Origin of the sequence: Roseovarius litoreus (assembly GCF_900142765.1) — a bacterium.
GTDB lineage: Bacteria > Pseudomonadota > Alphaproteobacteria > Rhodobacterales > Rhodobacteraceae > Roseovarius > Roseovarius litoreus.
This window is the reverse complement of sequence record NZ_FRCB01000001.1, coordinates 55,959-112,513: the sequence shown is the minus strand read 5'-3', so window position 1 is coordinate 112,513 and position 56,555 is coordinate 55,959. Positions and strand designations below refer to the sequence as shown.

At 62.5% G+C, this 56,555-nt stretch carries 57 protein-coding genes (2 of these 57 cut by a window edge); 34 read left to right on the top strand and 23 right to left on the bottom strand.

What is annotated here, in order from left to right; genetic code table 11:
• The 20 genes from ruvC to folD form a co-directional block, all read left to right on the top strand.
• Window positions 1-277: the 3' portion of a crossover junction endodeoxyribonuclease RuvC gene (ruvC, locus tag F3H35_RS00545; protein ID WP_037296022.1), read on the top strand. 218 nt of this gene lie to the left of the window's left edge; only the last 277 of its 495 coding nucleotides appear in the window; its start codon lies beyond the left edge, outside the window; it ends in the stop codon at window positions 275-277.
• On the top strand, window positions 274-945 hold the full coding sequence (gene ruvA, locus F3H35_RS00540; protein ID WP_149777726.1) for a Holliday junction branch migration protein RuvA: 672 nt from the start codon (window positions 274-276) through the stop codon (window positions 943-945). Before ruvC ends, ruvA begins: the two co-directional genes overlap by 4 nt.
• Before the next feature lie 3 nt (window positions 946-948).
• Window positions 949-1,977 carry a Holliday junction branch migration DNA helicase RuvB gene (ruvB, locus tag F3H35_RS00535; RefSeq protein WP_149777725.1) on the top strand — a complete coding sequence of 343 codons (1,029 nt, stop codon included), beginning with the start codon at window positions 949-951 and terminating at the stop codon, window positions 1,975-1,977.
• A gap of 87 nt (window positions 1,978-2,064) precedes the next feature.
• Window positions 2,065-2,799, top strand: a complete 735-nt coding sequence (locus tag F3H35_RS00530; protein WP_188129824.1) for an SGNH/GDSL hydrolase family protein — start codon at window positions 2,065-2,067, stop codon at window positions 2,797-2,799.
• A 364-nt stretch (window positions 2,800-3,163) separates the two neighbouring features.
• Window positions 3,164-3,700: an NYN domain-containing protein gene (locus tag F3H35_RS00525; protein ID WP_223228277.1), complete on the top strand. Its 537-nt coding sequence runs from the start codon at window positions 3,164-3,166 to the stop codon at window positions 3,698-3,700.
• 213 nt (window positions 3,701-3,913) lie between these two features.
• Window positions 3,914-4,552, top strand: coding sequence for a hypothetical protein (locus F3H35_RS00520; RefSeq protein WP_149777722.1), 639 nt, complete (start codon window positions 3,914-3,916; stop codon window positions 4,550-4,552).
• 12 nt (window positions 4,553-4,564) lie between these two features.
• Window positions 4,565-5,125: an RNA 2',3'-cyclic phosphodiesterase gene (gene thpR, locus F3H35_RS00515; RefSeq protein ID WP_149777721.1), complete on the top strand. Its 561-nt coding sequence runs from the start codon at window positions 4,565-4,567 to the stop codon at window positions 5,123-5,125.
• Between the two features lie 11 nt (window positions 5,126-5,136).
• The gene (gene ybgC / locus F3H35_RS00510) at window positions 5,137-5,526 is read left to right on the top strand and encodes a tol-pal system-associated acyl-CoA thioesterase (protein ID WP_149777720.1); all 390 of its coding nucleotides are present in this window, start codon (window positions 5,137-5,139) and stop codon (window positions 5,524-5,526) included.
• 160 nt (window positions 5,527-5,686) lie between these two features.
• The gene (tolQ, locus tag F3H35_RS00505) at window positions 5,687-6,382 is read left to right on the top strand and encodes a protein TolQ (protein ID WP_149777719.1); all 696 of its coding nucleotides are present in this window, start codon (window positions 5,687-5,689) and stop codon (window positions 6,380-6,382) included.
• A 3-nt stretch (window positions 6,383-6,385) separates the two neighbouring features.
• Window positions 6,386-6,862: a protein TolR gene (gene tolR / locus F3H35_RS00500; protein ID WP_149777718.1), complete on the top strand. Its 477-nt coding sequence runs from the start codon at window positions 6,386-6,388 to the stop codon at window positions 6,860-6,862.
• A 10-nt stretch (window positions 6,863-6,872) separates the two neighbouring features.
• Entirely contained in the window at window positions 6,873-8,015 is a 1,143-nt protein-coding gene (locus F3H35_RS00495) for an energy transducer TonB (RefSeq protein ID WP_149777717.1), read from the top strand.
• Window positions 8,012-9,334 (top strand): Tol-Pal system beta propeller repeat protein TolB, encoded by a 1,323-nt coding sequence (tolB, locus tag F3H35_RS00490; RefSeq protein ID WP_149777716.1) that lies wholly within the window; start codon window positions 8,012-8,014, stop codon window positions 9,332-9,334. The genes F3H35_RS00495 and tolB overlap by 4 nt, the downstream gene beginning before the upstream one ends.
• Window positions 9,335-9,422: 88 nt before the next feature.
• Complete coding sequence (pal, locus tag F3H35_RS00485; protein ID WP_149777715.1) at window positions 9,423-9,938, top strand: peptidoglycan-associated lipoprotein Pal; 516 nt, start codon at window positions 9,423-9,425, stop codon at window positions 9,936-9,938.
• A 28-nt stretch (window positions 9,939-9,966) separates the two neighbouring features.
• Window positions 9,967-10,815, top strand: a complete 849-nt coding sequence (gene ybgF, locus F3H35_RS00480; protein WP_149778357.1) for a tol-pal system protein YbgF — start codon at window positions 9,967-9,969, stop codon at window positions 10,813-10,815.
• Complete coding sequence (gene tilS, locus F3H35_RS00475; RefSeq protein ID WP_317510546.1) at window positions 10,812-12,065, top strand: tRNA lysidine(34) synthetase TilS; 1,254 nt, start codon at window positions 10,812-10,814, stop codon at window positions 12,063-12,065. Before ybgF ends, tilS begins: the two co-directional genes overlap by 4 nt.
• Before the next feature lie 79 nt (window positions 12,066-12,144).
• Window positions 12,145-14,070, top strand: coding sequence for an ATP-dependent zinc metalloprotease FtsH (gene ftsH, locus F3H35_RS00470; RefSeq protein WP_149777714.1), 1,926 nt, complete (start codon window positions 12,145-12,147; stop codon window positions 14,068-14,070).
• Window positions 14,071-14,132: 62 nt separating this feature from the next.
• Window positions 14,133-14,852 (top strand): methyltransferase domain-containing protein, encoded by a 720-nt coding sequence (locus tag F3H35_RS00465; RefSeq protein ID WP_149778355.1) that lies wholly within the window; start codon window positions 14,133-14,135, stop codon window positions 14,850-14,852.
• A gap of 94 nt (window positions 14,853-14,946) precedes the next feature.
• On the top strand, window positions 14,947-15,546 hold the full coding sequence (locus F3H35_RS00460; protein WP_149777713.1) for an MOSC domain-containing protein: 600 nt from the start codon (window positions 14,947-14,949) through the stop codon (window positions 15,544-15,546).
• Window positions 15,547-15,768: 222 nt separating this feature from the next.
• Window positions 15,769-17,445: a formate--tetrahydrofolate ligase gene (locus F3H35_RS00455; RefSeq protein WP_149777712.1), complete on the top strand. Its 1,677-nt coding sequence runs from the start codon at window positions 15,769-15,771 to the stop codon at window positions 17,443-17,445.
• Window positions 17,446-17,523: 78 nt separating this feature from the next.
• The gene (folD, locus tag F3H35_RS00450) at window positions 17,524-18,426 is read left to right on the top strand and encodes a bifunctional methylenetetrahydrofolate dehydrogenase/methenyltetrahydrofolate cyclohydrolase FolD (protein WP_149777711.1); all 903 of its coding nucleotides are present in this window, start codon (window positions 17,524-17,526) and stop codon (window positions 18,424-18,426) included.
• A gap of 51 nt (window positions 18,427-18,477) precedes the next feature.
• Here the strand turns inward: folD and F3H35_RS00445 are convergent, their stop codons facing one another.
• Window positions 18,478-18,900 (bottom strand): PaaI family thioesterase, encoded by a 423-nt coding sequence (locus tag F3H35_RS00445; RefSeq protein WP_149777710.1) that lies wholly within the window; start codon window positions 18,898-18,900, stop codon window positions 18,478-18,480.
• Between the two features lie 127 nt (window positions 18,901-19,027).
• Here F3H35_RS00445 and F3H35_RS00440 point away from each other — a divergent pair, with 127 nt between their 5' ends.
• A complete protein-coding gene (locus tag F3H35_RS00440) occupies window positions 19,028-19,867 on the top strand; it encodes a LytTR family DNA-binding domain-containing protein (RefSeq protein ID WP_188129823.1) in 840 nt (279 codons plus the stop codon).
• Window positions 19,868-19,877: 10 nt separating this feature from the next.
• Here F3H35_RS00440 and pdeM read toward each other — a convergent pair whose 3' ends face one another.
• The 15 genes from pdeM to F3H35_RS00365 form a co-directional block, all read right to left on the bottom strand.
• Window positions 19,878-20,540, bottom strand: coding sequence for a ligase-associated DNA damage response endonuclease PdeM (gene pdeM / locus F3H35_RS00435; protein WP_149777708.1), 663 nt, complete (start codon window positions 20,538-20,540; stop codon window positions 19,878-19,880).
• Between the two features lie 17 nt (window positions 20,541-20,557).
• The gene (locus tag F3H35_RS00430; RefSeq protein ID WP_149777707.1) at window positions 20,558-22,987 is read right to left on the bottom strand and encodes a ligase-associated DNA damage response DEXH box helicase; all 2,430 of its coding nucleotides are present in this window, start codon (window positions 22,985-22,987) and stop codon (window positions 20,558-20,560) included.
• A 39-nt stretch (window positions 22,988-23,026) separates the two neighbouring features.
• Entirely contained in the window at window positions 23,027-24,337 is a 1,311-nt protein-coding gene (locus F3H35_RS00425) for an ATPase (RefSeq protein ID WP_149777706.1), read from the bottom strand.
• A gap of 132 nt (window positions 24,338-24,469) precedes the next feature.
• Complete coding sequence (locus F3H35_RS00420) at window positions 24,470-24,970, bottom strand: A24 family peptidase (protein WP_149777705.1); 501 nt, start codon at window positions 24,968-24,970, stop codon at window positions 24,470-24,472.
• A gap of 14 nt (window positions 24,971-24,984) precedes the next feature.
• Window positions 24,985-25,842: a tetratricopeptide repeat protein gene (locus F3H35_RS00415; RefSeq protein WP_149777704.1), complete on the bottom strand. Its 858-nt coding sequence runs from the start codon at window positions 25,840-25,842 to the stop codon at window positions 24,985-24,987.
• Window positions 25,843-25,870: 28 nt separating this feature from the next.
• Complete coding sequence (locus F3H35_RS00410) at window positions 25,871-26,425, bottom strand: tetratricopeptide repeat protein (RefSeq protein ID WP_149777703.1); 555 nt, start codon at window positions 26,423-26,425, stop codon at window positions 25,871-25,873.
• Window positions 26,426-26,437: 12 nt separating this feature from the next.
• The gene (locus F3H35_RS00405) at window positions 26,438-27,424 is read right to left on the bottom strand and encodes a type II secretion system F family protein (RefSeq protein WP_149777702.1); all 987 of its coding nucleotides are present in this window, start codon (window positions 27,422-27,424) and stop codon (window positions 26,438-26,440) included.
• Window positions 27,425-27,437: 13 nt separating this feature from the next.
• Window positions 27,438-28,406 (bottom strand): type II secretion system F family protein, encoded by a 969-nt coding sequence (locus tag F3H35_RS00400; RefSeq protein ID WP_007816784.1) that lies wholly within the window; start codon window positions 28,404-28,406, stop codon window positions 27,438-27,440.
• Between the two features lie 5 nt (window positions 28,407-28,411).
• The gene (locus F3H35_RS00395) at window positions 28,412-29,863 is read right to left on the bottom strand and encodes a CpaF family protein (protein WP_149777701.1); all 1,452 of its coding nucleotides are present in this window, start codon (window positions 29,861-29,863) and stop codon (window positions 28,412-28,414) included.
• Between the two features lie 18 nt (window positions 29,864-29,881).
• Window positions 29,882-31,102 (bottom strand): AAA family ATPase, encoded by a 1,221-nt coding sequence (locus F3H35_RS00390; RefSeq protein ID WP_149777700.1) that lies wholly within the window; start codon window positions 31,100-31,102, stop codon window positions 29,882-29,884.
• Between the two features lie 288 nt (window positions 31,103-31,390).
• Entirely contained in the window at window positions 31,391-32,047 is a 657-nt protein-coding gene (locus F3H35_RS00385; protein ID WP_149777699.1) for an OmpA family protein, read from the bottom strand.
• Between the two features lie 17 nt (window positions 32,048-32,064).
• Entirely contained in the window at window positions 32,065-33,468 is a 1,404-nt protein-coding gene (locus tag F3H35_RS00380; RefSeq protein WP_149777698.1) for a type II and III secretion system protein family protein, read from the bottom strand.
• A 201-nt stretch (window positions 33,469-33,669) separates the two neighbouring features.
• Window positions 33,670-34,542: a Flp pilus assembly protein CpaB gene (gene cpaB, locus F3H35_RS00375; protein WP_149777697.1), complete on the bottom strand. Its 873-nt coding sequence runs from the start codon at window positions 34,540-34,542 to the stop codon at window positions 33,670-33,672.
• A 234-nt stretch (window positions 34,543-34,776) separates the two neighbouring features.
• Window positions 34,777-34,971, bottom strand: coding sequence for a hypothetical protein (locus F3H35_RS00370; protein ID WP_007816795.1), 195 nt, complete (start codon window positions 34,969-34,971; stop codon window positions 34,777-34,779).
• A gap of 167 nt (window positions 34,972-35,138) precedes the next feature.
• Window positions 35,139-35,375, bottom strand: a complete 237-nt coding sequence (locus F3H35_RS00365) for a Flp family type IVb pilin (protein ID WP_149777696.1) — start codon at window positions 35,373-35,375, stop codon at window positions 35,139-35,141.
• A gap of 354 nt (window positions 35,376-35,729) precedes the next feature.
• Here F3H35_RS00365 and F3H35_RS00360 point away from each other — a divergent pair, with 354 nt between their 5' ends.
• A complete protein-coding gene (locus F3H35_RS00360; protein WP_149777695.1) occupies window positions 35,730-36,548 on the top strand; it encodes a lytic transglycosylase domain-containing protein in 819 nt (272 codons plus the stop codon).
• Window positions 36,549-36,575: 27 nt separating this feature from the next.
• On the opposite strand, the gene F3H35_RS00355 is transcribed toward F3H35_RS00360, so the two are convergent.
• From F3H35_RS00355 to tldD, 7 genes are all read right to left on the bottom strand, one after another.
• A complete protein-coding gene (locus tag F3H35_RS00355) occupies window positions 36,576-37,202 on the bottom strand; it encodes a 3-oxoacid CoA-transferase subunit B (RefSeq protein ID WP_149777694.1) in 627 nt (208 codons plus the stop codon).
• Window positions 37,183-37,968, bottom strand: a complete 786-nt coding sequence (locus F3H35_RS00350; protein ID WP_149777693.1) for a hypothetical protein — start codon at window positions 37,966-37,968, stop codon at window positions 37,183-37,185. The genes F3H35_RS00355 and F3H35_RS00350 overlap by 20 nt, the downstream gene beginning before the upstream one ends.
• A gap of 5 nt (window positions 37,969-37,973) precedes the next feature.
• Window positions 37,974-39,026 carry a GSCFA domain-containing protein gene (locus F3H35_RS00345; RefSeq protein WP_149777692.1) on the bottom strand — a complete coding sequence of 351 codons (1,053 nt, stop codon included), beginning with the start codon at window positions 39,024-39,026 and terminating at the stop codon, window positions 37,974-37,976.
• Between the two features lie 14 nt (window positions 39,027-39,040).
• Window positions 39,041-39,736 (bottom strand): CoA transferase subunit A, encoded by a 696-nt coding sequence (locus F3H35_RS00340; RefSeq protein ID WP_149777691.1) that lies wholly within the window; start codon window positions 39,734-39,736, stop codon window positions 39,041-39,043.
• Between the two features lie 114 nt (window positions 39,737-39,850).
• Window positions 39,851-42,370 (bottom strand): type I DNA topoisomerase, encoded by a 2,520-nt coding sequence (gene topA / locus F3H35_RS00335; protein ID WP_149777690.1) that lies wholly within the window; start codon window positions 42,368-42,370, stop codon window positions 39,851-39,853.
• A 155-nt stretch (window positions 42,371-42,525) separates the two neighbouring features.
• Window positions 42,526-43,683 (bottom strand): DNA-processing protein DprA, encoded by a 1,158-nt coding sequence (gene dprA / locus F3H35_RS00330; RefSeq protein ID WP_188129822.1) that lies wholly within the window; start codon window positions 43,681-43,683, stop codon window positions 42,526-42,528.
• Between the two features lie 342 nt (window positions 43,684-44,025).
• Window positions 44,026-45,450: a metalloprotease TldD gene (tldD, locus tag F3H35_RS00325; protein WP_149777688.1), complete on the bottom strand. Its 1,425-nt coding sequence runs from the start codon at window positions 45,448-45,450 to the stop codon at window positions 44,026-44,028.
• 202 nt (window positions 45,451-45,652) lie between these two features.
• On the opposite strand from tldD, the gene coxB reads away from it, so the two are divergent.
• The 12 genes from coxB to F3H35_RS00270 all read left to right on the top strand — a co-directional run.
• Complete coding sequence (coxB, locus tag F3H35_RS00320) at window positions 45,653-46,495, top strand: cytochrome c oxidase subunit II (RefSeq protein ID WP_149777687.1); 843 nt, start codon at window positions 45,653-45,655, stop codon at window positions 46,493-46,495.
• A 91-nt stretch (window positions 46,496-46,586) separates the two neighbouring features.
• Window positions 46,587-47,528 carry a heme o synthase gene (gene cyoE / locus F3H35_RS00315; RefSeq protein ID WP_149777686.1) on the top strand — a complete coding sequence of 314 codons (942 nt, stop codon included), beginning with the start codon at window positions 46,587-46,589 and terminating at the stop codon, window positions 47,526-47,528.
• A complete protein-coding gene (locus F3H35_RS18730) occupies window positions 47,528-47,695 on the top strand; it encodes a hypothetical protein (protein ID WP_007816819.1) in 168 nt (55 codons plus the stop codon). Before cyoE ends, F3H35_RS18730 begins: the two co-directional genes overlap by 1 nt.
• Complete coding sequence (locus F3H35_RS00310; RefSeq protein ID WP_149777685.1) at window positions 47,695-48,276, top strand: cytochrome c oxidase assembly protein; 582 nt, start codon at window positions 47,695-47,697, stop codon at window positions 48,274-48,276. The genes F3H35_RS18730 and F3H35_RS00310 overlap by 1 nt, the downstream gene beginning before the upstream one ends.
• Before the next feature lie 25 nt (window positions 48,277-48,301).
• Complete coding sequence (locus F3H35_RS00305; RefSeq protein ID WP_149777684.1) at window positions 48,302-49,114, top strand: cytochrome c oxidase subunit 3; 813 nt, start codon at window positions 48,302-48,304, stop codon at window positions 49,112-49,114.
• Window positions 49,115-49,226: 112 nt separating this feature from the next.
• The gene (locus tag F3H35_RS00300; RefSeq protein WP_149777683.1) at window positions 49,227-49,910 is read left to right on the top strand and encodes an SURF1 family protein; all 684 of its coding nucleotides are present in this window, start codon (window positions 49,227-49,229) and stop codon (window positions 49,908-49,910) included.
• Window positions 49,907-51,295, top strand: a complete 1,389-nt coding sequence (gene thrC / locus F3H35_RS00295) for a threonine synthase (protein WP_149777682.1) — start codon at window positions 49,907-49,909, stop codon at window positions 51,293-51,295. The genes F3H35_RS00300 and thrC overlap by 4 nt, the downstream gene beginning before the upstream one ends.
• A complete protein-coding gene (locus F3H35_RS00290) occupies window positions 51,292-52,554 on the top strand; it encodes a M16 family metallopeptidase (RefSeq protein WP_149777681.1) in 1,263 nt (420 codons plus the stop codon). Before thrC ends, F3H35_RS00290 begins: the two co-directional genes overlap by 4 nt.
• Window positions 52,554-53,138, top strand: coding sequence for a GNAT family N-acetyltransferase (locus F3H35_RS00285; RefSeq protein WP_149777680.1), 585 nt, complete (start codon window positions 52,554-52,556; stop codon window positions 53,136-53,138). The genes F3H35_RS00290 and F3H35_RS00285 overlap by 1 nt, the downstream gene beginning before the upstream one ends.
• Window positions 53,139-53,225: 87 nt before the next feature.
• On the top strand, window positions 53,226-54,059 hold the full coding sequence (locus F3H35_RS00280) for an MBL fold metallo-hydrolase (protein WP_149777679.1): 834 nt from the start codon (window positions 53,226-53,228) through the stop codon (window positions 54,057-54,059).
• A 52-nt stretch (window positions 54,060-54,111) separates the two neighbouring features.
• Window positions 54,112-55,536, top strand: coding sequence for an FAD-binding oxidoreductase (locus tag F3H35_RS00275; RefSeq protein WP_149777678.1), 1,425 nt, complete (start codon window positions 54,112-54,114; stop codon window positions 55,534-55,536).
• 86 nt (window positions 55,537-55,622) lie between these two features.
• Window positions 55,623-56,555 carry the 5' portion of a methyl-accepting chemotaxis protein gene (locus F3H35_RS00270; RefSeq protein ID WP_188129821.1) on the top strand. Its footprint extends 507 nt past the window's final position, so 933 of the gene's 1,440 nt are visible here — the first part of the coding sequence; it begins with the start codon at window positions 55,623-55,625; its stop codon lies beyond the right edge, outside the window.

The following is a 56,555-nucleotide window of genomic DNA, read 5'->3' as shown; positions in this document are numbered from 1 at the left end:
CGGCGCGGGCACGCTCAAGCTTGGGCAGGCGCGGGGGATCGCCTTGCTGGTTCCGGCGCAATTCGGGCTGGCGGTGGGCGAATATGCGCCCAATACCGTCAAGAAAACCGTGGTCGGCGTGGGCCATGCCACCAAGGACCAGATCGCCCATATGGTGCGCGTTCAGCTTCCCGGCATCACGCTTGCCGGCGCCGATGCCGCCGACGCGCTGGCCATCGCGATCTGTCATGCGCATCATGCGCGGATGCCCGCGCTTGCCCGGAGGGTGGGGGCATGATCGGTCGCATCGCCGGGCGCATCGACTACCGCGCCAGTGACCATGTGCTGATCGATGTGCGCGGCGTGGGCTATCTTGTCTATTGTTCCGACCGCACGCTGCAATCGCTGCCGCGCGTGGGCGAGCATACCGCCCTTTATACCGATCTCGTCGTGCGCGAGGACCTGCTTCAGCTTTTCGGCTTTCCCACGCTCATCGAAAAGGAATGGCACCGCCTGTTGATGAGTGTGCAGGGCGTCGGCGCCAAGGCGTCGCTGGCCATTCTCGGCGCGCTTGGCCCCGATGGCGTGGGCCGCGCGATCGCGCTGGGCGACTGGAACGCGATCAAGGCCGCCCGCGGGATCGGCCCCAAGACCGCGCAGCGCGTCGTCAACGAACTCAAGGACAAGCTGCCCGAGCTGATGGCCATGGGCACGACCCCGACGGCTGCGGCCTCTGCACTGCCCTCCGATGCCGAGGATGCGGTCATCGAACCCGCCAGCCTGGCCGTGGCACCCCCGCCGCCGCGCTCGGATGCGCAGGCCGAGGCGCTGTCGGCCCTCACCAATCTGGGCTATGCCCCCGGCGAGGCGGCGCGGGCTGTGGCGCAGGCCGCCGAGTCCGACCCGCAAGCCGAGACCGCCGCCATGATCCGCGCCGCCCTCAGGCTGCTGGCACCGAAAGGCTAGGCCATGGACAGCCCCGATCCCACGCTGCGCCCCGATCCTCTTCCCGAGGATTCCGACCGCTCCCTGCGGCCGCAGGCCCTGAGTGAATTCATCGGTCAGGCCGAGGCTCGTGCCAATCTGCGCATTTTCATCCAATCCGCCCGCCAGCGCGGCGAGGCGATGGACCACACCCTGTTTCATGGCCCCCCCGGCCTTGGCAAGACGACTCTTGCGCAGATCATGTCGCGCGAGCTTGGGGTGGGGTTCCGCATGACCTCGGGGCCGGTTCTGGCCAAGGCGGGCGATCTGGCGGCGATCCTGACCAATCTCGAACGCAACGACGTTCTCTTTATTGACGAGATCCACCGCCTCAACCCCGCCGTCGAAGAGGTGCTCTATCCCGCGATGGAGGATTTCGAACTGGATCTGGTGATCGGCGAAGGCCCTGCCGCGCGCACCGTCCGGATCGAGCTGCAGCCCTTCACCCTTGTTGGTGCCACGACACGGCTGGGCCTTCTGACCACCCCCCTGCGCGACCGGTTCGGCATCCCCACAAGGCTCGAATTCTATACCGAGGACGAACTCCACGAGATCGTCACCCGCAATGCCGTGTTGCTCAATGCGCCTGCCGACACCGACGGCGCGCGCGAGATCGCGCGACGCGCGCGCGGCACGCCCCGGATCGCGGGCCGCCTGCTGCGCCGGGTGGTGGATTTTGCGCTGGTCGAGGGCGACGGGCGCATCACCCGCGATCTGGCCGATCACGCGCTGACCCGTCTGGGCGTCGACAAGCTGGGCCTCGATGGGGCTGACCGGCGCTACCTGCGCCTGATCGCCGAGGCCTATCAGGGCGGTCCCGTCGGCATCGAAACCCTCAGCGCAGCACTCAGCGAAAGCCGCGATGCCCTCGAAGAGGTGATCGAGCCGTTCTTGCTGCAACAGGGACTCATCCAGCGCACGCCGCGTGGCCGGATGCTGGCGCAGCGCGCATGGGCGCATCTGGGCATGGCCCCGCCAAACGCGGCCGGGCAAAGCGATCTTTTCGGCAAATAGCCCCATGCGCCCCGGCCCATCCATACCGGCACGCGACGGCCCGCGCGGCGGGCCATGCCCTGCGCGGCTATCGCCGTGCCTTTCCTCATGCTTCGGGACCTGCCCGCTTTGCGCCTCGTCGACACCCCTCTGATCCCGCTGCTCGCGGCGCAGGCCGTCTGGGTCGCCGCCCGCGCCCGTCGCCTTCCCGAGGCGCGCGGCCCCCGGTCGGGGCAGACCGGCAATGGCACCCCCCTTCGGCTGCTGGTGCTGGGCGACAGTTCCGCCGCGGGGGTCGGCGTCGCCCATCAGGACATGGCGCTTGCCGGTCGGCTGGCGGCGCATCTCGCGCCGCATCGCTCGGTGCAGTGGCGGCTTCATGCCCGTAGCGGAGCCACCGCCCGCAGTACGCTCAAAAGCCTCGATACCCTGCCGCCCGGCGCCTATGACGCCGCCGTGCTGGCGCTTGGGGTGAACGACACCAAGAACGGCCTTTCTGCCGGGCGCTGGCGGCGTGACTATGAGGCCTTGCTCGATGCGTTGGCCACCCGCTTCGGCGTGACGCTCTGGGTCGCATCGGGTGTGCCGCCGCTCGATCGCTTTCCGCTGCTGCCGCGCCTGCTGCGCGATGTTCTGGGCCGTCGGGCCATGTTGCTCGATCACGAACTCGCGCAGCTCGCGGCCTTGCGCCCGGATGTCATCCACCTCTCCGTGGGCGACGCCCTTGACCCCTCCGCCATGGCCGAAGACGGCTTCCATCCCGGCCCGGCGGTCTATGATGCCTGGGCGCGGCGCGTGGCGCAGGCTCTGCTCGATCGGCCCTTGCCCCGCGTCGCCCCCTGAGCCCCGCCGCATCGCGGGCCTATCCCGCAGGGTCGCCCACTGCCCGATCTGCTGGGCACAAACCCGGCCAACCCGTCGCAATCCCACAAGACTCCGGCCCGGCCACATGCCCCGAACCAGCAGCTTGCCTGACAAGGTCCGGCCCGCATCAGCCGTGCCCTGCGCCAGACGCCCCACAGCCCGGATCCCTGCCACGGCTTTGCCGCAAAATCGCCGCATAGGCGACCATATGCCGATCTGTATTAAGGGTGTTTCGAGTTTCCTCAGGTTAGAATATGCTCTCGTCATGATTGTTCAGTGGTTACTCTTAAGTATAGGTATCGTCGCTCTGGTGACTGCGCATGTTCTGCCTGTCATGCCAGGCATGGCCATTGTGGCCGAGGCTTGGGTCATCGCCGCGCTCCTGTTGCTGCTCAAGGCGGTCTTGCGCCGCCGCGCGCGTGTGGTCCCGGTGGTGGTGGACGGCTCCAACGTCATGCATTGGCGCGATGAAACCCCAAGCGCCGAAACGCTGCGCGAGGTGGTCGACCATCTCAAGCAACTTGGCCTGTCGCCGGATGTCGTCTTCGATGCCAATGCGGGGTATCTGCTGGCGGGGCGGTATCTTCGCGGGGACGAGCTGGGCCGGATGCTGGGCCTGCCCGGAACGCAGGTCAGGGTCGTTCCCCGCGGTTGCCCGGCCGATCCCGAAATCCTCGACATGGCGCTCGACAAGCGGGCGCGCGTCGTGTCGAACGACCGGTTCCGCGACTGGGCGCAGGACCATCCCGAACTCACCCGCCCCGGCCATGTGATCCGTGGGCGCTATGATGGGGACAAGCTGGTTCTCGACATGCACGATTCTGGCCTCCCTTCGATTGCACCGCGCCGGGATCAGAGGCCCGAGACTGGCCTGCACTAATTAAGATCGCGTTACCGGAAGGAGCGCGCAGGGTGCGAAGGGGGCGCGCTGCGGTGATTTGCGTACGGGATGGACACAAATCGCGGGTTTGCGCCCGCATTCCGTCCCAAACGCGTGTCTGTTCCGTACGAGTCCTACACAAACCGTCCTTTCGCGATATTTGCCTCGGCGCCGGGCTCTGCTAAGGGGGGGGCATGTGAAAGGAGGGGGATAATGACCGCATCTCTGAGCGCCGAACAGATCGAACGGCTTTTCACCCGCTCCGATGGCTCCTACATGTTCGCCCGCTGGGGACGGCCCATCGCACCTGTCGTTTTTGGTGTGGATGATCAGACACTTGGCATCGTCAAAGGCGCGATCGAGGCGGTCGCCACGCTGGCCAATCACCAGATGGCCGAGACCGATCCCGAACTGGGCATCAACCTCATGATCTTTTTTTTCCGCGATTGGGAAGAACTTTTGCAAGTCCCTGATCTGGATAGGTTAATTCCCGATCTGGCGCCTCTGGTCGCGCGTCTTGTCGCGGCCGATGCCAACCAGTATCGCATCTTTCGCTTCGATGCGGCCGGTGCGATCAAGGCCAGCTTCGTTTTTCTGAGGATGGACAAGGAGTTAAGCTCTGTCCCGGCGGAAACGCTGGCGCTGTCGCAGGTCGTTCAGACGATCCTCCTATGGTCCGATACCGCCTTCAAGGACGCCTCTCCGCTGGCCCGCGTGCCTGAGACCGGCGCTGTCATCCTGCGGCCCGACATCGCCTCGCTCATTCGCGCCGCCTATGATTCGGTGATGCCGGTTTTCGCGCAGGACAGCAGCCATGCGATGCGTCTGGCGGCCCGGATCATGCCCAACTAAAGGTTTGGTATCATGCGGCTTTTCGTTGCCATAGGTCTGCCCGATGTGGTGCGCGCGGCGCTCTCGCGTCTGCAATCGGATCTGCGCGTGGGCCGTCTGGTGGAGCCGGACAACCTGCATCTCACCCTCGCGTTTCTGGATGAACAGGACCTGCCCACCGCCGAGACCGTTAACGAATTGCTGGGTGACATCCGCGCCCCGGCCTTCGATCTGCGCATCGCCGGGCTGGATGTGTTCGACCGCGCCAGACCCCGGCTTGTCTTCGCCGCAAGCGACCGCCCCGAAGCCCTTGTTTCCCTGCGCAAAAAAGTTCGTGTGGCGGTTCATGACGCAGGGGTCGACCTGCCGCGCGAGCGGTTTCGCCCGCATGTCACCCTCGCGCGGCTCAACCGCGCCTTGCCGCAATTCGAGCTCGACAAACTGGGCGCTTTTCTCGAGTCGCACGGGGATTTCAGCCTCGATCCTTTCCGGACCGACCGCTTTGGTCTTTATCGCTCAACCCTTGGTCCGGACGGCCCGGAATATGACCTGCTGGCCGAGTACATGCTGGACGATCCCGCAGCGCGCCCCTAAGGTTCTCCCCCATGTCCCACAGCTTTCCGATACGCGTTTACTACGAGGATACCGACATGGCCGGTATCGTCTATTATGCAAATTATCTCAAATACATAGAGCGCGCCCGAAGTGACTGGGTCCGGCAGTTGGGCATCGATCAGAACGCCATGCGCGAGACCGAGGGGCTGGTTTTCGCCGTCCGCCGTCTCGAGGCGGACTACCTTGCATCGGCGAAATTCGACGACGAGCTCGAGGTCCGCACCCGCATCCAGGCCGTGACAGGTGCCCGGCTGGTGCTGGAGCAGGTGGTAACCCGCGGAAAGGACACTCTTTTTTCCGCCGTTGTGACCCTTGTCTGCATCAACGACACCGGCCACCCGGCCCGCCTTCCCGCGAATATCCGGCTTTTGCTGCACTGACCCCTCTCGGCAAATCCGGCGATTATCCGCCGGTGTCCGACCCGTGGTCGCATTTCCCTGCATGGTCACGCGGATGTTGTTGGCTTTCCCTTTGAAAATCGGGTAGTTTGCCGCGCAATAAAGGCCGCAAAACAAGGCCACCCCAAAAAGAGCAGGCAAGATGGAAGCAGAAACCCTGGCATTGGCACAGGAGATAGATTTCTCACTGTGGGGCCTCTACGCTCGCGCCACGATCATCGTGAAGTTGGTGATGTGGATGCTTGTGATCGCGTCGTTCTGGGCGTGGTCGATCATCATTCAGAAGATCATCCTTTACCGCAAGGCGCGGGCCGATGCCGCCGCCTTCGACCGCCGCTTCTGGTCGGGTGAGCCGCTGGATGAGCTGTTCGACGAAATCGGCCCCGAGCCTTCGGGGCGCTCCGAACGGATCTTCGCCGCCGGGATGATGGAATGGCGCCGCAGCCATCGCAATGACGGCGGACTTATCGCCGGCGCCACTGCCCGTATCGACCGCAGCATGGACGTGGCGATCTCCAAGGAAACCGAAGAGCTTCAAAGCGGTCTGCAAATCCTTGCCACCATCGGATCGACCACGCCGTTCATCGGCCTGTTCGGCACGGTCTGGGGGATCATGAACGCCTTCATCGAGATCGCCGAGCAGCAGAACACGAGCCTTGCCGTTGTCGCCCCCGGCATCGCCGAGGCGCTTCTGGCCACCGGGCTTGGCCTTCTTGCCGCGATCCCCGCAGTGATTTTCTACAACAAGCTGAGTTCGGATTCCGACCGCATCGTGGGCAGTTACGAGGCCTTCGCCGATGAATTCGCGACGATCCTCAGCCGCCAACTGGACTCCTGACCGATGGGGGCAGGTGTAGCCGAGAAATCAGGCGGCAGTGGCCGCAGGCGGCGTGGACGGGGCCGGTCTCGTCCGATGGCCGAGATCAACGTCACGCCCTTCGTGGACGTGATGATGGTGCTGCTCATCATCTTCATGGTGGCGGCCCCGCTGATGACCGTGGGTGTGCCGGTCGAATTGCCGAAAACCGCCGCCAACGCCTTGCCGGGCGAGGAAGAGGAAGAGCCTCTGACGGTCACTCTGACTGCCGAAGGCGTCGTGACCATTCAGACATCCGAAGTGCCGCGCGAGGAATTGGTGACGCGGCTGCGCGCGATCGCGGCTGAGCGTGACAGCACCCGTGTCTTCCTGCGTGCTGATGGCGCGGTGCCCTATTCGGATGTGATGCAGGTCATGGGGGCGCTCAACCGGGGCGGCTTCTCGGATATCGGGCTGGTCACGGATATGGGTGGGCCCGAACTCGACGGGCAGGACAGCTGAAGGCGCTCAGGTGAACACCGGCCAGATCATATCCGGAACGGCCCATATCGGGCTGATCGCCTTCGCGGTGTTCGGCGGGGCGTTCAAATCGGACCCTTTGCCTTTCGAAGTCACCTCCGTTACGGCGATTTCCGCCGAGGAGTATGCCGCTTTGATTGATGCGCCGCGCGCGCCCGAAGCTGTGGCGAATGTGGACACGCCCGAACCGCCCGCCGAAGGGCAGGGCCTGCCGGAGCTGACCTCGACCAGCGATGCGGCGCCGGATCTTTCGCAACCCGAGGTCACGCAAACCCCGCCGCCCGACAATGTCCCCGAGGTTGTCGATCCCGTGCCCGTGCCGGAGGCCGAGGTCAGCGATGAGCCGCCGGTGATGCAACCCCCGCAAGAGGACGTCGCCGCTTTGGTGCCCGAAGTCTCGCCCCGTCCGCAGCCCAGACCCGCGCCGCGGGTCGCCCCCGAGGCGGTCGCCCCTCCCGAGCCGGATGTCGCGATCGACGAGGTCGAGCGTCAGGAGACCGTGCCCGATGCCGAGGCCGCAGAAAACATCGAGCCCGAGACCGAGGCCACAGCCCCCGAGGAAGCCACAACCGAGATCGTGACCGAAGCCGAACAGGTCGATCCCGCCAGCGCCGCCCCGTCGCGGTCGTTGCGGCCCAAGACGCGGCCCGCACAGCCCCAGACTGCACAACCCCAGACCGCCGAGCAGACGCAGCCGGCCGAGGACACCCGGACTGCCGCAAGGCCGCAGCCCGATGAAAGCGCGGTCAACGACGCTCTGGCCGAAGCTCTCGGTCAGGCCGGTGGCGCGGATCAGGGCGCGCCCTCCGGGCCGCCTCTGACGGCGGGTGAAAAAGACGCGCTCAGGGTTTCGGTCCAGCAGTGCTGGAATGTCGGATCGCTCAGTTCCGAGGCGCTGCGCACGACCGTGGTTGTGAAGGTGCGCATGGGTGAGGATGCAAAACCGGTCTCGGGCTCGATCGAACTGCTCAGCTCGTCGGGCGGCAGTGATGCCGCGGCACGACAGGCCTATGAAGCCGCGCGACGAGCAATCATCCGCTGTGGCGCGAACGGCTATGATTTGCCGAAAGACAAATACGATCACTGGCGTGATATTGAAATGACGTTCAATCCGGAGAGAATGAGGATCAAATGATGCGTTATATACTGAGCCTCCTGACCGTCCTTATGCTGTGGTCGTTCCCTGCCACGGCGCAAAACGGCCCGCTTCGGATCGAGATCACCGAAGGCGTCATCGAACCTTTGCCCTTCGCGGCGCCGGATTTCGTGTCCGATAGCACGACAGGGGCGGAATTCGGGCGGCGCATCGCCGAGGTCATCGCGGCCGACCTGACGGGTACGGGCCTGTTCCGCGAAATCCAGCCAGAGGCGTTCATCAGCCGGGTGACCAGTTTTTCCAGTCCGGTGCAATATGCCGACTGGAAGGCGATCAACGCGCAGGCACTTGTGACCGGCGCTGTGTCGGTCGACGCAGGCGGCCAGTTGGTTGTGCGTTTCCGGCTTTATGATGTGTTCGCGGGGCAGGAACTGGGTCAGGGCCTGCAACTCGTCGGCACGCAGGACGGCTGGCGGCGCATCGCGCACAAGGTCGCCGATCAGATCTATAGCCGGATCACCGGCGAGGCCCCGTATTTCGACAGCCGTGTGGTGTATGTCGCGGAAACCGGACCCAAGGACCAGCGGATCAAGCGGCTGGCGATCATGGATTATGATGGGGCCAATGTCAGCTATCTGACCGACAGCGCCTCGATCGTGTTGGCGCCGCGCTTCTCGCCGGATGGCAGGCAGGTGCTCTATACCAGCTACGAAAGCGGCTTTCCGCGGATTTACGTGCTGCAGGTCGGCACCGCGCAGCGCCGCGTGCTCGAGCAGCAAGACGGCACCATGAGTTTTGCGCCGCGCTTTGCGCCGGATGGGCGCAGGGTGGTCTATTCGCTGTCGAGTGGCGGCAATACGGATCTCTACATGATGGATATCGGCAGCGGGACGAGTACCCGGCTGACCAATGCGCCGTCGATCGAGACAGCACCCAGTTTCAGCCCCGATGGCAGCCGGATCGTGTTCGAATCCGACCGCTCGGGCAGCCCGCAGCTCTATATCATGCCGGCAGCTGGCGGCGAGGCACAGCGCATCAGCTTCGGGCAGGGGCGTTATGGCACGCCGGTCTGGTCTCCGCGTGGTGATCTGATCGCCTTCACCAAGCAATCCAAGGGCCGGTTCCATATAGGGGTAATGCGCACCGATGGCAGCGAAGAGCGCCTGCTCACGGCATCGTTTCTTGACGAGGGGCCGACATGGTCACCCAATGGGCGGGTCATCATGTTCACCCGCGAAACGCAGGGCGCACAGGGCAGCGCCAGCCTCTATTCGGTGGATATCTCCGGGCGCAACCTGCGCAAGGTGCCGACCGAGGCCGGGGGCAGCGATCCGTCATGGTCGCCGCTGCAGGACTAGGACACCCGGGACCGGCGCATTTCCAAGATGCAGTGGCTATGATAGATTTGACAACAGCAACGACACCAGAAAAGAACGAGGCATCCAAATGACCTATCTGAGCAAGACCCTTTTGCTATGCGCGGGGCTCGCGCTGGCGGCCTGCTCGAACCCTGACCGGTTCGACGATGGCACGGGCGCGGGCTTCAACAATGGCGGCATGAACGCCGGCATGGCCGCATCCGCCAGTGATCCCACCTCGCCGCTCTATTTCCAGCAAACCATCGGAGACAGGGTTCTGTTCGCCGTGGATCAATCCACCCTGTCGTCCGAGGCGCAGGCCGTTCTGGATGGTCAGGCGCAGTGGTTGATGACCAATACCGATTACTCGGCCGTGATCGAAGGCCATGCCGACGAGCAGGGCACACGGGAATACAACCTCGCGCTTGGCGCGCGCCGAGCCAATGCCGTGCAGGAATATCTTGTCAGCCGCGGCATTGCCGGTAATCGCCTGAAGGTGGTCAGCTACGGCAAGGAACGTCCCATCGAGCTGTGCAGCAACGAGGCCTGTTACGCCAAGAACCGCCGCGCCGTGACGGTCATTTCCGCCGTCCCGAGCAGCTGACGCCACCACGCGCATGAGGGGAGTGCCGATGCACCGGATCGTGACGATTCTGACAGTTCTTGCGTTAAGTCTTCCGGGGCAAGCCATGGCGCAGGCAAACACGGAAACCCTGGCGGATATCCGGCAGGAACTGTCGGTGCTGTTTGTCGAGTTGCAGAAACTCAAGCGGGAACTGAACACCACCGGCGCCGCAGGTCAGTTGAGCGGAAGCGGCACGGTGATCGAGCGTGTGAACGCCATCGAAAGCGAGTTGCAGCGCCTGACAGCCAAGACTGAAGAGCTGCAATTCAAGGTGGAACGCGTGGCAGAGGACGGGGCGAACCGGATTGGCGACCTCGAATTCCGGCTGTGCGAGCTTGAAACCGATTGCGACATCGGAGCACTTGGCGACAGCACCACGCTCGGGGGCATCGACACGTCGGCCAGTGGCGCAAGCGGGGCTGTGATCGCGGCTCAGCCGTCAGAAGGCGGCGAGCCGGAAGCCCCCCAGCTCGCCGTCAGCGAAGAGGCCGATTTCAACCGTGCCAAAGAGGCGCTTGACGCAGGTGACCACGCAGCGGCAGCAGAGCAATTCGCGACGTTTCAGCAGAGTTATCCGGGTGGTCCCTTGACCGCGCGGGCCGGTCTGCTGCGCGGGCAGGCTCTGGAAGCTGGGGGACAGATGAAAGAGGCCGCGCGCGCCTATCTCGACACGTTCAGCAGCGACAACAATGGCCCCGAAGCCGCCGAGGCACTGTTCCGTCTGGGGGCCGCGCTTGGCGCTCTGGGGCAGACCGAGCAGGCCTGTGTCACCCTGGCAGAGGTCGGCAACCGGTTTCCGGGCGATTCCGCAGTCGGACAGGCCCAGGCGGCGATGAGTTCTTTGGGCTGTCAGTGACCACGGATCCGGACGCGCTGCGCGACCGGATCGCCGGTCATTTTCTTCCGAATGCACCAGAGCGGCTGGCCGTGGCCGTCTCGGGGGGGAGTGATTCGCTTGGCTTGCTGGTCGTGCTGAATGACTGGCGGTTGGCCGGGGGCCCTGCTCTCCATGCGGTGACCGTGGATCATCGCCTGCGACCCGAAGCTGCGCAGGAGGCTGCCAAGGTCGCCGCAGATTGCGAGCGTTTGGGCGTACCGCATGATATCCTGAAATGGACGGAATGGGACGGGCGGGGCAATCTGCCGGATCAGGCCCGCCGGGCGCGATATGGCCTGCTGGCGGAGTGGGCACGCGGCCAGGGTATCGCCTGTATCGCCATCGCCCATACGGCGGACGATCAGGCCGAGACGTTCCTGATGCGGCTGGCGCGTGGCGCGGGTGTTGATGGCTTGTCCGCCATGTCGGAGCGCTTCGAAAGCCATGGCGTGACCTTTTGCCGTCCGGCCCTTGCCGTCTTTCGGCACGAGTTGCGCGCCGCACTTGAAGGCCGGGGCATGACTTGGGTGGAGGACCCCAGTAACGAAGATCCCCGCTATGAGCGCGTCAAGGCGCGCGCGGCCTTGCGGGAACTGGCCCCTCTCGGGATTACGGCGGCGGGTCTTGGCGCGGTGGCGCATAGGATGTCCGATGTGCGGCAAACCCTTTATCTCTATGCGCTTGAGGCGGCGCGACAGCATGTCCGCATCCAGTCGGGTGATCTGATTGTCGACAGGTCTGGCTTCGACGGCCTGCCCCGAGAAACGGCCCGTCGCCTCTTGCAGACCTCGCTGAAATGGATCAGCGGCGCGGAATATGTCCCCCGTGGCCGGGCGCTCGATGATCTTCTCGAGGCCATTGCCGAGGGGCGCGACATGACGTTGCAGGGGTGTCTTGTGACGCTGCGAAATGACCACCTGCGGATCACGAGGGAATGGAAGGCGGTCGCCTCGGAACGGTGCAAGGTGACGGATCTTTGGGATGGGCGATGGCGCCTTGAAGGGCCTGACATCGCGGGCGCCGAGCTGCGCGCCTTGGGCAAAAACGGCCTTTCACATTGTGTCGGGCGCCGGGAAACCGGTTTGCCGGCTGCGTCGCTGATCGCCGGCCCTTCGGTCTGGCGAGGAGATGAGCTGTTGGCCGCTCCGCTTGCCGGTCTTGAAAACGGGTGGCGCACCATTCTGATCCGCGACGAAGAGGCATACTTCACCTCTTTTTTATCGCATTGAAGTAATGGATGTTATCTCTATTTTAGTTGGGTGGGTCTCGTGGTAGGTCCGCTCTATCCGAATTTTGAGGAGAGTTTCCTTGGGCAACGCAAGAAATATCGCCTTCTGGCTGGTTCTGTTCCTGCTGATATTGGCACTGTTCAATCTGTTCAGCGGCCCGGGCAACACGCTCCAGAGCAAGGCGATCAAGTATTCCGAGTTCGTGACCGCGATCGAGGACGGCAATGTGAGCCAGGTCACGCTTGATGGCGAAAACGTGCGCTTCCGCGGTGCGGATGGCAAAGAATACGTTACCATCAAGCCCCAGGATGCTGAACTGACCAACATGCTGATCGAGGCGGATATCCCGGTCAATGCCGAGCCGCAGGAGCAGTCGGGCTTTCAGACCTTCCTGATCTCGCTATTGCCGTTCATCCTGCTGATCGGCGTGTGGATCTATTTCATGAACCGCATGCAGGGCGGCGGCAAGGGCGGCGCGATGGGCTTCGGCAAGTCCAAGGCCAAGATGCTGACCGAAAAGCACGGGCGCGTCACCTTCGACGATGTGGCCGGTATCGACGAGGCCAAGGAAGAGCTGGAAGAGATCGTGGAATTCCTGCGCAATCCGCAGAAGTTCAGCCGTCTTGGCGGCAAGATCCCCAAAGGCGCTTTGCTTGTCGGTCCTCCGGGCACCGGTAAGACGCTGCTGGCGCGCGCCATCGCCGGGGAGGCCGGGGTTCCGTTCTTCACCATCTCCGGCTCGGATTTCGTGGAAATGTTCGTGGGCGTCGGTGCCAGCCGGGTGCGCGACATGTTCGAACAGGCCAAAAAGAACGCGCCCTGCATTGTCTTCATCGACGAGATCGACGCCGTGGGTCGGCACCGTGGTGCAGGCTATGGCGGCGGGAATGACGAGCGTGAACAGACGCTCAACCAGCTCCTAGTTGAAATGGACGGGTTCGAGGCGAATGAGGGCGTGATCATCATCGCGGCAACCAACCGCAAGGATGTTCTTGATCCCGCGCTGCTGCGTCCGGGCCGGTTCGACCGTCAGATCACCGTTCCCAACCCCGATATCAAAGGGCGCGAGAAGATCCTCGGCGTGCATGCCCGCAAGACCCCGCTTGGTCCCGATGTGGACCTGCGGATCATTGCGCGCGGCACCCCCGGCTTTTCGGGTGCCGATCTTGCCAACCTCGTGAACGAAGCTGCCTTGATGGCGGCGCGCGTGGGCCGTCGTTTCGTGACGATGGAGGATTTCGAAAACGCCAAGGACAAGGTCATGATGGGTGCCGAGCGCCGGTCGATGGTGCTGACCGACGATCAGAAGGAAAAGACCGCCTATCACGAGGCAGGCCACGCCGTGGTCGGTCTGGCGCTGCCGAAATGCGATCCGGTCTACAAGGCAACGATCATTCCGCGCGGTGGTGCGCTCGGCATGGTGGTCAGCCTGCCCGAGATCGACCGCCTGAACTGGCACAAGTCGGAATGTGAGCAGAAGCTGGCTATGACCATGGCGGGCAAAGCGGCCGAGATCCTCAAATACGGACCCGATGATGTGTCGAACGGTCCGGCGGGTGACATCCAGCAGGCCAGCGGCCTTGCACGGGCGATGGTCCTGCGGTGGGGCATGTCCGACAAGGTGGGTAATGTCGATTACGAGCAGGCTCACGAAGGCTACATGGGCAATGGCGCGGGTGGGTTCTCGATTTCCGCCCATACCAAGGAACTCATAGAAGACGAGGTCAAGCGCCTGATCGACGAAGCCTACGCTTCGGCCTTCAAGATCCTGACCGAGCGTAAGGACGAGTGGGAGCGACTTGCCCAGGGTCTTCTGGAATACGAGACACTCACCGGCGAAGAAATCGCGCGCGTCATCCGTGGCGAGCCGCCCGAGGCCGGTGACGACGAAGGCAGCGCCCCCGAAGAGAAGAAAAAGCCCTCGTTGACCGCAATACCCAAGACCAAACCCAAATCCTCGCCTGGATTGGGTGAAGGCGGGCCGGAGCCCGAGCCCTCAGCGTGAGCGGGTCTTCTGTAAAAACCGACTGGAATCCCGGAGCCTATGCAAGGTTCCGGGATTTGCGGTTGCGACCCGGGTTGGACCTGCTGAATGCGGTCGGCCAGATGGGGGCCGGGGATGTCGTGGATCTGGGCTGTGGCAACGGGTCCATCGGCGAGGCGCTGAAGGCCCGCGCCGGTGGTCGTCAAGTGATCGGCGTGGACGCATCGCCTGCAATGCTGCAAAAAGCCCGGCAAGCGATGGGGTATGACAGCGTGCAGCAGGCGGATATCAAGGACTGGCATCCGCGCCGCGCGCCGGGTTTGATCTTTTCGAACGCGGCGTTGCACTGGGTCGGCAATCATGAGCAATTGATGCCCCGTCTGGCACGGATGCTGGGCAAAGGTGGCACTCTGGCGGTGCAGATGCCGCATCAGAACAAGGCCCCGTCGCATCGCGTCTGGCTGAGTCTGGTTGAAGAATTGGTGCCGGGACGCGTGGACAAGATGGGCACGCCCGGCGTCATGACCCCCGTGAAATACGAAGAGCTTCTGACGCCGCTCGGGCAGTTCCGTATGTGGGAGACCGAGTATTACCAACGGCTGATGGCCGAGGCGGGCAGCCACCCTGTGCGTCGCTTCACCGAAAGCACCTATGCGCGGCCGGTGCTCGAAGTTCTGGACGACGCTGAAAAAGCCGAGTTGATCCGCCGCTATGAAGAGGTCATGCATGCGGCCTATCCCGTGCGAGCGGATGGATCGGTGCTGTTCCCGTTCCGCCGGTTGTTCTTTACGCTGACCGTCTGACGGCGGCTCACATGCCCGGGCGCATGTCGTCATTTGGCCGCGCCTTGCCCGTTCTGCAACGAGTTTGGTTTGAGGATGCAAGGAGACACATGACATGCCGGCATTGATCCCCACCGACTTCACCGCGAAGATCATCTGGCTGGGGCGCGTGTCGTATCGCGATGCGACCCTGCGGGCCGAGCCCCTTGATGAAGTGCTGGCGACTTTCGCCGGGGTCGAGGGTGAAGAGCATGCCGGTCTGACCCGACCATCCTGTAGCCGGGTCACAAGCCAGTATCCAAGGGGCACGGAAATTCGCAACGTTCGTCAGTTTTCCATCCTTTCCGCCGAAGACCTTGATGCGATCGCCACCCGGATGGGCATAGAGGCCATCAACCCCGCCTGGGTCGGGGCGTCGATGGTGCTGCAAGGCATCCCCGACTTCACTCATGTGCCGCCATCCTCCCGGCTTCAGAGCTCTGCCGGCACAACGCTGGTGGTGGATATGGAAAACCGCCCCTGTCATCTGCCCGCCAAGGTCATAGACGAGGATGCGCCCGGCAAGGGCAAAGCCTTCAAAACCGCGGCCAAGGGCCGACGGGGCGTGACGGCATGGGTCGAACGTGAAGGCATTTTGAGGGTTGGTGACACGGTAACGCTGCATGTGCCGGATCAAAGGCCCTGGCCCCATATGAAAGCCATACATGGCGCTTGATCGCTTGACCCGGGCCTGTTCTTCGCGGGCTTGATCCTTCCGCCTGTCCGCCGGTTGCCGCTGATTTCCTTCTGTCGCGCGCTGTTTCCGATCAGAAACGGCGGTGCGACAGCCCGCCGCAACAGCTACCGGATATGTCGGAATCGCGTGCTGTATACTGTCGCAGACGAGCTAAGAGCGACGGGAAAGCATCACCGCCTTTGGCCACCACGAGGAAATACAATGAGCTACAAGTCCGACATCGAAATCGCCCGTGAAGCCAACAAGAAGCCGATTCAGGAAATTGGCGAGAAACTTGGCATCCCTAGCGATCACCTGCTGCCCTATGGCCATGACAAGGCCAAGGTCAGCCAGGACTTCATCAACTCGGTGAAGGGCAACAAGAACGGCAAACTGGTTCTCGTGACGGCGATCAACCCGACGCCGGCCGGCGAGGGCAAGACCACGACCACGGTGGGTCTGGGAGACGGCCTGAATCGGATCGGCAAGAAAGCGGCGGTCTGTATTCGCGAGGCAAGCCTTGGCCCGTGCTTCGGCATGAAGGGCGGCGCGGCCGGCGGTGGCTATGCACAGGTGGTTCCGATGGAGGAAATGAACCTGCATTTCACCGGGGATTTCCACGCGATCACCACGGCTCACAACCTGCTGAGCGCGATGATCGACAACCACATCTACTGGGGCAACGAGCTGGGCATCGATGAACGCCGGGTCGTCTGGCGCCGCGTTCTCGACATGAACGATCGCGCGCTGCGCGATATCGTCACGTCGCTTGGTGGGGTCGCGAACGGCTTCCCGCGCCAAACCGGGTTCGATATCACCGTGGCTTCGGAAGTCATGGCGATCTTGTGCCTGTCCACCGATCTGGAGGATCTGGAGCACCGTCTTGGCAACATCATCGTCGCCTATACGCGTGACAAGCAGCCCATCACCTGCCGTGACATCAAGGCCGACGGTGCGATGACCGTGCTGCTGAAGGATGCGATGCAGCCCAACCTCGTGCAGACGCTGGAAAACAACCCGGCCTTCGTGCATGGTGGCCCTTTCGCGAATATCGCGCATGGCTGCAACTCGGTCATGGCGACGACAACGGCGCTGAAACTGGCCGACTATGTCGTGACCGAAGCAGGCTTCGGGGCGGATCTGGGCGCCGAGAAATTCATGAACATCAAGTGCCGCAAGGCCGGGCTTGCGCCATCCGTTGTGGTGGTCGTGGCGACAGTGCGCGCGATGAAGATGAACGGCGGTGTGGCCAAGGCCGATCTGGGCGCGGAAAATGTCGAGGCGGTCAAGAAGGGCTGCCCGAACCTTGGACGCCATATCGAGAACGTCAAATCCTTTGGCGTTCCGGTGGTGGTGGCGATCAACCATTTCGTGACCGATACCGATGCCGAAGTGCAGGCCGTGAAGGACTACGTGGCCGAGCAGGGCTCAGAGGCGATCCTGTGCCAACACTGGGCCAAAGGGTCGGAAGGCACCGAGGAACTGGCGACCCGCGTGGCCGCCATCGCCGAGGCGGGTCAGGCGAATTTCGCCCCGCTATATCCCGACGACATGCCGCTGCTGCAAAAGGTCGAGACGATTGCCAAGCGGATTTACCGCGCCGATGAGGTGCTGGCGGATCAGAAGATCCGCAACCAGCTCAAGGAATGGGAAGATGCAGGCTATGGCAATCTGCCTGTCTGCATGGCCAAGACACAATACAGCTTCACCACTGACCCTAGACGCCGTGGCGCCCCCACCGGCCATTCGGTGCCGGTCCGCGAAGTCCGCCTGAGCGCGGGTGCCGGTTTCGTCGTCGTGATCTGCGGCGAGATCATGACCATGCCGGGTCTGCCCAGCAAACCCGCGGCCGAGGCGATCAAGTTGAACGCTGACGGCGATATCGAAGGCCTGTTCTAAGGTCTGCCTCTTGACCATATGCGCCCCGTATCCTGTATGCGGGGCGCAACTTTACCCATTTTCGGAAAGGGAAAACCGATGACGGCACGGATCATCGACGGCAAGGCCTTCGCGGCCAAGGTGCGTGAGAAAGTGGCCGGCCATGTCGCGCGGCTCAAGGAAGAACATGCGATCACCCCCGGCCTCGCCGTGGTTCTGGTCGGTGAGGATCCAGCCAGCCAGGTCTATGTGCGCTCGAAAGGCAAGCAGACCGTCGAGGTGGGGATGAATTCCTACGAGCACAAGCTGGATGCTGACACTTCGGAAAAAGACCTTCTGGCGCTGATCGACAAGCTGAACAATGCGCCCGAAGTGCATGGCATTCTCGTTCAATTACCGCTGCCCGGACACCTGAACGAGGATCTGGTGATCAATTCCATTGACCCGGCCAAGGATGTGGACGGGTTCCACATCTCGAATGTCGGGCTGTTGGGAACCGGACAGAAATCCATGGTGCCCTGCACCCCGCTTGGCTGTCTGATGATGCTGCGCGACTATCACGGTAGTCTGTCGGGGATGGATGCGGTGGTTATCGGGCGCTCGAACATCGTGGGCAAACCGATGGCCCAGCTTTTGCTGGGGGACAGCTGCACGGTGACCATCGCGCATAGCCGCACCAAGGACATTCAGGATGTGACCCGTCGCGCCGATATCGTCGTGGCAGCTGTTGGGCGCCCGGAAATGGTGACAGGCGACTGGATCAAGCCCGGCGCCACCGTGATCGACGTGGGCATCAATCGGATCGACGCCCCGGACAAGGGCGAGGGCCAGACGCGCCTTGTGGGCGATTGCCATTTCGACAGCTGCGCAGAGGTAGCGGGCGCCATCACTCCAGTGCCGGGCGGGGTAGGGCCGATGACGATTGCGTGCCTTCTGGCCAACACGGTCACCGCCTGCTGCCGCGCCAATGGCTTGTCAGAACCCGAGGGATTGACGGCCTGACTGCCTCGATCATCTGCCCAGATGTGCCCCAGACCCCTGCTTAGGGGCATATCATTTGGGCGCTACGGGCATCATCGTCCCGGTCAGCAGGGCGATATGGGTCTCCTTGCCATCGGTGAGGGCAAAGACATCCGCCTGCACGATGACCAGCCTGCGCCCCGGCTTGATCACCTTGCCCCTCGCGACCAGCAGATCGCCTTGACCGGTGGCAAGCAGGTTCACCTTCATCTCGGTGGTCAGCACTTCGTACCCCTCGGGAAGGACTGACAAGGCCGCATATCCTGCGGCACTGTCTCCGATCGCGAATGTCAGCCCGGCATGGGCGAATCCGTGCTGCTGGCGGCTGCCGGGCAGGATCGGCGCTTCGATCTCCACCACGCCTTCCTCGACCCGAGCCAGCGTCGCCCCGAAGGTTGCCATAAGGGATTGAGCGGCGAAGCTTTGGCGAATTCGGTCTTCGGTCACTGGCGCCATTGTGTCTGTTTCCTTGTTCTCCACGGTCATTTGCTCACACTCTGAAATGCGATGCTAGTTGCTTGAATAGTTGGCAGATCGTGAAATGGCGTTATATCAAGCACCAGGGGTTACATTTGGGCAAAGTATGAAGCTGTCTGACAAGGTTACGTCGGCGTTTTCAGAGACGTTCCGGTATTTCATTTCTCCGCTCAACGGCTTTGTCTGGGTCATTTGCATCGTTGTCGCGACCCTCGCCGGTCCGTTCGGGACATTTGGTGCTTTCGACTGGCCGACACGGTTGCTCTATTGGAGCATCGTTGTCACGCTCGCATTTCTGTTCGGCTATTCGGCTCATGCGATCACCCGCGTGGTGATCGGTTCTGGTCGGCCTGTGCTGTTCGATGGCTTTGCAGCACTGCTGATGGCTTTGGTCTTCGGGCCGACCGTGTTTGGTCTTCGCGCGATTTTCCAACCCGAAGCGATCGGGGTCGATGTCCATCTGACCCGGGTGACCTTCAACGTGTTTTGCATGTCGGTCGGCATTTTTGTTCTCTACCGCCATCTTTGCATGGCCGAGCAGGGCAGTTACCTGCATATTGACGACATGGGGGGCGAGCAATCTGGCAACGAACCAAGATTGCTCAGGCGCCTGTCAGATGAACATGTCGGCGATGTTCTGCGGCTGAGCGCCAGCGATCATTATGTCGAGGTGGTCACTGCCGAAGGGTCCGAGGTCTTGCGGCTCAGGTTCGCCGATGCGATCGACGAGATGGAGCCGGTCGAGGGATATTGTGTGCACAGGTCCCATTGGGTGGCGCGCTCTGCCATCGTGGCTGTGGAGCGTGAGAATGCGCACAAGCTTTTTCTCCAGCTGAGCAATGGTGACAGGGTGCCTGTCAGCCGCAAATATCGGACGGCTCTCGAAGAGGTGGGTGTCATCGAGCGTGATCCGGCGGTGCACCTCAAACTGGTCAGTAGATCGTGATGCCGAGATGTCAGCGCGGCATCGGCACGGGATGCGGCATTGGCCCGGTCATGACAGCCAGTGCCTCGGAGCGCATCAGCCCGGCCAAAGCCGCATTATGACTGTGCAGTCCGCCGGTATAGGTGCCGTAAGCCGGCATAACGACCTTGTCTCCATCGATCAGAAAAGCCGGGCGCGTGATCGCGCGGCCCCGCGCCCGGATCGTGGCCTTGGGGTGGTAATGTCCTGACACTTCCCCGCTGTGACCGGGCTGCGCGATATGGCGGAACACCAGAGGCGGCAGGGGCAGTTCGGCCAGATGCGCGCCGCCAAGTTCGACCGGGCCGGGATCGTGATTGCCCTCGATCCAGACCCAACGACGCCCCGCTTGCAGCGCGATGATCCACAGTTTGTCGTCTTCCGACAGCCCGCGTGCGGCGGCATCGTCGTCGAAACTGTCGCCAAGGCAAATGACTGTCGTGGCTCCGGTCTTGTTGAGATCGGCCTCGAGCCGGGTCAGGGTGTCGCGCGTTTCGTAGGGCGGCAAAGGCGCCTCGCCGCGTCGGGCGCGGCGCTCGGATTTACCCAAGTGAAGGTCCGACACACAGATCAACGCCTTGGATGGCCAGTAAAGCGCGCCTGATCCCAGGGCCACAAGGCGTTGTCCGGCAAGAGTGAAGTCATATCCGTTCATGGAACGTTCTTCGCGTGTCATGCCCGGGATTGCAAGCCTTCGCGGTCGAGGCCTGCGAGCTGCATGAGCTTTGCTGTTTCTTCGGCCAGCAGCCGTTCCTGTGCCGCTCCCTCGACCGGAGTGCGCCCGGCCTCGAGAAATAGGGGGGCTGCGAAGGGTGTGACCCGGGCGAGGCGCAACAGGTCGATCCGACCGCCGACGCGGCTCAGCATCTGTTCGATGCGACCGAAATCGATCAGTCCGCGCATCGCCTCCTGGCGGGTTATGTCCAGCAGAAGGTGGCCGGGATCGTATTTGACCAGCGTGTCATAGAGGATGTCCGAGGAAAACGTCGCCTGCCGCCCGGTCTTGCGAGCCTGAGGGGTATTGCGCTGAATGAGGCCCGCAATCGTGGCGGAGGCGCGAAAGGTCCTTTTCATGAGCGCATTACCGGCAAGCCATTGCTCAAGCCCGTCGCGCAGGGCGTCGGGGGCGAAGATCGGCGCAGGGTCGGTCATGGGCTCAAGCCCCCAGATCAGCGTGGCATAGTCCGTCGAAACGAAGCCAAGCGGGGCAAGGCCCATCTCTTCCATCCGCTTGGTGACCAGAAGCCCCAGTGTCTGTTGCGCATTGCGCCCTGCGAAACCATAGATGCAGACATGCTCGCGCCCGTCATGCGGAAAGCTTTCGATCAACAGACGGCCCTTTTCCGGCAGGCTGGACAGGTCGCGCTGCAGATGCAGCCAGTCCCTTGCATGAGTGGGCAGCTCTGGCCAGTCGTCCTGCGCGAGCATCGACAGGATGCGATCGCTCAGTTGGGTGGAGGTGGCGAATTTGGTGCCCATGAAGGTTGCGATCTTGGGGGTCCGGCCTTTGTCACGGCTGACTTCGACGACCATTTCACGCAAGGATTCGAACCGCACGATCTGCCCGCCGATCAGGAACGTGTCGCCGGGCGTCAATGACGCGGCAAAGCCTTCTTCGATTTCGCCCAATGGTTTGCCGCCACGCGTGCGGCGCATCCGGACCTTCAGCGTATCGGTGTCCTGGATCGTTCCGATATTCATCCGGATCAGCCGTGCACTGCGCGGGTCGCGCAAGTGCCACCGCCCATCCGGCATCTGCTTGAGCCGCTGCCACTGATCATAGGCGCGCAGGGCATAGCCGCCGGTGGCGCAGAACTCGAGACAGGCATCGAAATCCGCGCGGCTCAGATCGGCATAGGCCCCGGCGCTTGTGACCTCGGCATAAAGCGCGTCGGCCTCGAACGGTCCTGCGCAGGCGGTGATCAGAATGTGCTGGCACAAAACATCGCGCGGTCCGGGGCCACGTGGTTCGCCATCCAGATCGTGATCGCGCACGGCTTGCAGGGCGGCACGACATTCCACGATTTCGAAGCGGTTTGCCGGCACCAGAAGCGCCTTTGAGGGCGCGTTGTAGCGGTGGTTGGCCCGCCCGATCCGCTGTACCAGCCGCTTGACGTTCTTCGGTGCGCCAATCTGGATCACCAGATCCACATCGCCCCAATCGATCCCCAAATCCAGACTGCCGGTGCAGACGATCGCTCTCAACTCGCCGCGCTGCATGGCGCCTTCGACCCGTTCGCGCTGTTGGCGATCGAGGGACCCGTGGTGAATGCCGATCGGTAGCGCGTCCTCGTTGGCCAGCCAGAGGTTGTGAAAGAACAACTCCGCCTGCGCGCGGGTGTTGTGGAAGATCAGCGTGGTGGTGTGCGCCTTGACCTGCTCCAGAACCGCCGGGATCGCATAGGCGGCCCCACCACCGGCCCAAGGCGGCGCCTGATCTGTTTCGAGCATCGAGATGTCAGGTTCCGGGCCGGGATCCGCCTCGAGGATCGCGCAGGGGTCGGGATGGCGGGCCAGAAGTCGCGCGATGGCGCCGGGGTCTTCCACGGTCGCCGAAAGCCCCACCCGGCGCAGATCGGGGCAGAGCGTCTGCAGCCGCGCCAGTGCCAGCATCAACTGGTCACCGCGTTTTGACTCGGCCAGAGCATGGATTTCGTCGACCACCACCCGACGCAGCCCCTTGAAGATGCGCGGCGCGTCCTCATACGAGGTCAGCAGCGCCAGACTCTCGGGGGTTGTCAGAAGAATATGGGGGGGATCGGCGCGCTGGCGGCGCTTGCGGCTTGCGGGTGTGTCGCCGGTCCGGTCCTCGACCCTGATGGGCAGGTCCATTTCGGTGATTGGCGTGGTCAGGTTGCGCCTGATATCAGCAGCCAACGCCTTGAGCGGCGAAATGTAGAGCGTATGCAGCCCGTCATGCCCGCCTTGTGCCAGATCGACCAGCGTCGGCAGAAAGCCCGCCAGCGTCTTGCCCCCGCCTGTCGGGGCGATGAGCAAGGTGGCAGGGTCGTCCGCACGCTCAAGCATGGCGAACTGGTGCGGGTGGATCGACCACCCGCGCAAGGCAAACCATCGGTTGAAGACATCGGGCACGGAGCGCATGCCCCAGAGGTAGGGGAAAGGCTACGCCCCGGCCAGAGATTACTTCACGATCTTTTCGTCCTTCACGAACATATTGGCCCAGGCCCTGTCGATCAGTTCGGGGCTCATCTGATAGGGGATGCCCTCGAACTCGCAGATCGAGATCATCTGGTCGATCAGGAAAACCGGCTGGTAATTCGCATAGACATTGTCGATGGTTGGATATTTCGCCTTCAGCAGATGCACCAAAGCGGCTTCATCCAGCGGCATCTGGCGTTTCTTGGCCACCATGGCAAAGATCTTGAGGAAATTCTCCTGATTGGGGCCGTCGATCTTGATCTTGAAGAAGATCCGGCGCAGGGCGGCTTGGTCGAAGATCTCGTTGGGATGGAAGTTGGTCGAGAAGATGACCAGCGTGTCGAAAGGCACCTCAAATTTTTCGCCTGACTGCAGGGCAAGGATGTCCTTGGATTCCTCGAGCGGAACGATCCAGCGGTTGACGAGGGCCTGCGGCGGCTCGGTCTGTCGGCCAAGGTCGTCGACGATGAAAATGCCGCCGGTCGATTTCAACTGCAACGGAGCCTGATAGGTTCGCGCCGTTGGATTATAAACCAGATCCAGCATGTTCAAACTCAACTCGCCGCCGGTGATGACGGTCGGTCGTTCGCATCTCACATATCGCGTATCGAAGGTCCGCTTGCGGCGCAGACTGTTGGGATCATCGGTTTCGCTTTCGGCCTTGGAATGCACGATCGGGTCATAGACGGTGATGACCTGACCGGAATATTCAATGGCGCGCGGCACATAGATCCTGTCGCCCATGGCATCGCGTATGCCGTTCGAAATACTCGATTTCCCGTTCCCCGGAGGGCCATACATCAGGATCGATCGGCCGGCGGAAACGGCAGGGCCCAGATGATCCAGCAGGCTGTCAGGCAAGACCAGATGTCCCATCGCATTGGTCAATTCCTGTCGTGTGATCTGAATGTTGCGGATGGATTGGCGGGCGACCTGAGCGCGGTAAACCTCGAGCGGCACCGGCATGGCGCCGTAATATTCCGATTGCGAGAGCGCATCGAGCGCCCGGGATTTGCCTGAATCCGTCAGCTGATATCCCATTTCGCTGCCGGAATTGGCGTTCAGCGTCCCGGTCGCCTCGACCAGCTTCTGTTCGCGCGCGATGTCGATCAATTCCTGCGTCACGGTGCGAGGCAGGCAGATCGCCTCGGCCAGTTCGCTGGCGGTATCGATATTCTTGCGGAACATGGTCTTAATCAGGATATCGCGCATCATCACGAGGGGCAGTTTCATTTCCTGAAGTCCGCTCGGTGGCGGCGGTGGCTGGACACCTTGGGTGGTTTGCATGTTCATACGGATTTGCCCGACTACCGGAGTTGCATGTCATCAGGCCCTCTGCATATCAGAAGGCCCGCGCCGCAAAGGTGCCAGCGAAATATGAGCAGATTAAGGAGAGTGTCGGGCAGGCCCGGGGCATCGGATACCCTACTGCCCCAGGGCGATCCCCATCCCGAGATAGATCACCAATGAGCTGCCAAGCGCGAAACCCATGGGAAACTTGCCTTCCCTGGACCAACTGATCCAATCGGGCGCCAGTTGCCGCAAGGTGCTTTTCTTGACCAGACTGTGCGTGACGAAACAGGCCAGCAGGTTGGCCGAGAAGATCACGAACAAGGGCACGACATCGCCCGGATCGATGAAAGGTGCCGCAGCGGCGAGGAACTTGGAATCGCCCGCCCCCATTATGCCGGCTGCATTGAGCAGTATCCCGATCAGCAGCACGATCGCCAGATTGACCAGCCGCCATGGGTAGTCCTGCAAGGGCAATACGAACAGACCGACCACAAGAAACACGCATGTCAACGCGATGACGGAAGCATTCGGAATGCGCATGGTGCTCAGGTCCGTCCAGATCACCCAAACGCAAATCGGCAGGACGAAAGGCAGAAACCATGCGGCCTGCATCGCGGTGATCTGGAGCGGCATCGGCAGGTCCCGAACTAGTTTGTCACGTTACCTTCAAGTGCGCGCAGACTGCGGACAGCGGCTTCGAAATGTTGAGGGTGGGTGTCTACCGCATCTCGCAGCAGGCCCTTGCCGATTTCCGTATCGCCCTGTTTCACCGCCGACAGGCCCAACGTGTACAGCAGCTGCGCACGTTCTTCCTGCGTCGTCGGAATGACCGGAAGCGCGTATTTCTTTTGCGCCCCGCGCGCCAGCACAAGGTTGTTCTTGGCCGTGAAAAGCGAGCTGTCCTGTCGGATAGCATCGGAGAACAGGCGTTCGGCCGCGGCGAAGTCGCCGCGGGTCAACTTGGAATAGCCCCAGTTGTTCATGACCCCGGCCGGCCGCGTCGTCAGCCCGATCGCCGTTTCATAGAAACTGTCGGCCTTGCTCCATTCCTGCTGGCTGTCGGCAATCATGGCTTCCAGCCGGTAGCGTTTGAACGTCTCGAAGGTCGGAGGGATCCCGTCCAGAACGGCATCCGCGCGGTCCCAGTCGTTGTTGCGGATCAGGGCGTCCGCAAAATCGACGCGATCATCATTGGTCGCCTCCGCGTGTTCGACCACTTTTTTCCACGCCGACACCGCCTCGGTGCTGCGCTGCGCCCGGACCAATGATTGCGCAAGGCCACGCTGCAGGTCGATGCGGTCGGGTTTTTCTGCCGTTGCCCGCTGGAAATATGACACCGCCTCATTCGGGTCCGCCACGTTCAGCATCACGTCATTGAGGTTGCTTTCGTCAATGACGTTCACGCCTTGAAAGGCGCGATCTACGTCCTGACCCTGCGGGTCTTCGCAGCCCGCCAGCATTACGGTGCTTGCCAGGCACAGTGAAAGAATAATCAGGTGGCGCATTTTTCTGCGTCCTTTTACTGCCTTCGCCTCATCCCGGTATGCGGCGGATCAGGTAATCTCCCGTACCGCGCCGAACCAGCTTATAATCTTGTTCTTGTGCTTCATCATAATAGGAATTTTCGGATTTTGCGAGTGCTAAGCGCAAATTGTCGCGAATTGAGTCCGTAGCGCCATTGTCCAGCGCATAGGCCCGCCGGAAGACCTGCGCCGCTTCACTGGTTTCGCCTTTTTCCATGAGGACGACGCCGAGATTGTTCCATATCTCCGGTGATGTTTCGTCCTTCTCGAGCGCGTCTCTCAGCAGCCGTTCCGCGGTGCCAAGACGGCCAAGCCCCAGATTGGCACTACCCAGACCAGACAGCACATCCGCTGTCATGCCATGCTCCAGAGCAGCGCGCGAATAGGCGTCGATCGCCAGTTCATACTCGCCCGCGTCCATCAGCCTGTGGCCGACGATCATGCCATCCACAGCCTCTCCGGTCGACGCCAAGCCCGGCGCAAATGGATTGCCGTCAATGGATGCATCGTCGCTGCACGCAGCCAAGGTGATAACGAATGTCAGAACGGCCCCCGCCCGGATCATGCAGCCTCGCCTTTATTGGCCGGCCATCGTGAAAAGCTCCAGGATGCCGATGACCGATGGACCGACCAGAATGATAAGCAATGGCGGCACTGTAAGCATCATCGTTGCCAATGTCATCTTTGTCGGAAGCTTGTTGGCTTTTTCTTCTGCGCGCATGACGCGTTTATCACGCATTTCGCCGGCATAGACCCGCAGTGCATCCGCGATGGATGTGCCGAATGTCTGCGACTGGACAAGCACGGTGACGAAGCTCGAAATATCCTGCACGCCGCATCGCTCTGCCATTTCGTTCAGCACCGAGGGCTTGTCCCGGCCTGCTTTGATCTGGTTGGCGACGATCTGGTATTCCTCGGCCAGCGCAGGGTAGGAGGCGGCGATTTCATTGGACACCCTGACGATTGATTGATCGAGGGACTGGCCTGCCTCGACGCATGTGAGCATCATGTCCAGACTGTCCGGGAACCCGTCGGTGATCTCTTCCTGGCGCTGTTGCAGACGCTTGGTCACCCAATATTTGGGCAGCATGTATCCAATGGCACCCGGGCCGAGAATATACATGATGGCTTGTTGCGCCGAGGTTTTACCGCCTGATTTGAAGATCAGGAAATAAAGAACGCCAAGGGTCAGGAAACCAAGCGCCAGGGTCAGTTGCGCGAAGTGGTAATAGCGCACCGCGTCCCGGGTGCGGTAGCCGGCCTGCAACAGGGTCAGCCGTACCTGCGACAGGGCTTTTGCATCCTGCGGTTCCAGAAAGCTGGCATATTTGTCCAGTTTTTCGTTCTTGCGGTTGGTCCGAAGCCTGGCGGTGTCGGGACCCGACGCGCCTGCGCGCTCGCGTTGATCTCTCTTGAGCTTTTCCAGTGGGTCCTTGGAATCCTTGATGAGGATCGGGATCACCAGCAACACGAGAACGATGCCAAGCGTGCCAACGGCGATCACCGGTCCGAAAGGACCCAAGGCGCCGATGAGCATGTCTTGTATCTGGGTGAAAAACTGCATCGCTTGATCCTTTTCAGACCTTGATGTTCACGAGTGCACGCATGACGAACAGGTTGGCGACGAGAAACGTTCCAACGATCAGACAGGCGGGAATGAAATACGGGTGGAGCATGGCCTTGTCGTAGTAGTTCGGGTCGATGATCTGAATCCCGATCAGGGCCAGCACCGGGAAACCCGACAGGAACTTGCCGGACCACTTGGCTTCGGCGGTGATCGCCTTGACCCGCCGGAACAGTCGGAAACGGGCCCGGATCACCTTGGCCAGCCCGTCTAGGATCTCGGCGAGGTTGCCGCCGGATTGCTGCTGGATCGTGACGGCGACGGCCAGAAAGCGCAGATCCTGCATGTCCAGCCGTTCGGCCATGTCCTTGAGGGCTTCGCCGATGTCGCGGCCATAAGCCGCCTCGTCCGCGATGATCCCGAATTCGGTGGCAAGCGGGTCGGCCATTTCGCTGGCCACGATCGAGATCGCCGAGGTGAAGGGGTGCCCCACCCGCAAGCTGCGCACCATCAGTTCGATCGCGTCTGGCAACTGCTCTTCGAGCATCGCCATCCGCTTGTTCGCCTTGATCGTGATCCAGGTAAAGACACCGCCGACGCCCATGGCGATGGACACAACCGCCCTGACAGGAACGCTGGTGGCGGTGCCGATCGTCAGACCAAGAAAGGCCAGCACCGATACCCCGGCCATCAGCATGATCAGCTGCTGCGGTGTAAAGGCGATGGCCGCCTTTTGGGCCTTTTCCGATAAGATTGCATAGATCGGGATGTTGCGTGCCTTGAGATGCTGCTGCATCTCCTTGCGCAATTTCTCCATCACCTGTTCGCGGTTGCCGGTCTTGTCCAGCATTTCAAGCCGGCGATTCACCCGGTTGTTGAGGCTGATCGACCGGCCAAACACCGTCAGGTAAATGCCTTCAACGAGGACAAGAACCCCTATGAAAATCAGACCGTAAATAATCGGTTCTGCGCTCAATGTCATGCGAGTTACTCCGCTGCGATGGGTTCATAGATGCTGGACGGCAAATCGTATCCCCACAGACGGAAGCGTTCGGTGAAGTTCGAGCGCACACCCGTGCCGGTGAAGTGACCGATGATCTTGTTTTCCGGTGTGAGGCCAACGCGCTGGTAGCGGAAGATCTCCTGCATCGAGATCACCTCGCCTTCCATGCCGGTGACTTCGGTGATCGAGGTCATCCGCCGCGAGCCATCCTGAAGGCGCGATGCCTGTACGATGAGATGCACCGCCGAGGCGATCTGTGAGCGCACCGCCTTGAGAGGCATCTCGATCCCGGCCATGGCGACCATGTTTTCCAGTCGGCTGATGGCGTCGCGCGCGTTGTTCGCGTGAATCGTCGTCATCGACCCGTCATGGCCGGTGTTCATGGCCTGAAGCATGTCGATCACTTCCTCGCCGCGCGTTTCGCCGACGATGATACGATCCGGTCGCATACGCAGCGCGTTCTTGAGGCAGTCACGGGCGCTGACTTCGCCCTTGCCTTCGACGTTTGGCGGGCGGCTTTCCATTCGGCCCACATGGGTCTGCTGCAATTGCAGTTCCGCGGTATCCTCGATCGTGAGGATACGTTCGGAATTGTCGATGAACGAGGACAACGCATTGAGTGTCGTGGTCTTGCCCGAACCGGTCCCGCCCGACACGATGATGTTCAGTCGCGTGGCAACAGCGGCTTGCAGATAGGCTGCCATCTCTTCGGAAAAGGCGCCAAAGCTGACCAGATCGTCGATCCCCAGCTTGTCTTTCTTGAACTTCCGGATCGACACGAGGCTGCCATCCACCGCGACAGGCGGAACCATCGCGTTGAAGCGCGAGCCATCCGCAAGGCGGGCGTCCACATAAGGGTTGGATTCGTCCACGCGGCGGCCAACGGCCGAAACGATCTTGTCGATGATCCGCAACAGATGCTTTTCGTCCTTGAACGTGACATCGCTCATTTCGAGCTTGCCCGCGCGTTCCACGAAAATCTGATGCGGACCGTTGACGAGGATGTCGTTGATCGTGTCGTCCTTGAGCAGCGTTTCGAGCGGACCAAGGCCGCGCACCTCGTCATAGAGTTCCTGCGTCAGGGTCGCGCGATCTTCGCGGTTCAGCACGATGCTGCGTTCTTCCAGAACCTCAGCCGCGATCGAGCTGATCTCGGCGCGCAGGTCAGCCTCGGTCGCTGTGTCGAGAGCGGAAAGATTGAGGTTGTCCAGAAGTGCGCGGTGCAGGTCGAGCTTGATTTCCCCCAGACGTTCCTTGCGCTTGCGTTCCTTGTCGGCGGGTTGCGGCAACGCGGCCGATTGCGGTGTTGGGCGGCGCAACACGGACTTTGCCGGATCCTCGACGGGCGCCGTTCTCGGAAGCGGGGCCTTGGCCTCGACCGGTGCGGCTGCGGGCTTTGCCTGATTGGAGGAAGCCTTCTTGTATCTTGAAAACATGGTCGGGTTCCTTCGTGCTTATGCAGCCTCTGCTTCGCGCTTGCTCAATTGGTGCAGCGAGCCGGCCAATTTCGCGATTTCCTTGCGAAGCGGGTTCTTGCCTGCTGAAAGCGCAAGCGGTTGTCCGTGATCGCCGGCCTGAGTGACTGGCCTTCCGCCATCGGGCAACAGGACTTCGATCGAGATTTCAAGGCTTTCGCACAGGCGTTTGACCCGGCTCTTGCCTTGCAGATCGGTGAATTTCGGCGCCCTGTTCAGACAGAACCGCAGTCGCTCGATCGGCAACTCCTCGGCTCTCAATGCGCGTTTCAGCCGGATGGCGTTCTGCGCTGACCGCATGTCGAGTTCGAGCGTGGTGAAATAGACCTGTGCATTGGTCAGCACGGTCTCTGTCCATTGGACAAGTGTCGAGGGCATGTCCACGACCACGTAATCGAAGCGGCGGCGGGCTTGATCGAGGATGCGCTGCACATCGTCCGGCGTCAGCATGTCGAGCGGCAGGATGTCGGGCGGGGCGGTCAGGACCGACAGCTTTTCCTCGAACTGCGTCAGGGCCTGTCGGAACACATCGTCATCCACCGCCTCTGTGTCGGACCACATTTCGAACACCGTTTCGCGGCGCGGCAAATCGAGATAAGTCGCCACGGTTCCGTTCTGCAGGCCGAAATCCAGAATGCAAACGCGGGGTGGATCCTTCTTGTCGACAGTGGCCAGCTCCCAGGCAAGGTTGACCGCAAGCGTCGTCGCACCGGTCCCACCGGCCAAGCCCTGAACGGCAAGCAGCACGCCGTCGGCAGGCGCTTCAAGGCCGGGCGCATGTCGTCCGGCAACGGCTGCGGCGGGGCGCTCGGCGATTCGCTTCAGCCGATCGATTGCGGCCTCGAGTTCACCTTCCGGGAGAGGGTAGGGGACGAATTCATCGGCACCTTTTCGCAGCAACTGATGGAGCGCCGCCGGGCTTACGTCCTCGGCAATCAGGATGACCTTGATGCCCTTTGCATTCGCCAGCCCGATGATTTCGCCCAACATGACGAGATCGTCCTCATCGGACTCGTCGATCGCGATGGCAACGAATTCAAGTGCCTTGGCTTCGGGCTGGTTGAAAAAGGCCAGTGCCTCCGAAAATCCGAGATCGCCCCAGTTTTCGCCAAGCGCTGTCTCCATATCTTCGATCAGAAGATCGAAGTTCTGCACATCACGACTGATGGTGCAGGCCCGGATCGGGCTGGGTTCTGGCATGTGCGTAGAACTACTCGTCATTTGTCGATCCCATTTTTCAAGTCGCCTCGCGGGCTGCCCCGGGTTTGCCAGGGGTCTGTTATGTGTATTTTCCGGCATCAGCGGTCGATCCCGAACCACGGGAGACGCATCTGCCACTGGGAGACAATCGTTGAAAATCTAGGCAACATTTGGGCCAAAAAACCGTAATTATGCGATTTGAGAAGGCCAAAATAAAACCCGCCGAAGGGGCGGGTTTCAGGTGGTCCGGCAGTGACCGGACAGGGAGATTTACTCAGATCTGGCGGATCATTCGCCGACGATCTGTTCGTCGCCTGCCACCATGGACAGGTCTGTCGGGGGTTTGGCGCTGGCCACGTAGTCACGGTAGATGACCGACGCATAGCGGCCTTCGATGATGTCGGGGTGCGAGGCGACGAAGCCCGTGACTTCGGTCACCGTCCGACGGTTCCGGGGTTCTCGTCCTTCGGTCACGACAACAGGCTGCGTCTCGCCATAAGACACCACCGCTTCGAGGCGCGACCGGCTGATGCCATGGCTCGTGAGATAATTGACCACGGCATTGGCGCGGCGTTGCCCGAGATGCCGGTTGTAGCTTTCCGATCCGACCTTGTCGGTGTGACCATAAACGCGGAACCGGACCTCGGGGAATTGCTTGATCCAGCTTGCCTGTGCATTCAGCGTATTGCGCGCGGCGGCATCCAGATGCGCCGAGTCGAAGGCGAAATTGACGGTGCTGGGCACCTCGCTGGCAAAGCGGTTTGCCAAGTCCGAGACGTATCCTTTTTCGCCCGTCATGACGAGAATGTTGTTCATGTTGGCATTGCCGAACGACCCGCTGTCCACGACCGATCCTGCCTCGGAAAAGAAGGAACTCCGATAGTCGCCTTGCCCGGTGCAGGCCGCCATCGCGACCAGACTTGCAGTTGCGAGAAGATGTTTCATGGGCCCTTACCTTTCGCTCATTCCATCACGTAGCCGTAGGAGCCGGTGAAATCCTGTCTTGCGACTTCGCCGGCAGTGCCACTGGGAATGTTGCTGTTCAGTACGCGCCCATTGAGGAACAGATCCATTTCTGAGGGCAGTCTCACCCGGTCCGTGGGCAGGGCAAGAGCCTCGCCGCGGGTCGGTGTTACAAGATGCGCGCTTACGATGATGACCAGTTCGGTCTGTGCGCGCGCATAATCTGCGCTGCGGAAAAGAGCGCCGAGCACCGGCACATCACCAAGCCACGGCACTTGGGCATTCGTATCCCGGAAATCGTCCTGCAGCAGTCCCGCGATCGCAAAGCTTTCACCATCGCGCAACTGCACTGTCGTGGACGTATCGCGGCGACGGAAGGCGTCGACGTTGAATGCACCGGTGTTGATGCCGTTCGTCGGATCGATCGAGGATACGGCTGCGGCCATTTCAAGATTGATGATGTCGCCATCCACAACCCGCGGAATGAAGTTCAATTCAACGCCGAAGGGTTTGAATTCGATCGATGTCGTGTTGTTGTCCTGCGCGACGGGCACGGGATATTCGCCACCTGCGAGGAACTTGGCCTCCTGTCCCGACAGGGCTGTCAGGTTCGGTTCCGCGAGGGTGCGCACGACCCCTTTGGTTTCGAGCGCTTCGAGCAGGATGCCGATTTCGACCGACCCGATGTCAAAGCCGAAGAAGGCGGCACCGGCATTGTTGTTTGCGGTGATTCCAACCCGATTGGCGCCTGCTGACGGCAGGTTGCTGCCGGCAAGCGCGGCACCGTTTCCGGTGACCCCCAGAGCGTCGACCGCAAGCGATGTGGACAGCTGCTTGGACACGCTGCGCTGCATTTCCGCAAACCGTACCTTCAACATGACCTGTTGATTGCCCGCCACGACCATGAGGTTCGATACGCGATCCGGCGCATAGCGCTGCGCCAGAGACAGCGCACGCTCCATGCGCGCCGTGCTCGATACGCTGCCCGACAGGACAATGCCGTCATTGGCCGTGCGGACCTCGATCCGTTCGTTCGGAAGGATTTGCTGAAGCCGTTCCTTGAATTCCGAAACGTCCGTCGACACGTGGATTTCAACGTTGGTGATCAGGCGCCCGCTATCGTCCAGCAACGTCAGCGTGGTCCGCCCAGGTGCCTTGCCAAGCACGTAAATCGTTCTGTCGGACAAGGTCGAGAAATCCGCGATGGACGGGTTCGCGATGCTCAGTTCCGCGAATGGCACATCGCTTTCGACGACAACGGCCCGGTTCATCGTAACGTTGAGATCGCGCGCCGCACCGTTGCGGACAACCTGTAGGTTTTCTGCCTGAAGCTCGGTAACGAATCCACTGAATACCACTGCCAGCCCCAAAAGGGCGGCTTTGAATAAGCCTGCGTTTTTCATGTGACCTGCCTTTCCGATCACGCCTCATTGGTCGGGTCTTTGGTCGCCCGGTTTGGTTGTTACTCTGCGGTACTTCTTTCGAATTTTCAAGAATCAACGACTTTTTGTCGAATTTTCCCAAGAATGTGGCGCAAAAACAGCCACCCACCAAAACGGGCGCCCGTAACCCGGGCGCCCGATGATGTCTTGACTGTCTGGCCGTCAGTTCGTGCAGGGGATCTGGCTGACGATCACTTCCGCACCGCGGCGTGTCCGGATGGTGCACACCTCCTGGCGTTGCGGTGCCGGGGCCGCTTCGACCCGCGATAGACCCAACAGGCGGTTCTGGTCGACCTCGATCACTTCGGCCACGGATTCCTCGTCCGTGCCGACCAGCGACAGTGACAAGCGGCCAGTCGCCTGGGCCTGTGCCAGGGCGGCGACCTGCTGTGGTCTGGCCGCGACCGTGACGGTGCGGGCAATGATCGCCTGAGTGGTGTTCTCATCCGAGATCTGATCTACGGCAATCAGCTGAACGCCGGTTTCGATGAGTTTCGTGACATCGCCCATCGAATTACCCTCGGTCCGCACGTCGCTGCCGCCGCGCACCTGGCCTGTCCAATAGACATCGACCCGGTCGCCCGGGCGCAGAAAGCCGGACACTCCGCTGGCCACGTCGACCTTGATTGCGAAGGCGCGCATGCCTTGCGCCAACTGGGACGAAATGCCCGCATCCTCGCCCGGTGCGGTAACCTTGACCGCCATGATCGCCTCGTTGACTTCCATGGCGCGGCGCACAGCGCGCGGCTCCTGCTCACCCTTGGGAAACAGCGCGTCCATCGTCGTGAACACGCCCTCGGGAAGAGCGTCTTTGGGGAATTTCACCAGACGCACCGCGTCAGGCTTCAGCTTTTGCCCGTATTTCAGTGGTGTCTTCGCGACCAAAACCTCGACGGTTTCGATCTGAGGCGCGCGTTGTGCCCGTTCCAGCGCAAGCTGGTTCTGATATCCCTGGATATAGCTCTTGGCCATGTAAACGGCGAAGCCCGCCAGACCCAGACCCAGGACAAGCACCAGTCCAAATACCAATCTCATGGTCCGTCCTCTCGATAATTCCTATGTGCCGGAGCGATCCGATCGCCCGTCAATCCATCGCAATCTGGCGGTTTATTGTGGCGAAATGAGGGAAAGCCGGTGATCGTTTCTGGATCATGCACAACGCTCGGATGTGTTGCAGTCGCGTGTGACAGACCCTCGACACGGAAAAGGCCGACGCAACCCTGCATCAGCCCTTTGCTTTTGCCGGGGTCTTGTCGCCCGTGATGTCGATCACTCCAGATTGAGGCTCTGGATTTCCGCGGCATTCATCGTGCTTGCGACCCTGTTGCCTATGGAATTGTTCGCCGCCAGCAGGGTGGTTACGACACCGACGCCAAGGCCCACGACAGCCGCGGTGATGACGACCCAGTCAACCGTTACCGCGCCGTCCTCGTTACAGATGAATGTCTTCAGATACTCGTTCATGGCGCATTCCTTTTTCTTGGTGCGACTGCGTCGCTGCGCTGTATGCCTGCTCGTTCTTGTGTCTTGCGGCGTGAGGCAAACAGGATCGCCGCCCCCAAAAAAATCTGGCCGCAAAGCGGTCTTGCGGCCAGATTTTGTGTCATCCGATAGTCGCTCGAGCGAATGTCTTATTCTTCGCCGCCACCGCCGCCGCCGGTGCCGGTCGACTGACCCAGGGTGCCGAGGCTGACCACGTTGGCGCCGCTCAGTTCGGTGCTCACGCTGCCGGCCAGGCCATCAACGCCGCCTTTGACGGTTGCCACACCGGCCACGCCAAGGCCCACGACTGCTGCGGTCAGAACGACCCAGTCAACTGTCACGGCGCCGTCTTCTTCTTTCAGGAATTGCTTGATGAACTTATTCATTGTTGGTCCCTCCATAGGATCACTGTCTCAGGTTTAACCGTTTGAGCATGTCCGGGCCGCCTCTCTCTTTGGCCCATCACTCTTGCGGTATGACGCTATAAAGCCCATCAATTCAGGCAGGAATTTGGCGCGATTAGAACGTTTTTCGAGACCGCCGGAGTTTTTTGGGCTTTGGCGTTTAATGGTCTGATTTGGAAGGAAAATTTTATCTGTTTCTTGGAATTTTGGCGTGAATTTTACGGCTTTTGCACCTCTGCGTCCGGTGCGCCGTTTCCGTAAATCACACAATTATGGAAAATCACCCATTCTTTTGCGATACTGCGCGAAACAGAACATTCAGAGCAGATCGAAATCATGAAATGTGTTGGAATCGTCGCCTTGGGCTTTGCCCTTTGGTTGCCGGGCCTGTCCCATGCCGGCGATCCGCCGCCATTCCCCGACTTCACCTTCAAGATGGGCAAGCCGCCGTCGCCGGACACAGCGAGACGCATCACCGTGCAGATCGAACCTCAGCCCGAAGCGCCCGCCGCCGCCCTCGATCAGACCGCACCCTCCGATGACGGTGCTGCACCGCCTGTGTCTCGGTATGGCTGGTTCTGGGACAAGGTCTCGCCCGAGATCGGCGTGGATGGCGTGGCCCGGCTGCGCGATGCCTTCGTCATGCTGTCAGACGGGCCGGGGGGCGCTTCGGTCTCCGGGCCGCGCCTGCAGACGGTGCAGGATATCGCGGCAGCCCAAGGGCCGCATGTTCTGCGTGCCACGATCGGAACACAGGTGTCACCGGCACTGGTTCTGGCGGTCATCGCGGTAGAGTCCGGCGGCAAGCCGACCGCGGAAAGCCCGAAAGGCGCGCAGGGCCTGATGCAGCTGATGCCCGACACGGCCCGGCGCTTCGGTGTGACCGACAGTCTTTCTCAGGCCGAGAACATCCGTGGCGGTGTCGCCTATCTCGATTGGCTTTTGACGGAATTTCAGGGCGACGCGGTGCTGGCTCTTGCCGGCTATAACGCCGGCGAAAACGCCGTCAAGAAACACAACGGCGTTCCTCCCTTCGCCGAAACCCGTGATTACGTGCCCAAAGTCCTGGCCGCATTCGAGGTGGCCAGAGCCCTGTGCAAGACCAGCCCCGAGCTTATCAGCGATGGTTGCGCGCTGGACCTTGCGCTGAACTGATCGCGCAAGGCCAGCGCCGCCAAACTGTCAGACGATGGTCGCTTCGGTGGCGGCGCGCAACTCGTCCTCGGTCACGCCCGGCGCGCATTCGACGATCTTCAGACCACCCTCGACCACGTCCAGCACGCCGAGATTGGTGATGATGCGGTTGACCACCCCGGTTCCGGTGAGCGGCAGGGTGCATGCTTTCAACACCTTGCTTTCACCATGCTTGTTGGTGTGGTCCATGACCACAACCACGCGGCCGACGCCCGCGACGAGGTCCATGGCGCCGCCCATGCCCTTGACCAGCTTGCCGGGGATCATCCAGTTCGCCAGATCACCGTTTTCGGCCACTTCCATCGCGCCGAGGATCGCCATGGCGATCTTGCCGCCACGGATCATGCCGAAACTGGTGGCGCTGTCGAAATAGGATGTGTGCGGCAATTCGGTGATTGTCTGCTTGCCGGCATTGATCAGATCGGGGTCGACCTCGTCCTCGGTCGGAAAAGGGCCCATGCCCAGCATCCCGTTTTCGGACTGAAGCGTCACATGCACGCCTTCGGGAATGAAGTTCGGAACAAGCGTCGGAATGCCGATCCCGAGGTTCACATAGGTGCCGTCTTGCAGTTCCTGCGCCGCGCGGGCGGCCATTTCATTGCGGTCCCAAGCCATTGTGGTGCTCCTTTGAAGGTGAGGTGTTCCGGCTTTGCGGCGCAAGGCCCAGCCAGTGTTGCGCATAGGCGCTGAAATGCTCGAAGCCGTAATCGGCGTTCATATGGGTGAAATCCGCCGCTGTCGGTGTTTGTCCCTCGGGCAGGGCTGCCGCGCGCGCGTAAGCGGCCGGACTGCGCCCGGGCGCTGCGACAAGTGAGGCGGGTTGCGGCATCAGCCCGTATTTCAGCCGCGACATATGCCAAATCACGGCATCCAGCCAGATTGCGGTCAGTCGCTCGGCGTCGGGATGATCCAGCCAGCCGCCCTGTTCGCGGGCCCATCGAGGCATGTCCAGCGTGGGAAAAGGTCTGGGCGCCACGACACAGCGCGGATCTTCATGCAGAAAACGCGCCAGCTTGCGGCAATAGCGCTCGACACGGAAATTCGTGTATTCCGACACCAGCGGCAGCGACACGCTGCGCGCGTGCCCCTGTGGGGCAAGACCCAGAACGTCGAAATCCTGCACCAGACTGTCCAGCCCTTCGCGCCCGAAGCCTTGCCCGACCATCAGGATATGATCCATTTTGCTCAGGTCGATCCGGTCCGGCAGCCCACCTGCCGGACGCTCTTGCGCGCTGAGCACCCCGTCGTCATCAAGCGAACAGGACGAAAAGCTGTGGCGCGGCAGCGCGAAAAACGACAGTTCCACCGTGGGAAAAGCCGCCTCGATCGCGGCTTGGGCCTGCAGATAGGCGCCGACATGGGAATTTCCTATGATCGCCACGCGCATCATTTCCGGAATGCCTCGAGCAGGATCTCTTCGCAGATGGTCTCTTCGTCGCTCGCGATGCTCGAGAGGGGCGGGGAGGCCTCTTGCAGGGGTCCGCCCGCGTCATCGCCCAAGGCAAGCCCGAAGGCTTTGAGCACAAGTTGCACGCCCTTCTCGGTGGGCTGGCGGCCATGTTCGTCGAAATACGGCCCGCCCGCGATTGCGGTGGTGATGATCTCATAGGCGGGGAAATAATCGAAATCTCCGTCGTTCATGCATAATTCGCCACAGGCCGCGCGCAGGACGGATTTGGAATAGCACGAGGCCGGTCCGACATGCCCACCGCTGGCCGTTGCGACCAGCGGCACCGGCGAGACCGTCAGCAGGAACCGGGCCTGCAGGCCATGTGCGGCCAAGAGGTCGCGCGTTGCACGCAGATCTTCGATCACCTCGGCATGGGTGAAATTATGCAAAAACACGCGCTCTGGATCATGGCGTCCCGCGATCGTTCCCGGCGCGGTGGGCAGTGCAAGCCCGGTCTCCCGGTCGATCCAGCACTCCGTCAGGCCAAGCGTCAGCACGATGCATGCGGCCTGCTCCAGAACCTCGCGCAGGGCGCGCATATGCTCGGCGCGGGCCTGTCTGACCTGCTCCGGTGTTTCCAGCCCCTCGGGTTCGACTGCGGGCCGAAGGGCGTCGAAATACCGGTTGTCCTTCTCCCAGATCAGCGTTGGAGGCGGCCCGTCCGACAAGGCATGCTCGACCAATTGGCGGAATTGGCGCGCGGTGTAGACATTGCCATAGCGCGCGGAAAACAGGTTGTATCCGTATCTGTGGCACAAACGGTTCGGCAGATGGGTCGACATGTCTTCGCCCTGCAGCACGGCCCATCCGCCACGCAACAGCGCGCGGTGGAGATGCTGTGCAAAGCAGCTTCCGGCGGTCATCAGCGGCGTCGCACGGTCCATCCCCAGCTTGGGTGACCAAAGCTGGGCCAAAGCGGCATCGTCATCGCGCCCGACGCTGGCCCGCCAGAATGCCCGGTCCTCAAGGTTTTGATAGGGCGATATCATCCCACGGTCCCGGCTCAGGCCGCGCGCGTCGTGCGCTTCTCGATGCGTTTCTCGTGCTTGCCTTCGATCAGGCGGTGAACATAGATGCCGGGCAGGTGGATGTGATCGGGGTCCAGCGTTCCCGGCTCGACGATCTCTTCCACTTCCATCACGCAGATCTTGCCGCACATCGCCGCCGGCGGATTGAAATTGCGCGAGGTCTTGCGGAAAATCGCATTGCCCGTGGTGTCGGCCTTCCATGCCTTGACGATCGACAGATCCGCAAAGATGCCGCGTTCGAGAATATAGGTCTCGCCGTCGAACTCCTTGTGTTCCTTGCCTTCGGCGATTTGCGTGCCGACGCCGGTCTTGGTGTAGAAGCCCGGAATGCCCGCGCCGCCGGCGCGCATCCGCTCGGCGAGCGTGCCTTGCGGGTTGAATTCCAGCTCCAGTTCACCGGACAGGTATTGCTGCATGAAGGTGTCGTTCTCACCCACATAAGAGCTGAGCATTTTCTTGACCTGACGGGTCTGCAGCAGGATGCCGATGCCGAAATCGTCCACACCCGCATTGTTCGACGCGAAGGTCAGGTTCTTGACGCCGCTGTCCTTGATCGCCTGCAGCAGCAGTTCGGGAATGCCGCACAGGCCGAAACCGCCCGCCGCAATCAGCATGTCGTCACGCAGAATACCATCCAGTGCTTCGGCTGCGCTGCCATAGACCTTGTTCATCAGGACGTCCTCCTCGAAAACCCGTGTTGGCCCCGGTATGCGGTCAGGGGCGGGTCAAAGTCAACGACCAGCCCGCCGCATCGAGGCGCTCTAGGGATTACTACGTAGGAGGCCCTATTTCTTGGCGGCGGCCTTCTTGCGGGCGGGCGCTTTCTTGCCCTTGCCGCTTTTGGCGGATTTCTCGGCGATCAGCTGCAGGGCCATGTCGAGGGTGACATCCTGCGGCTCGGTGCCCTTGGGCAGGGTGGCGTTGATCTTTTCCCATTTCACATAGGGGCCATAGCGGCCGTCCATGATGTTGATGGCCCCACCGCTTTCGGGATGTTCCCCCAATTCCTTGATCGGCTTGGCCGCGGCGCGGCCCTGTCCGCGCGAGGCGGCTTTCTTGGCCAGCTCCTCGACGGCGCGGTTCATGCCGATGGTGAACACGTCATCGGGATCCTTGAGATTGGCGTAGAGCTTGCCATGCTTCACGAAGGGTCCGTAGCGGCCGATACCCGCCTCGACCATCTCGCCGTCTTCGGGGTGCGGCCCGATCTCGCGCGGGAGGTTCAGCAGCATCAGCGCCTTTTCCAGGTCCATGTCATCCGGCCTCCAGCCTTTGGGCAGGCTGGCGCGCGGCGGTTTCTTGTTCTCCTCGGTGGCCTCGCCGCGTTGCACATAGGGGCCGAACCGGCCTGAGCGCAGCGAAATCTCGTCGCCCTGATCCTCGCCCAGAACCCGGTCGCCGCCTTCTGCACCCTCACCGCCGATGGGGCGCGTGTATCGGCATTCGGGATAACGCGAACAGCCAACGAAGCCGCCGGTACGCGACGTCTTCAGATGCAGGCTGCCTTCGCCACAGACAGGGCAGCTGCGCGGATCGCTGCCATCCTCGCGCGGCGGATACAGTTGGGGCGCCAGCGCCTCGTCCAGCACATCCAGAACCTCGGTGATACGCAATTCCGAAGTTTCCGAGATCGCCGCCGAGAAATCGCGCCAGAACCGGTTGAGCACCTGCTTGTAGTCCAGATCGCCGGCGCTGACCTTGTCCAGCTCGTCCTCGAGATTGGCGGTAAACTCGTAGCCCACGTATTTGCGGAAGAAATTGAGCAGGAAGATCGTGACGATGCGGCCCTTGTCCTCGGGGATGAGGCGGTTCTTGTCCTTGCGGACATATTCGCGGTCCTGGATCGTGGTCACGATGCTGGCATAGGTCGAGGGGCGGCCGATGCCCAGCTCTTCCATCTTCTTGACCAGCGTCGCCTCGGTATAGCGGGGCGGGGGCTGGGTGAAATGCTGCTCGGGCGAGACGCTGCGCTTTTCGGTCTTGTCGCCTTCGGTGATCTGCGGCAGGCGATTGTCGTCGTCATCCCCGGCCTGATCGTCGCGGCCTTCCTCGTAGATCTTGAGAAAACCATCAAACAGCACGACCTGTCCGGTGGCGCGCAGACCGACCTGACCATCCCGGCTGCCGATCTCGACGGTGGTGCGTTCCAGACGGGCGCTTTCCATCTGGCAGGCCAGCGTGCGTTTCCAGATCAGGTCATAGAGCTTGCGTTGATCGGCGTCGGTGGTCTTGATGGCCGAAGCATCGCGCGTCATCTCGGTGGGGCGGATGCATTCATGCGCTTCCTGCGCGTTCTTGGCCTTGTTCTTGTACATGCGCGGGCTCGAGGGCACGTATTCGGCGCCATAAAGCTCCTTGATGGCGTCGCGGGCGGCGTGCACCGCCTCGGGCGCCATGTCGATCCCGTCGGTTCGCATATAGGTGATGTAGCCGGCCTCATAGAGGCGCTGTGCGGCGCTCATGGTCTGGCGCGCGCCCATGCCGAACTTGCGGCTGGCTTCCTGCTGGAGGGTCGATGTCATGAAGGGCGGCGAGGGATTGCGCGAGGCGGGCTTGGCCTCGACCGAGGTAACGGTCAGATCGCGCGAGGTGATCGCCTGCACGGCCATTTCGGCCTGGGTCGCGTTCTCGATATCGTAGCGGTCGAGCTTCTTGCCCGCCAGCGAGGTCAGCCGCGCCTCGAAATCCTGACCGCGCGGCGTGGACAGCAGCGCCTTGACCGACCAGTATTCGCGGGGCTTGAAGGCCTCGATCTCCATTTCACGCTCGACGATCAGGCGCAGGCAAACCGACTGCACGCGTCCCGCCGATCTGGCGCCGGGCAGCTTGCGCCACAGCACCGGGCTGAGGTTGAAGCCCACGAGGTAATCCAGAGCGCGGCGAGCGAGATAGGCCTCGACCAGATCACCGTCGATCTCGCGCGGGTTTTTCATGGCCTCGGTCACGGCGGTCTTGGTGATCGCGTTGAACACCACGCGGCTGACGGCGGTGGTCTTGCCGATGGCCTTGCGCTTGCGCAGGGCTTCTTCGAGGTGCCAGCTGATTGCCTCGCCTTCGCGGTCGGGGTCGGTCGCGAGGATCAGCGTGTCGTCATCCTTGAGCGCGTCGGCGATGGCCTTGACATGCTTGCGGGAGTCGACGCCGATCTCCCATTTCATGTCGAAATCATGTTCGGGATCGACCGAACCGTCCTTGGGAGGAAGGTCGCGCACGTGACCGTAAGACGCCAGAACCGTGTAGTCGGATCCCAGATACTTGTTGATTGTCTTGGCCTTGGCCGGGGATTCGACGACAACGACTGGCATGAATACTCCTTGCGACTTGAGTCGGGACTTATGGCGGCGGACCATGTGGGCTGGCAAGAGCATTTGTCAATGCGCCCTGTCGGAGCAGGCTGACAGTGCCGGGATCGGGCGGCTCGAGAGGCTTGGTGCCTTGGCTGATGCGGGAGTTGGGGCTGTCAGACCAGTGACAGAAGGCCGCCGGGCTGGCGCCGGATACGGCCATCAAGCTCGAGATCGGTGAGCGCGGGCGTGACCTGACCGGCAGGCGCGCCGAGATCGCGGATCAGCTGATCTTCGGCGAGCGGCGAGGGGCCGAGCCGCGACAGGATCCGGCTGTGCAGGGCCGCGATGTCCTGCAGGCTGCGGCGGTCCGGCGGGGGCGGTGCCGGCTGGGGTTCCCCCTGCTTTTGCAGGGGTTTGTCGGGGGTCTGGACTGCGGGCAGTGCATCGATCACGTCGTCGGCCTTGCGCACGAGGGTGGCGCCGTCGCGGATCAGCATGTTGCACCCGGCGGCACGGGCATCGAAGGGATGGCCCGGCACGGCAAGCACCTCCCGCCCCTGATCCAGAGCGCTGCGCGCGGTGATGAGAGAGCCGGATTTGGCTGCTGCCTCGACCACGATGATGGCTTGGGCTATTCCGCTTATGATCCTGTTTCGCCTTGGAAAATGCCGCGCCTGTGGGATCAGGCCCATGGGTTGTTCCGACAGGCGTAGCCCTGATCTGGTGATGTCGTCGGCCAGTCGGGCATTTTCGGCGGGATAAGGGACATCGACGCCGCCCGCCATGATCGCGACCGTCCCCGTCTCGAGGCTGGCCAGATGCGCGGCGGTGTCGATTCCGCGGGCGAGGCCCGAGGCGATGACATGCCCGCGCGCCCCGAGATCGGCGGCAAGCGCGCGCGCCATACGCAGCCCCAAAGACGAGGCATTGCGCGCGCCCACAAGGGCCAGCATCGGCGTGGGACGGGTCAGAACCGCCGGATCGCCCACCGCCCAAAGGACCGGGGGCGCGTCGGAAATCTGTTGCAGCAAAAGGGGATAGTCGGGATCGCCGAGGCAGATCATCCGGGCGTTCGCGGCACGGGCGGCCTTGAGTTCGGCCAGCACGACGCCTTCGGGGCAGGGGCTGTAATCCGCAACCCCGGCGGCGGCGGCGACATCGGGCAGGGCGACAAGCGCCGCCTGCGCCGAGCCGTGTTCGGCCAGAAGCCGGTAGAAGGTGGAGGGGCCGACCCGTCTGGAGCGCAAGAGGCGAAGCCACGATACCCGATCATCTTCCGTGGTGGGTGGGAGTGGGGGGTGAGTGGAAGAAGGATGGGTATCCTCGGACATCGCGGCCTCGCCAACTTGCCTGACCGTTATCGGCGAGGTTGGTTAACGACGGGTAAATTCAGGAGGGGTGAGTCGCGCATTTTTCCCAAAAATCAGCCAAGATATTGATCTGGAACGTTAATTAATTTCGACACGCCGTTGGCCCGCCTGTCGGTATCGCGTCGGTATGACGTCGGTATCGCGTCGGTGCGGATGTCGGCAGGGGCAGGCAGGCGCCCAATCGTGACCAGAGCGCGCGTTGCGTGGGCCAAGATGTGCCCGAATGACTGGCGCGAGACGCCTGCCAGACGCGCAAGCCCGTTCGAACGGGCTTGCGCCCCGCGCCGCCGGTGGCAAATGAGGTCAGCCCGCCGCCGACCCGCCGATCGTCAGTCCGCCGATCATCACCGTGGGCTGGCCCACGCCGACGGGGACCCATTGGCCCGCCTTGCCGCAATTTCCCATGCCGGGATCGAGCGCCATGTCGTTGCCAAGGGCGCGGATATGCTGCAACGCCGTGGCCCCGTCACCGATCAGCGTGGCCCCCTTGACCGGCGCGCCCACCTTGCCGTCTTTCACGCGATACGCCTCGGTGCAGGAGAACACGAATTTGCCATTGGTGATGTCGACCTGCCCGCCGCCGAAGCCCACGGCATAGATCCCGTCCTTCAGATCGGCCACGATATCGGCCGGATCCGCATCGCCGCCCAGCATGTAGGTGTTGGTCATCCGGGGCATCGGCGCATGGGCATAGCTTTCGCGGCGCCCGTTGCCGGTGGGATCGACCCCCATCAGCCGGGCATTCTGGCGGTCCTGCATGAAGCCCACGAGGATGCCATCCTCGATCAGCACGTTGCGGGCGCTGGGCGTGCCTTCGTCATCCACCGTGATCGATCCGCGCCGGTCGGGCATGGTGCCGTCATCCAGCACCGTCACGCCGGGAGCGGCGATGCGCTGCCCCATGAGACCGGCGAAGGCCGAGCTGCCCTTGCGGTTGAAATCGCCCTCGAGCCCGTGGCCGATCGCCTCGTGCAGCAGGATGCCGGGCCAGCCGGGGCCAAGCACCACGTCCATCACGCCCGCCGGGGCAGGCTCGGCGCGCAGGTTGACCAATGCGACGCGCAGCGCCTCGCGGGTCTTGGCCTGCCAGTCGGCGGGGTCGATCAACCCATCGAGGCCAAGCCGGCCGCCACCGCCTGCAGTGCCGGATTCGCGACGGCCATCCTGTTCGACGATCACCGACACGTTGAGCCGCGTCATCGGGCGCGAATCGCTGACCTCGGTGCCACAGGGGCGCAGGATGACCACCTGCTGATGCGAAGCGGCGAGGGTGGCCGTCACCTGCACCACGCGCGGGTCGAGATCGCGGGCGAAGGCGTCGATCTCGCGCAGGGTCTCGAGCTTGACGGGAAAGCTGGCTCCGGCGATCGGATCGGCATCGGTATATAGATGCCGGTTGGTGCGCGGCGGCGGCGCGGCCATCGTTCCGCCACCATCGCCCACCGCAAGCCGCGCGGTGTCGACCGCACGGGTCAGGGCGGCTTCGGAGATATCCGAGGAATGGGCATATCCCGAGACCTCGCCGCGCACGGCGCGCAGGCCAAAGCCCTGTGCGGCATCGAAAGACGCCGTCTTGACGCGGCCATCATCGAACACCAGCGCCTCGGAGTGGCGCCGCTCGAGGAACAGCTCGCCGTCATCGGCGCCGGCGGTCGCCTCTTGCAGGCGGCGCAGCGCCGTATCGCGGTCCAGAAGCGTGTCGAAGGGGCGAAAGGCGGTATCGGTCATGCGGGTCATCCTGTTTGAGGCGGCTGTCATGCGGCGATTTTATTTGATCTGAATCAAAAAAGCGTCTGTTTGCCGCAACGGTCTTTCTTGTCGTCTGTGGCAGAATATGGTTTCTAGCGTCGACGAAACAACGGGATTCCGCGGTATGCGGTATTTCGACGGGAACAAAACAACTACCGCTTCAACCGATCTAAGGTGCAATATGCGACGATTCCTCAGCCTTCTGGCAGCTTTGGCCGCCGTCTCCGCCATGCCCGCGCGCGCGCAGGACGGGCTTGAAATTATCGGTGCTCCCAAACCGGGCGGCATCGGCTTTCAGCCAGCCGCCACGGAGCTGGCGCGCGATCTGCAGTGGCTGGACGGCATGATCCTGGTGATCATCACGATCATCACGATCTTTGTCTGTGCGCTGCTGGCGATCGTCATCGTGCGCTACAACCGCAAGGCCAACCCGAACCCGGCCAGCTTTACCCACAACTCGCCGCTGGAAGTCGCGTGGACGGTGGTGCCGATCGTGATCCTTGTCTTCATCGGGGCGTTCTCGCTGCCGGTGCTGTTCAAGCAGCAGGAAATTCCCGAGGCGGATATCAATATCAAGGTGACCGGCTACCAGTGGTACTGGGGCTATGAATATACCGATCACGAGTTCGCCTTCGACAGCTTCATGCTGGCGCGCGACGAGCTCGAGGAATACGGCTACAGCCAGGATGAATACCTGCTGGCCACCAACACCGCCGTGGTCGTGCCCGTGGGCAAGACCGTCGTGATGCAGGTGACCGCCGCAGACGTGATCCACAGCTGGACGATCCCCGCCTTCGGCGTGAAGCAGGATGCGGTGCCGGGCCGTCTGGCGGAACTGTGGTTCAACGCCGAGAAGGAAGGCATCTATTTCGGTCAGTGCAGCGAATTGTGCGGCAAGGACCACGCCTATATGCCGATCACCGTCAAGGTCGTGAGCGAGGAAGCCTATGAGATGTGGCTGAACGGCGCGATCGAGGAATATGCCGGCAAGCCGCGCGACCTGAAGGTGGCTTCGGCGCAGTGATCGACCTGTGACACTTGCGGTGGGCGCGGTGACCGTGCCCGCCGACCCCCTGCGACGGGTGCCCGCCAGCGCACCGCAGACGGAGACGTGAATGACCGACGCGAGCCTCAATACAGCATCGACCCAGACCGGCGAAGCGGGTTTCGGCGATTACTTCGCCCTGCTCAAGCCGCGGGTGATGACGCTTGTGGTGTTCACCGCCCTGGTGGGCCTGCTGGCGGCGCCGGTGTCGGTGCATCCGGTGGTGGGCTTTGCGGCGATCCTGTTCATCGCCGTGGGCGGCGGTGCCTCGGGCGCGCTCAACATGTGGTGGGATGCCGATATCGACGCGGTGATGAAGCGCACCGCGCGCCGGCCGATCCCGTCCGGCAAGGTCACCGGGGACGAGGCCTTTGCCATCGGCATGACGCTGTCGGCCTTTGCGGTGGTGTTCCTGGCGCTGGCCACCAATTGGGTGGCGGCGGGGCTGCTGGCCTTCACCATCTTCTTCTATGTCGTGATCTACTCCATGTGGCTCAAGCGGTGGACGCCGCAGAACATCGTGATCGGCGGGGCGGCTGGCGCGTTCCCTCCGATGATCGGCTGGGCCGCCGCGACCGGAACGGTCAGCATCGAATCGGTGCTGATGTTCGCGCTGATCTTCATGTGGACGCCGCCGCATTTCTGGGCGCTGGCGCTGTTCATGCGCTCGGATTACGACGAGGCCGGGGTGCCGATGCTGACCGTGACGCATGGTCGCCGGGCCACCCGCGTGCATATCCTTGTCTACACGATCCTGCTGGCGGCGCTGGCCATCGGCACAGGGTTCACCGCCGTGGGCGGGCCGATCTATCTGGCGGTCGCGGTGGTGCTGAACGTGATGTTCCTGATCGGTGCGGTGCGCATCTGGCGGCGCGACGAGGTGATGTCCGAGGCTGACAATTACGCCGTCGAAAAGAAGGTGTTCCGCCTGTCGCTCTATTACCTCTTCGCGCATTTCGGGGCGATCGCGCTCGAGGCGGGGCTGGCGCCCTTCGGCTTCGGGGGCTGGTGATGAGCTTTCGGCAGGAACACGAACTGCACAAGCGCCGTTTCGGCCGGAACCTTGGCCTTGGGGTCATTCTGGCGGGGCTGGTGGCTTTGGTGTTCGGGCTGACCGTGGTCAAGGTCAGCAATGACGATTTCTCGGTGGAAACGCAGGCGAGCGGAGGGCAGAACTGATGGCGTTGAGCGGTAAATCACGGACTGTTTTGCAATTGGTCGGCGTGGTCGTCTTCATGGGCGGTCTGGGCTGGGCGTCGGTGCCGCTTTACGACTGGTTCTGCCGCGTGACCGGCTATGGCGGGTCGACCAATGTATCGGCCACCGGATCGGACGAGATCCTTGACCGGACCATCAAGATCCGCTTCGACGCCAGCAAGGAGCGCGATTTCCCGTGGGAATTCCGCCCCATGCAGCGCGAGATGGAGGTGCGGATCGGCGAGACGGGTCTGGCCTTCTACGAGGCGTACAACCCGACGGACAAGCCGATTGCGGGCCAGTCGAGCTATAACGTGACGCCGTTCGAGGCGGGGCTGTTCTTTACCAAGATCGACTGCTTCTGCTTTCAGGAGCAGGTATTGCAGCCCGGCGAACGCGTCGAGATGCCGGTCACTTTCTTCGTCGACCCCGATCTGGTCAATGACCGCGACGCCAAGCTGACCCATACCATTACCCTGTCCTATACGTTCTACCAGATCGACATGCCCGAAGAGCATGCGGCGGTTGAAACGGACAGCGAAACCACCAACAAACAGAACTAAGCCTTCACGAGGGATTGCGACCAAGATGGCACACGAAAAGAACCACGATTACCACATTCTGAACCCCTCAATCTGGCCGTTCCTCGGCTCTCTAGCGGGGTTCGTCATGCTGTTCGGCGCCGTGCTGTGGATGTCGCCGCAGGCGTCCAACAATCAGCCCTGGGTCTTCCTGATCGGCCTTGTCGGCGTGCTTTATGTCATGTTCGGCTGGTGGTCGGACACGGTGGCGGAAAACCAGGCGGGGGATCACACCCCGGTCGTGCGGATCGGCCTGCGCTATGGCTTCATCATGTTCATCATGTCCGAAGTCATGTTCTTCGCCGCATGGTTCTGGAGCTTCTTCAAGCACGCCATGTATCCGATGGGGCCCGAAAGCCCGGCGGTCGACGGTCAGTGGCCCCCTGCGGGCATCGAGACATTCGATCCCTGGCACCTGCCGCTGATCAACACGCTGATCCTGCTGTGCTCGGGTGCGGCGGCGACATGGGCGCATCACGCGCTGGTCCATGAGAACAACCGCAAGGACATCAAGCAGGGTCTGGCCATCGCCATCGCGCTTGGCTTCATCTTCACCCTGTTCCAGATCTACGAATATACCCATGCAGGCTTCGGCTTCTCGGGGAACATCTATGGCGCCAACTTCTTCATGGCGACCGGGTTCCACGGCGCGCATGTGGTGATCGGCACGATCTTCCTGTTCGTCTGCCTGATGCGGACGATGCGCGGCCATTTCACCCCCGAAAACCATATCGGGTTCGAGGCGGCTGCATGGTACTGGCACTTCGTGGACGTGGTGTGGCTGTTCCTGTTCGCCGCGATCTACGTCTGGGGCGCCTGACCTACGAAACGCACGAGGCTTGCGCGGGGGCGGTTGCATTTCCGTCCCCGAGGCGCAAGAAAGCAAAGCGCGCGGGCTATCGCGCGCTTTTCCTTTTGAACGGAGCCAAGGCTTGGCACGACTTCTCTTCATCCTGATCTTCGGCGGAACCGGCATCGCCATTCTGGTCAGTCTGGGCACCTGGCAGATGGAGCGCCTGGCCTGGAAGGAAGGGATTCTGGCCGAGATCGAAACCAAGATCACCGCCGATCCCGTGGACCTGCCGGCGTCCGCCGATCCCGAGGCAGACAAGTATCTGCCGGTGCGCATCAGTGGCGAGATCGGCGAGCGCGCCTTGCGGGTGCTGGTCAGCCAGAAGCAGATCGGCGCGGGCTACAGGGTGATTTCGGCGCTCGACACAGGCGAGCGGCGGCTGTTGGTCGATCGCGGCTTCGTCCGGGTGAGCGAGGATATTCCCGCCCCGCCCGAGGGCGAGGTGACGATCACCGGCAACCTGCATTGGCCTGATGACCGCAACGATTCGACGCCTGAAAACGATGTGGCGGACAACACATGGTTCGCCCGCGATCTGGATCAGATGGCGCGCGAGCTGGACACCGAACCGCTTCTGGTGGTGGCGCGCGAGACGTCGTTTTCCGATGCTCCGGTGACGCCGCTCCCGGTGGACACGGCAAGCATTCCGAACGATCACTTCGAATATGCGATGACATGGTTCTCGCTGGCCGCGATCTGGGCCGCGATGACCGCTTACTTTCTTTGGCGCACGCGCAAGACAGCGAAAGGCGACACGGCATGAAATACATCTCGACCCGGGGCGCCGCCCCCGTTCTGAGCTTCGAAGAGGCGATGCTGACCGGGCTGGCGCGTGATGGCGGGCTTTATCTGCCGCAGAGCATCCCGCATATGAGCTTTGCCGAGATCGCCGCGCTGGATGGTCAGAGCTATGAAGAGGTGGCGTTTCGCGTGATGCGTCCGTTCATCGGCGACGCCTTCACCGATGACGAATTCCGCGAGATCATCGCCCGGGCCTATGCGGGCTTCGGTCATGTGGCGCGCGCGCCGCTCAAGCAATTGGACAGCGCGCATTTCCTGCTCGAGCTGTTCCACGGCCCGACGCTGGCGTTCAAGGATTTCGCCATGCAGCTTATCGGGCAGATGTTCGAGGCTTCGCTCAAGCGCAGCGGGCGGCGGGTCTGCATCGTGGGCGCCACCAGCGGCGACACGGGATCCGCCGCGATCGAGGCGTTCCGGGGTCTGGATGCGGTCGATGTGTTCATCCTCTATCCGCATGGGCGCGTGTCCGAGGTGCAGCGCCGCCAGATGACCACGCCCACCGAATCGAATGTGCACGCGCTGGCCATCGACGGGCATTTCGACGATGCGCAGGCGCGCGTGAAGGATATGTTCAACGATTTCGAGTTCCGCGATGCGGTGGGGCTTGCCGGCGTCAACTCGATCAACTGGGCGCGGGTGCTGGCGCAGGTGGTCTATTACTTCACGTCCGCGGTGAGCCTTGGCGCGCCGCATCGCGCCGTCAGTTTCACCGTGCCCACGGGCAATTTCGGCGATGTGTTCGCGGGCTATGTCGCGCGGCGCATGGGCCTGCCGATCGACCGGCTGGTGGTGGCCACCAATCAGAACGACATCCTGCATCGCTGCCTGAGCGGGGGGGCGTATGTGCCCGATGGGGTGATCCCGTCGATCAGCCCGTCGATGGACATTCAGGTGAGTTCCAACTTTGAACGCGCGCTGTTCTATGCGTATGGCGAGGATGGCGCGGCGGTGGCGCAGCTGATGGACGAGCTGAAAGCCGGAGGCTTCCACGTGAGCCAGGGCGCCTTGGAGGCGCTGCGCGAGGCGTTCGCCTCGGGGCGCTGCGACGAGGAGGAAACCCGCGCCACGATCCTGCAGACATGGGCCGGCACGGGCGAGCTGTTGTGCCCGCACAGCGCTGTGGGCGTCAAGGTGGCCGAAGAGATGCGCCGCCCGGATGTGCCGATGGTCACGCTGGCCACGGCCCATCCCGCCAAGTTCCCCGCCGCCGTCGAAGAGGCGTCGGGCGTGCATCCCCCCTTGCCCGAGCGCATGTCGGACCTGTATGAGCGGTCCGAACGCGTGACCCGGGTCGCCAACGACCTTGCCGCGATCGAAACACTCATCAAGGAACGGACCGCGCATTGACCGTCAACCTGACCACTCTGGACAATGGATTTCGCATCGTCACCGAGGCGATGCCCGGCCTGCAATCGGCGGCCATCGGCATCTGGGTGAATGCAGGCGCGCGCCATGAGCGCGCCGAACAGAACGGCATCGCCCATTTCCTTGAACATATGGCCTTCAAGGGCACCAAGACCCGCAGCGCGCTGGCCATCGCCGAGGCGATCGAGGATGTGGGCGGCTATATCAACGCTTATACCAGCCGCGAGGTCACGGCCTATTACGCGCGCGTGTTGAAGGACGATGTGCCGCTGGCGCTGGACGTGGTGGCCGATATCCTGCGCAACCCGCTGTTCGAGGGCCGCGAGATCGAGGTCGAGCGCGGCGTGATCCTGCAGGAGATCGGTCAGGCGCTGGATACGCCCGACGACATCATCTTCGACTGGCTGCAGGAAAAGGCCTATCCCGATCATCCGCTCGGCCGCACGATCCTTGGCCCCGAAGAGCGAGTGGGCGCGTTTTCGCGCGCCGATCTGACGGGCTTTGTGGACGAGCATTACGGTCCGGGGCAGATGGTTCTGGCCGCCGCCGGTGCGGTGGATCATCACGCGATCGTGCGCGATGCCGAAAAGCTCTTTGGCGACATGATGCCCAAGGCGCCCTATACCCCGGATGCCGCGCGCTTTTCGGGCGGTGAAAGCCGGCGGGTCAAGACGCTGGAACAGGCGCATTTCGCGCTGGCCTTCGAGGCGCCGGATTATGCGCATCCCGATATCTTCACCGCGCAGATCTATGCCTCGGCGCTTGGCGGGTCGATGTCGTCGCGGCTGTTTCAGGAAATCCGCGAACAGCGCGGGCTGTGCTACACGATCTTCGCGCAGGCGGGCGCCTATTCGGATACCGGGATGCTGACGATCTATGCGGGCACCTCGGCTGCCGAAATGGCCAATCTGGCGGAAATCACCGTGGACGAGATGAAGCGCGCTGCAGAGGATTTCACATCCGAAGAGATCGAGCGCGCGCGCGCGCAGATGAAAGCCGGGCTTCTGATGGGGCTGGAAAGCCCCTCGAACCGGGCCGAGCGTCTGGCGCGCATGTTGCAGATCTGGGGCCGTGTGCCCGATCTGCCCGAGGTGGTCGAGCGCATCGACGCGGTCACGCTGCAGGATGTGCGACGCCTTGCGCAAACCACGATTTCGGACGCGCCGGTGGCCATGGCGCTTTACGGTCCGGTCGAGGCAGCCCCGAGCCTTGAGGCGCTTCAGGACAGGCGCGCCGCCTGATGTTCCTGCCACGCCGGAAAGTCAGGATCGAGACCGAGCGTCTGACCCTGCGCCAGCCGGTGCTGACCGATTACCGGGACTGGTCCGAGCTGCGCGAACAAAGTGCCGACTTCCTGATCCCGTGGGAGCCGACATGGGCCGAGGATCACCTTGCACGCAAGGCGTTTTCCAACCGCGTCTACTGGGCGCAGCGGTCCATCTCGCAAGGCACGGCGCTGCCGCTGTTTCTCATTCGGCGCGAAGACAACACCATGGTGGGCGCGATCACGCTGGACAATATCCGGCGCGGGCCGGCGCAGGCGGGCACGCTGGGATACTGGATCGGCGAGGCCCATGCGCGGCAAGGCTATATGCGCGAGGCGATCCTCGGGGTGGTGCATCACGCCTTCGACCGGCTGGATCTGAGCCGGATCGAAGCCGCGTGCCTGCCCGAAAATCAGCCATCGCGCGGGTTGCTGGAAAAATGCGGCTTCAAATACGAAGGCGTCGCGCAAAGCTATCTGCAGATCAACGGGCGCTGGCGGACGCATGTGCTTTATGCGTCGCTGCGCCGTGACCGGCGGGGCCGCACGGAAACCGGCTGAGACCGGACGCGTGGCGCTCATGCAAAGCCGGGGCTGACGCGGGGCGATTCCGTGCTACCTTTCGTTGCGTAAACGGAGGGTGCTTCCATGATCCGACTTTTGTTTGCTCTTGTCCTGTCCCTTGCGGGCGCGACCACCATGACCCATGCGCAGGCGCGCCAGCCCAGCCATTGCATTGCCATCGCGCAAAACACGCCGGGTATCGAATATCTGCACAAGGCCAGTTTCCGCGCGCCGGTGCCCGAATTCTCGGCCCGGCTTCGCTATATCGCCCATGCCTCGTTCCTGATCCAGACCGAGGACGGGTTGTCGGCGGTCACCGATTTCACCGGCTTTGTCGGCAATGTGGATTTCATCCCCGACGTGGTGACGATGAACCACGCCCATTCGACCCATTGGACCCCGAACCCCGATCCGGCGATCCCGCATGTGCTGCCCGGCTGGGGCGAGGAGTTCGGCGCGGGGATCGAGCATTATCTCGATCTGGGCGGCATGGTGGTGCGCAATGTCTCGACCGATATCCGAAGCTGGGATGGCGGGGTCGAGCCGAAGGGCAATTCGATCTTCGTCTTCGAGGTGGCGGGCCTGTGCATCGGCCATCTGGGGCACCTGCATCAGGAGCCGAGCGACGAGCAATATGCCGCTCTTGGCCGGATGGATGTGGTGATGGCGCCGGTGGATGGCGGCTTTACCCTGCCGCTCGAGAACATGATCAACGTGCTCAACCGGATGAAGGCGCGGATCGTGATCCCGATGCATTGGTTCGCCGATGGCTCTCTGGGGCGGTTCCTCGCCGGGATGGAGGGTGAGTTCGACATCGTGGAAACCGGCGGCAGCGAGATCACCGTGTCGCTGCGCGATCTGCCGGACCGGCCCACGATCATGGTGCTGCGCCCGTCGTATCTGCGCGAGGACGAGTAGCACGGGTGCGATGGGGGCTGGACCATTCCGACCGGCATGATAGCTAATCGGCATGGCTTTGAACCCTGTCACACCCGACATCATCGCGCGCTTGCAGGGCGCGCTTCCCGCGTCCGCCTTCCGCGAGGCGGCGCCGCATTACCTTGAAGAGCCGCGTGGCCGTTGGGCCGGGCAGGCGGGGGTGATCGTGGCCCCCGAAACCGTCGAGCAGGTCTCGGCCGTGATCCGCGCGGCGGCACATGACCGCGTGCCGGTGCTGCCTTATGGCGGGGGGACCGGGCTGGTCGGGGGACAGATCAGCGCCGAGGGCACCGCCCCGATCCTGCTCAGCCTCGAGCGGATGCGCGCGATCCGGGGTCTTTATCCCGAAGAGAACCTGATGATCGTCGAGGCCGGTGCGATCCTGTCGGATGTGCATGACGCGGCGCTTGGCGCGGACCGGCTTTACCCGCTCAGCATCGCCTCGAAGGGCAGCGCGCGGATCGGCGGGTTGCTGGCCACCAATGCGGGTGGGGTCAACGTGCTGCGCTACGGCAATGCGCGCGAGCTTTGCGTGGGGCTGGAGGCGGTGTTGCCCGATGGCCAGATCTGGCACGGGCTCAAGCGGTTGCGCAAGGACAACACCGGCTATGACCTGCGGGATTTGCTGATCGGCTCGGAAGGGACGTTGGGGGTGATCACGGCAGCCACGCTGCGGCTGGCGCCGCGCCCTGCGGGCGAGGGGACGGCGCTGATGGTGGTCGACAGCCCCACCGCCGCACTCGCGCTTTTGTCGATGGCGCGCGATCACATGGGCGAGGGGGTCAGCGCCTTCGAGCTGATGCACCGTGCCGGGCTGGAATTTCTGGCCGAAACGCTGCCCGATATCCGCCAGCCCTTTGCTGATCCGCCGGAATGGTTCGTGCTGATCGATGTGGGTCTGGCGCGCGGGCTGGATCCGGCAACGGCGCTTGAGACACTCTTTGCCGAGGCGTTCGAGGCCGGTCTGGTCAGCGACGGGATGATCGCCAGTTCCGAGGCGCAGCGCCATGACTTCTGGGAGGTGCGCGAACAGATCCCCGAGGCAAACCGTCGCATCGGTTCGGTCAGTTCGCACGACATCTCGTTGCCGCTTGGCGCGATCCCCGATTTCATCGCGCGCGCGCCGGATGTCATCGCGCGGATCGGCGCGTTCCGGATCAATTGTTTCGGCCATCTGGGCGATGGGAACCTGCATTACAACGTGTTCCCGATGCCGGGCCGCAGCCGCCATGACCATATGGATGAACGCTCTGCGATCAAGCAGGCGGTGCATGATCTGGTGGACGAGATGGGCGGATCGGTCAGCGCCGAACACGGGATCGGCCGGCTCAAGGTGGCGGATCTCGAGCGCTATGGCGATCCTGCCAAGCTGTCGGCGATGCGCGCGATCAAGGCAGCCCTCGATCCCTTCGGCATCATGAATCCCGGCGCGGTGCTGCGGGCCGAGGCCATATAATTCCCGCAACAGCCATGGCCCGCCTAATAGGGTCGGGCTTTGCGCCGTTATCTCCCGGACAAGTGCAATCTGGAGGGAGACGACGAATGTTCGATCGGGATTTCGACCTGGACGTGCAGGCCGAGGGTGAGACCGGCGGCGAAGCGATGGATCTTTCATCAGTATCCGATATCGCGCGTCGTATCGGTGATCTGGCGGTGTCCATCGCCGCGGCTTCGGGCGATGTGCAGGATGTATCAGAGCTGGCGGTGCGCCAGCGCGACGGCTTTCTGGTCATCAAGGACCGGATGCGCGACATGGCCACGCATGGCTTGCAGGTGCGCGACGCCGCCGCGTCGGCGCTGGAACAGTCCGGGGCTGCCGAGGAACGCATCGGCCTGACCAGTGCGCATCTGGCGCAGATGGTCGTGCAGGTGGCTAATCTGACCGAGCAGGTCGCGGTGATCAGCGAGCGGCTGACGCGGGTGGCCGAAACGGTCAAGAGCGTCACCAAGGTGTCGCAGCACGTGGCGGGGATCGCACGTCACACCAACCTTCTGTCGCTCAATGCGGCGGTCGAGGCGGCGCGCGCCGGGGAATATGGCCGGGGCTTTGCCGTGGTGGCAGGCGAGGTCAAGAACCTCTCCACACAGGCCAGCTCGGCCACCGCCGAGATCACCAGCACGGTCGACAAACTGGCCGAGGAGCTGAATTCCCTGATCGGTCAGGTCACCGATGCGGGTGGCCTTGCCGACAAGATCCGTGACGTGACCGGCGCGGTCGAGGACGACGTTCACGCGCTGCCCGAAACCTTCGCGACCGTCCGTCGGGCACAGGAAGAGATCGTTGCGGCCTCCAAGAGCATCGAAAGCTCGATCATTGACACCCAGCAGCAGGTCGAGACCCTGACCGACACGGTCGAGCAATCCACACTCAGCCTTTCGACGGCGTCGGACAAGCTGCAGGATATCACCAACGATTCCGAAACGATCACCGCGATTTCCGCCCGTCTTGGGGTTCACACCGTGGACACGCCCTAT

Excerpts from the sequence above, each read along its gene's own strand:
- cpaB (WP_149777697.1), bottom strand. The coding sequence starts at position 34,542 with ATGAGATTGGTATTTGGACTGGTGCTTGTCCTGGGTCTGGGTCTGGCG.
- F3H35_RS00525 (WP_223228277.1), top strand. The coding sequence starts at position 3,164 with ATGGCCATTGTGGCCGAGGCTTGGGTCATCGCCGCGCTCCTGTTGCTG.
- ruvA (WP_149777726.1), top strand. The coding sequence starts at position 274 with ATGATCGGTCGCATCGCCGGGCGCATCGACTACCGCGCCAGTGACCAT.
- F3H35_RS00360 (WP_149777695.1), top strand. The coding sequence starts at position 35,730 with ATGAAATGTGTTGGAATCGTCGCCTTGGGCTTTGCCCTTTGGTTGCCG.
- tldD (WP_149777688.1), bottom strand. The coding sequence starts at position 45,450 with ATGACCGATACCGCCTTTCGCCCCTTCGACACGCTTCTGGACCGCGAT.
- F3H35_RS00285 (WP_149777680.1), top strand. The coding sequence starts at position 52,554 with ATGTTCCTGCCACGCCGGAAAGTCAGGATCGAGACCGAGCGTCTGACC.
- pdeM (WP_149777708.1), bottom strand. The coding sequence starts at position 20,540 with ATGAACGGATATGACTTCACTCTTGCCGGACAACGCCTTGTGGCCCTG.
- F3H35_RS00410 (WP_149777703.1), bottom strand. The coding sequence starts at position 26,425 with ATGATCCGGGCGGGGGCCGTTCTGACATTCGTTATCACCTTGGCTGCG.
- tolQ (WP_149777719.1), top strand. The coding sequence starts at position 5,687 with ATGGAAGCAGAAACCCTGGCATTGGCACAGGAGATAGATTTCTCACTG.
- F3H35_RS00385 (WP_149777699.1), bottom strand. The coding sequence starts at position 32,047 with ATGAAACATCTTCTCGCAACTGCAAGTCTGGTCGCGATGGCGGCCTGC.
- ybgF (WP_149778357.1), top strand. The coding sequence starts at position 9,967 with ATGCACCGGATCGTGACGATTCTGACAGTTCTTGCGTTAAGTCTTCCG.
- F3H35_RS00460 (WP_149777713.1), top strand. The coding sequence starts at position 14,947 with ATGCCGGCATTGATCCCCACCGACTTCACCGCGAAGATCATCTGGCTG.
- folD (WP_149777711.1), top strand. The coding sequence starts at position 17,524 with ATGACGGCACGGATCATCGACGGCAAGGCCTTCGCGGCCAAGGTGCGT.
- pal (WP_149777715.1), top strand. The coding sequence starts at position 9,423 with ATGACCTATCTGAGCAAGACCCTTTTGCTATGCGCGGGGCTCGCGCTG.
- F3H35_RS00415 (WP_149777704.1), bottom strand. The coding sequence starts at position 25,842 with ATGCGCCACCTGATTATTCTTTCACTGTGCCTGGCAAGCACCGTAATG.
- F3H35_RS00370 (WP_007816795.1), bottom strand. The coding sequence starts at position 34,971 with ATGAACGAGTATCTGAAGACATTCATCTGTAACGAGGACGGCGCGGTA.
- F3H35_RS00395 (WP_149777701.1), bottom strand. The coding sequence starts at position 29,863 with ATGTTTTCAAGATACAAGAAGGCTTCCTCCAATCAGGCAAAGCCCGCA.
- tolR (WP_149777718.1), top strand. The coding sequence starts at position 6,386 with ATGGGGGCAGGTGTAGCCGAGAAATCAGGCGGCAGTGGCCGCAGGCGG.
- dprA (WP_188129822.1), bottom strand. The coding sequence starts at position 43,683 with ATGTCCGAGGATACCCATCCTTCTTCCACTCACCCCCCACTCCCACCC.
- F3H35_RS00520 (WP_149777722.1), top strand. The coding sequence starts at position 3,914 with ATGACCGCATCTCTGAGCGCCGAACAGATCGAACGGCTTTTCACCCGC.
- F3H35_RS00445 (WP_149777710.1), bottom strand. The coding sequence starts at position 18,900 with ATGGCGCCAGTGACCGAAGACCGAATTCGCCAAAGCTTCGCCGCTCAA.
- thpR (WP_149777721.1), top strand. The coding sequence starts at position 4,565 with ATGCGGCTTTTCGTTGCCATAGGTCTGCCCGATGTGGTGCGCGCGGCG.
- F3H35_RS18730 (WP_007816819.1), top strand. The coding sequence starts at position 47,528 with ATGAGCTTTCGGCAGGAACACGAACTGCACAAGCGCCGTTTCGGCCGG.
- F3H35_RS00345 (WP_149777692.1), bottom strand. The coding sequence starts at position 39,026 with ATGATATCGCCCTATCAAAACCTTGAGGACCGGGCATTCTGGCGGGCC.
- F3H35_RS00355 (WP_149777694.1), bottom strand. The coding sequence starts at position 37,202 with ATGGCTTGGGACCGCAATGAAATGGCCGCCCGCGCGGCGCAGGAACTG.
- F3H35_RS00390 (WP_149777700.1), bottom strand. The coding sequence starts at position 31,102 with ATGCCAGAACCCAGCCCGATCCGGGCCTGCACCATCAGTCGTGATGTG.
- F3H35_RS00380 (WP_149777698.1), bottom strand. The coding sequence starts at position 33,468 with ATGAAAAACGCAGGCTTATTCAAAGCCGCCCTTTTGGGGCTGGCAGTG.
- F3H35_RS00440 (WP_188129823.1), top strand. The coding sequence starts at position 19,028 with ATGAAGCTGTCTGACAAGGTTACGTCGGCGTTTTCAGAGACGTTCCGG.
- F3H35_RS00405 (WP_149777702.1), bottom strand. The coding sequence starts at position 27,424 with ATGCAGTTTTTCACCCAGATACAAGACATGCTCATCGGCGCCTTGGGT.
- tolB (WP_149777716.1), top strand. The coding sequence starts at position 8,012 with ATGATGCGTTATATACTGAGCCTCCTGACCGTCCTTATGCTGTGGTCG.
- F3H35_RS00280 (WP_149777679.1), top strand. The coding sequence starts at position 53,226 with ATGATCCGACTTTTGTTTGCTCTTGTCCTGTCCCTTGCGGGCGCGACC.
- cyoE (WP_149777686.1), top strand. The coding sequence starts at position 46,587 with ATGACCGACGCGAGCCTCAATACAGCATCGACCCAGACCGGCGAAGCG.
- F3H35_RS00365 (WP_149777696.1), bottom strand. The coding sequence starts at position 35,375 with ATGAATAAGTTCATCAAGCAATTCCTGAAAGAAGAAGACGGCGCCGTG.
- F3H35_RS00340 (WP_149777691.1), bottom strand. The coding sequence starts at position 39,736 with ATGAACAAGGTCTATGGCAGCGCAGCCGAAGCACTGGATGGTATTCTG.
- topA (WP_149777690.1), bottom strand. The coding sequence starts at position 42,370 with ATGCCAGTCGTTGTCGTCGAATCCCCGGCCAAGGCCAAGACAATCAAC.
- thrC (WP_149777682.1), top strand. The coding sequence starts at position 49,907 with ATGAAATACATCTCGACCCGGGGCGCCGCCCCCGTTCTGAGCTTCGAA.
- F3H35_RS00400 (WP_007816784.1), bottom strand. The coding sequence starts at position 28,406 with ATGACATTGAGCGCAGAACCGATTATTTACGGTCTGATTTTCATAGGG.
- F3H35_RS00455 (WP_149777712.1), top strand. The coding sequence starts at position 15,769 with ATGAGCTACAAGTCCGACATCGAAATCGCCCGTGAAGCCAACAAGAAG.
- F3H35_RS00310 (WP_149777685.1), top strand. The coding sequence starts at position 47,695 with ATGGCGTTGAGCGGTAAATCACGGACTGTTTTGCAATTGGTCGGCGTG.
- coxB (WP_149777687.1), top strand. The coding sequence starts at position 45,653 with ATGCGACGATTCCTCAGCCTTCTGGCAGCTTTGGCCGCCGTCTCCGCC.
- ybgC (WP_149777720.1), top strand. The coding sequence starts at position 5,137 with ATGTCCCACAGCTTTCCGATACGCGTTTACTACGAGGATACCGACATG.
- F3H35_RS00425 (WP_149777706.1), bottom strand. The coding sequence starts at position 24,337 with ATGAACATGCAAACCACCCAAGGTGTCCAGCCACCGCCGCCACCGAGC.
- F3H35_RS00530 (WP_188129824.1), top strand. The coding sequence starts at position 2,065 with ATGCTTCGGGACCTGCCCGCTTTGCGCCTCGTCGACACCCCTCTGATC.
- F3H35_RS00430 (WP_149777707.1), bottom strand. The coding sequence starts at position 22,987 with ATGCGCTCCGTGCCCGATGTCTTCAACCGATGGTTTGCCTTGCGCGGG.
- F3H35_RS00305 (WP_149777684.1), top strand. The coding sequence starts at position 48,302 with ATGGCACACGAAAAGAACCACGATTACCACATTCTGAACCCCTCAATC.
- ruvB (WP_149777725.1), top strand. The coding sequence starts at position 949 with ATGGACAGCCCCGATCCCACGCTGCGCCCCGATCCTCTTCCCGAGGAT.
- F3H35_RS00275 (WP_149777678.1), top strand. The coding sequence starts at position 54,112 with ATGGCTTTGAACCCTGTCACACCCGACATCATCGCGCGCTTGCAGGGC.
- F3H35_RS00420 (WP_149777705.1), bottom strand. The coding sequence starts at position 24,970 with ATGCCGCTCCAGATCACCGCGATGCAGGCCGCATGGTTTCTGCCTTTC.